General features: G+C 62.4%; 39 protein-coding genes and 1 pseudogene (1 of these 40 cut by a window edge). 14 read left to right on the top strand and 26 right to left on the bottom strand.

Annotated elements, in window-relative coordinates; translation table 11 throughout:
- The 7 genes and pseudogenes from NKJ78_RS08540 to minC form a co-directional block, all read right to left on the bottom strand.
- Window positions 1-244: helix-turn-helix domain-containing protein (locus NKJ78_RS08540; RefSeq protein WP_352562418.1), on the bottom strand; the 244-nt coding region annotated here is incomplete at its 3' end.
- Window positions 245-545: 301 nt separating this feature from the next.
- Window positions 546-1127: a dihydrofolate reductase family protein gene (locus tag NKJ78_RS08535; RefSeq protein WP_023749399.1), complete on the bottom strand. Its 582-nt coding sequence runs from the start codon at window positions 1125-1127 to the stop codon at window positions 546-548.
- A gap of 165 nt (window positions 1128-1292) precedes the next feature.
- A complete protein-coding gene (locus NKJ78_RS08530) occupies window positions 1293-1829 on the bottom strand; it encodes an SRPBCC family protein (RefSeq protein ID WP_023738676.1) in 537 nt (178 codons plus the stop codon).
- Between the two features lie 119 nt (window positions 1830-1948).
- Window positions 1949-2272 (bottom strand): annotated as a pseudogene (locus tag NKJ78_RS08525) (ArsR/SmtB family transcription factor); the annotation flags it as partial.
- 309 nt (window positions 2273-2581) lie between these two features.
- Complete coding sequence (minE, locus tag NKJ78_RS08520) at window positions 2582-2854, bottom strand: cell division topological specificity factor MinE (protein WP_023684809.1); 273 nt, start codon at window positions 2852-2854, stop codon at window positions 2582-2584.
- Window positions 2851-3666 (bottom strand): septum site-determining protein MinD, encoded by an 816-nt coding sequence (minD, locus tag NKJ78_RS08515; protein WP_023670342.1) that lies wholly within the window; start codon window positions 3664-3666, stop codon window positions 2851-2853. The genes minE and minD overlap by 4 nt, the downstream gene beginning before the upstream one ends.
- A gap of 61 nt (window positions 3667-3727) precedes the next feature.
- Window positions 3728-4558, bottom strand: coding sequence for a septum site-determining protein MinC (gene minC / locus NKJ78_RS08510; RefSeq protein WP_023715120.1), 831 nt, complete (start codon window positions 4556-4558; stop codon window positions 3728-3730).
- A 209-nt stretch (window positions 4559-4767) separates the two neighbouring features.
- Between minC and NKJ78_RS08505 the strand changes: the two genes are divergently transcribed.
- Complete coding sequence (locus NKJ78_RS08505; protein WP_352562417.1) at window positions 4768-5820, top strand: Bug family tripartite tricarboxylate transporter substrate binding protein; 1053 nt, start codon at window positions 4768-4770, stop codon at window positions 5818-5820.
- Window positions 5820-7778, top strand: a complete 1959-nt coding sequence (locus NKJ78_RS08500) for a tripartite tricarboxylate transporter permease (protein WP_023684806.1) — start codon at window positions 5820-5822, stop codon at window positions 7776-7778. The genes NKJ78_RS08505 and NKJ78_RS08500 overlap by 1 nt, the downstream gene beginning before the upstream one ends.
- An 8-nt stretch (window positions 7779-7786) precedes the next feature.
- On the opposite strand, the gene NKJ78_RS08495 is transcribed toward NKJ78_RS08500, so the two are convergent.
- The 6 genes from NKJ78_RS08495 to NKJ78_RS08470 all read right to left on the bottom strand — a co-directional run bounded on the left by NKJ78_RS08495 (window position 7787) and on the right by NKJ78_RS08470 (window position 16209).
- Entirely contained in the window at window positions 7787-8728 is a 942-nt protein-coding gene (locus tag NKJ78_RS08495) for a class I SAM-dependent methyltransferase (protein ID WP_196814116.1), read from the bottom strand.
- Window positions 8677-9684, bottom strand: coding sequence for a hypothetical protein (locus NKJ78_RS08490; protein ID WP_023738672.1), 1008 nt, complete (start codon window positions 9682-9684; stop codon window positions 8677-8679). The genes NKJ78_RS08495 and NKJ78_RS08490 overlap by 52 nt, the downstream gene beginning before the upstream one ends.
- 264 nt (window positions 9685-9948) lie before the next feature.
- Window positions 9949-10266, bottom strand: coding sequence for a DUF2934 domain-containing protein (locus NKJ78_RS08485; protein ID WP_023738671.1), 318 nt, complete (start codon window positions 10264-10266; stop codon window positions 9949-9951).
- Window positions 10267-10352: 86 nt separating this feature from the next.
- Window positions 10353-10937 (bottom strand): BA14K family protein, encoded by a 585-nt coding sequence (locus NKJ78_RS08480; protein ID WP_023738670.1) that lies wholly within the window; start codon window positions 10935-10937, stop codon window positions 10353-10355.
- 190 nt (window positions 10938-11127) lie between these two features.
- Window positions 11128-14937: a methionine synthase gene (metH, locus tag NKJ78_RS08475; RefSeq protein ID WP_352562416.1), complete on the bottom strand. Its 3810-nt coding sequence runs from the start codon at window positions 14935-14937 to the stop codon at window positions 11128-11130.
- 150 nt (window positions 14938-15087) lie between these two features.
- Window positions 15088-16209: a KamA family radical SAM protein gene (locus tag NKJ78_RS08470; protein WP_031204246.1), complete on the bottom strand. Its 1122-nt coding sequence runs from the start codon at window positions 16207-16209 to the stop codon at window positions 15088-15090.
- A gap of 201 nt (window positions 16210-16410) precedes the next feature.
- Between NKJ78_RS08470 and NKJ78_RS08465 the strand changes: the two genes are divergently transcribed.
- The 3 genes from NKJ78_RS08465 (at window position 16411) to NKJ78_RS08455 (ending at window position 22069) form a co-directional block, all read left to right on the top strand.
- Entirely contained in the window at window positions 16411-18057 is a 1647-nt protein-coding gene (locus NKJ78_RS08465) for an acyl-CoA synthetase (RefSeq protein ID WP_352459588.1), read from the top strand.
- 234 nt (window positions 18058-18291) lie between these two features.
- Complete coding sequence (locus NKJ78_RS08460) at window positions 18292-19185, top strand: hypothetical protein (protein WP_352459589.1); 894 nt, start codon at window positions 18292-18294, stop codon at window positions 19183-19185.
- A gap of 262 nt (window positions 19186-19447) precedes the next feature.
- Window positions 19448-22069, top strand: coding sequence for a bifunctional diguanylate cyclase/phosphodiesterase (locus NKJ78_RS08455; protein WP_352459590.1), 2622 nt, complete (start codon window positions 19448-19450; stop codon window positions 22067-22069).
- Between the two features lie 45 nt (window positions 22070-22114).
- Here the strand turns inward: NKJ78_RS08455 and NKJ78_RS08450 are convergent, their stop codons facing one another.
- From NKJ78_RS08450 to NKJ78_RS08435, 4 genes are all read right to left on the bottom strand, one after another.
- Window positions 22115-23737: an ABC-F family ATP-binding cassette domain-containing protein gene (locus tag NKJ78_RS08450; RefSeq protein WP_352459591.1), complete on the bottom strand. Its 1623-nt coding sequence runs from the start codon at window positions 23735-23737 to the stop codon at window positions 22115-22117.
- 378 nt (window positions 23738-24115) lie between these two features.
- Window positions 24116-24859: a 2OG-Fe(II) oxygenase gene (locus tag NKJ78_RS08445; RefSeq protein WP_352459592.1), complete on the bottom strand. Its 744-nt coding sequence runs from the start codon at window positions 24857-24859 to the stop codon at window positions 24116-24118.
- A 118-nt stretch (window positions 24860-24977) separates the two neighbouring features.
- Complete coding sequence (locus NKJ78_RS08440; protein ID WP_352459593.1) at window positions 24978-25502, bottom strand: carboxymuconolactone decarboxylase family protein; 525 nt, start codon at window positions 25500-25502, stop codon at window positions 24978-24980.
- 44 nt (window positions 25503-25546) lie between these two features.
- Entirely contained in the window at window positions 25547-25969 is a 423-nt protein-coding gene (locus tag NKJ78_RS08435; protein WP_352459594.1) for an OsmC family protein, read from the bottom strand.
- A 200-nt stretch (window positions 25970-26169) separates the two neighbouring features.
- Between NKJ78_RS08435 and NKJ78_RS08430 the strand changes: the two genes are divergently transcribed.
- The 7 genes from NKJ78_RS08430 (at window position 26170) to NKJ78_RS08400 (ending at window position 31854) form a co-directional block, all read left to right on the top strand.
- Window positions 26170-26901, top strand: coding sequence for a 3-keto-5-aminohexanoate cleavage protein (locus NKJ78_RS08430; RefSeq protein ID WP_352459595.1), 732 nt, complete (start codon window positions 26170-26172; stop codon window positions 26899-26901).
- 102 nt (window positions 26902-27003) lie between these two features.
- Window positions 27004-27513, top strand: a complete 510-nt coding sequence (locus NKJ78_RS08425; RefSeq protein ID WP_023670324.1) for an Lrp/AsnC family transcriptional regulator — start codon at window positions 27004-27006, stop codon at window positions 27511-27513.
- Complete coding sequence (locus NKJ78_RS08420) at window positions 27510-28673, top strand: saccharopine dehydrogenase family protein (RefSeq protein WP_023733917.1); 1164 nt, start codon at window positions 27510-27512, stop codon at window positions 28671-28673. The genes NKJ78_RS08425 and NKJ78_RS08420 overlap by 4 nt, the downstream gene beginning before the upstream one ends.
- Window positions 28674-28781: 108 nt before the next feature.
- Window positions 28782-29570, top strand: coding sequence for an ABC transporter substrate-binding protein (locus NKJ78_RS08415; RefSeq protein WP_023684789.1), 789 nt, complete (start codon window positions 28782-28784; stop codon window positions 29568-29570).
- A 136-nt stretch (window positions 29571-29706) separates the two neighbouring features.
- Entirely contained in the window at window positions 29707-30384 is a 678-nt protein-coding gene (locus NKJ78_RS08410; protein WP_023695534.1) for an amino acid ABC transporter permease, read from the top strand.
- Window positions 30381-31055 (top strand): amino acid ABC transporter permease, encoded by a 675-nt coding sequence (locus NKJ78_RS08405; RefSeq protein WP_023684787.1) that lies wholly within the window; start codon window positions 30381-30383, stop codon window positions 31053-31055. The genes NKJ78_RS08410 and NKJ78_RS08405 overlap by 4 nt, the downstream gene beginning before the upstream one ends.
- A 70-nt stretch (window positions 31056-31125) precedes the next feature.
- Window positions 31126-31854, top strand: a complete 729-nt coding sequence (locus NKJ78_RS08400) for an amino acid ABC transporter ATP-binding protein (RefSeq protein WP_023670319.1) — start codon at window positions 31126-31128, stop codon at window positions 31852-31854.
- A gap of 208 nt (window positions 31855-32062) precedes the next feature.
- Here the strand turns inward: NKJ78_RS08400 and NKJ78_RS08395 are convergent, their stop codons facing one another.
- The 9 genes from NKJ78_RS08395 to NKJ78_RS08355 all read right to left on the bottom strand — a co-directional run bounded on the left by NKJ78_RS08395 (window position 32063) and on the right by NKJ78_RS08355 (window position 42504).
- Complete coding sequence (locus tag NKJ78_RS08395; RefSeq protein ID WP_023684786.1) at window positions 32063-33130, bottom strand: cyclic nucleotide-gated potassium channel; 1068 nt, start codon at window positions 33128-33130, stop codon at window positions 32063-32065.
- Window positions 33131-33274: 144 nt separating this feature from the next.
- Complete coding sequence (locus tag NKJ78_RS08390; protein ID WP_352459597.1) at window positions 33275-34345, bottom strand: adenylate/guanylate cyclase domain-containing protein; 1071 nt, start codon at window positions 34343-34345, stop codon at window positions 33275-33277.
- Window positions 34346-34348: 3 nt separating this feature from the next.
- A complete protein-coding gene (locus tag NKJ78_RS08385) occupies window positions 34349-34843 on the bottom strand; it encodes a Rab family GTPase (protein ID WP_023670316.1) in 495 nt (164 codons plus the stop codon).
- A gap of 11 nt (window positions 34844-34854) precedes the next feature.
- Complete coding sequence (locus NKJ78_RS08380; RefSeq protein WP_352562415.1) at window positions 34855-37533, bottom strand: OmpA family protein; 2679 nt, start codon at window positions 37531-37533, stop codon at window positions 34855-34857.
- Between the two features lie 7 nt (window positions 37534-37540).
- Window positions 37541-38206, bottom strand: coding sequence for a hypothetical protein (locus NKJ78_RS08375; protein ID WP_023670314.1), 666 nt, complete (start codon window positions 38204-38206; stop codon window positions 37541-37543).
- A 196-nt stretch (window positions 38207-38402) separates the two neighbouring features.
- Window positions 38403-38804 (bottom strand): GFA family protein, encoded by a 402-nt coding sequence (locus NKJ78_RS08370; RefSeq protein WP_023670313.1) that lies wholly within the window; start codon window positions 38802-38804, stop codon window positions 38403-38405.
- A 20-nt stretch (window positions 38805-38824) separates the two neighbouring features.
- Window positions 38825-39883: a Gfo/Idh/MocA family protein gene (locus NKJ78_RS08365; protein WP_023670312.1), complete on the bottom strand. Its 1059-nt coding sequence runs from the start codon at window positions 39881-39883 to the stop codon at window positions 38825-38827.
- 103 nt (window positions 39884-39986) lie between these two features.
- Window positions 39987-40772 (bottom strand): ThuA domain-containing protein, encoded by a 786-nt coding sequence (locus NKJ78_RS08360; RefSeq protein ID WP_023701869.1) that lies wholly within the window; start codon window positions 40770-40772, stop codon window positions 39987-39989.
- 217 nt (window positions 40773-40989) lie between these two features.
- Complete coding sequence (locus NKJ78_RS08355) at window positions 40990-42504, bottom strand: DUF2778 domain-containing protein (protein WP_352459600.1); 1515 nt, start codon at window positions 42502-42504, stop codon at window positions 40990-40992.
- 530 nt (window positions 42505-43034) lie between these two features.
- Here NKJ78_RS08355 and NKJ78_RS08350 point away from each other — a divergent pair.
- Together NKJ78_RS08350 and NKJ78_RS08345 are read left to right on the top strand one after the other, a co-directional pair.
- Window positions 43035-43586, top strand: a complete 552-nt coding sequence (locus NKJ78_RS08350) for a cytochrome c (RefSeq protein ID WP_352562414.1) — start codon at window positions 43035-43037, stop codon at window positions 43584-43586.
- 128 nt (window positions 43587-43714) lie between these two features.
- Window positions 43715-43942, top strand: partial view of a hypothetical protein gene (locus NKJ78_RS08345; protein ID WP_023684778.1) — the 5' portion only. It continues 195 nt past the right edge of the window; the window shows 228 of its 423 coding nt (coding positions 1-228); its start codon is at window positions 43715-43717; the stop codon falls past the right edge of the window.

The following is a 43942-nucleotide window of genomic DNA, read 5'->3' as shown; positions in this document are numbered from 1 at the left end:
CCTTGGCCGCCACAATCCGCTCAACCAGATCCTGAGCTGTCGCCCGGCCATGATTGAGCGGGGCTCGCGGCAGGTCGTGCAAACCCTCAGGCCCAAACGTCCGATAGCGTCCTAGCCATTTGTAGCCGTTCTTGCGTGAGATCCCGTAGGCCGCACAAAGCGCAACCATCGTCTCATCCCCAGAAAGACACTCCACAACAAACCGTAGCCGCTCGTCCATGATGCCAGTCTCTCGCCAAACCATCGCCGGTCCTCCGGCGGACAAGAAAACTGTCACCCATGCTATCGGTCCATTCTGTTACCTATCTATCCGGTTCGGACAGACGCATTTCCTCTCCCCCGTCGATCGGGGGAGAGGTGTCGAGCCGTGCTCGAACCAGTGGGGGGCGACCGTTCATCCGCCTGATTGCCTGCTTGCAGGCGTTTCGCGCTCGCTTCCGTCGCTCCTGTTTTGCGGCGACCGTGGGTTTCATGACCGCCTTCCCCCACTCCGTCGCCGCTTCGCGGCGCCACCTCTCCCCCCTCCGGAGGGAGAGGAAAAGAAGCTAGCTCGCCAGCCCATACACCAGGCTCACACGTCCATCCGAAAGCGCCTCGGCCTTGCGCAGTTCCAGTCCGTGCCGGGCGTGCACCATGCCGAACAGCGCCTTGCCGTCGCCGGCGAGCAGCGGATAGACGATCAGCCGCATTTCATCGACCAGGCCGGCTTCGATCAGGCTGGCGGTGATGCGGGCGCCGCCCATGAGGTAGATGTTCTTGCCGGGCTCGCGCTTCAGCGCCGCGACGTCGTCGAGGCGGCGCAGGAAGCGCGTCGAGGCCCAGGCTGACGTCGTCATGGTGTTCGACAACACATAGTGCGGTGTCTTGGCGGCAAAGCGCGCCCATTCGAGTTCGGCCGGGTCGACCAGTCTGCCGGTCATCGGCAATGGCTGGTCCGGCTCGTTCTGTTGGATCGCGCTCCAGTAGCGCTCATAGCCGGCATACATGACGCCGCCGAGCAGGCAGGCGTCGATCTCAGGCATCAGGCCATATTCCTCCGACCAGTTGTCGACCCAGTCGGCAAAACCTTCGGGGCCTTCCATCTTGCCGTCGATGGAGATCTTCATTCCGGTGATCAATTTACGCATGACTTCCTCCTTCGGGCTTGCGGGATGCAAGCACGTTGCCTGGTTTCACTTCCGATGACGCGCCGCGGTGTCTGGCGAAGGCGCGTGTTTCGCCGACCCTTGCGCCGGCATCCGGCGCAAGGGATCGATGGTGCCCGGTTGGACCGGGCGATGCGTTAGGTCAGGTCAGGCCGGCAGGCGCCGATCGTATTCCGCCACGATACGGCTAAAGCTGTCCCAGAACGGTTCGGGCTTCTCGGCCGCCACGCGGGCAACCAGGAGGTCGAGATGCACGTGCCAGCCTGCAGCATGCATCATCAGGCTCGAGCGGTCTGGCAGGCGGCGGTGGACCAGGGTGAGCAAGACGTCGTCGCCGCGCTGCGCCAATTCGAACGTGACATTGCCGCTGCCGTTCCAGGTGATGGTGAGCTTGAGCGGCGGGTCGCACTCGACGATCTGGTTGTGCATCCGCTGCTCGCCGCCACTGAAGCTGGCCGGCCTGTCGCCGGGCGGGTCGGTCAGTTCGTCGTTGCGCCAGACCAGCTCGAAGGAAGAGCCTTCCTCCATCTCCATGTCGCCGGCCGCCAGCCATTGGCGGCGCAGATCGCTCTGCGTCAGATATTCCCAGACGCGCTCCCTGGTTCCGGGTAAAAGCCGTTCGACCCTCAACGTGGCCGGCTGGATCAGCTGGGCGTAGCCGTCGAAGCTGTTCATCTGGTTCATCGGTCGTCTCCCTCGGATGATGTTGGCCTGGATGTGTCTGGCTTGGGTGATTCCGGCTTGGATCGTTCTGGATTTGCCGGTGCCGGCGTTGACGGCGTTGTCGACGTTTTGCGCCCCGCCTCCTCGCGCAAAAGCTGTTCGAGGACATCGAGGCGGCTGTTCCAGAAACGCGCGTATTGGCCGAGCCACTGATAGGCGGTGGCCAGCGGGCGGGCCTCGAGGCGGCAGACATGGGTGCGGCCGCGCACTTCACGCCGGATCAGCCCGGCATGCTCCAGCGCCTTGATGTGCTTGGAGGCGGCAGCCAGCGACATGGCAAAGGGCTGTGCCAACTCGCTCACCGTACGCTCGCCGCCGGCGAGGTGGTTAAGCATGTTCCGGCGCGTGGCGTCGCCGAGGGCGTGAAAAACCTGGTCCATCTGGGGCGTCTCTAATTCAACCATGTAGTTGAATATAGAGGCGAGATTTTAGATAGTCAACTGGTTGGTTGAATGTTTTTTGGAGAGACGGAAAAGGCCGGCTAACGGCGATGGTTGGCGAAGCCGAAGAGGCGCGCAATCTCCCCCCTCGTGGGGGAGATGTCCGGCAGGACAGAGGGGGGCGCGAAGGATCGCTACGTTCGACAAGTCGTGTCGGCTAGGACCGACTTCGGCCCAAGCCGTTGCCAAACAATCGACAGGCCAGCGGGACAGTGCCCCCCTCTGGCCTGCCGGCCATCTCCCCCACAAGGGGGGAGATCAGCAGCTTCAATCTCACCCCGCCATCGCCAGCGGCACCGCGCTCTTGTTGGGGATCTGGATGTCGATCTCCAGCGTCGACATGGTCTCGCCGCGGTCCATCGAAACTTGCAGATAATCCTGGTCGATCTGCACATGCTTGGCGATCACCGCCATGATCTCTTCGCGCAGGATGGAGACGAGATCGGGCTGGCTGCGGTTGCGGCGCTCATAGGCAAGCAGCACTTGCAGCCGTTCGCGCGCCACCGGCGCGCTGGTGCGCCGCTTGAAGATGTCGAGCAGGTTCATGCCGCCCTCCTTCCCAAAAGACGATCGAGGAAGCCCTTGCGCTCGAAGGGCACGATGACCGGCAGCTGTTCGCCCTCGAGCCGCTTGGCCGCGTCGATGTAAGCCTTGGCAGCGGCGTTCAGCGGCTCCGACAGCGTCACCGGCGAACCGAGGTTGGAGGCGCGCAGCACATCCTGGCTTTCCGGAATGATGCCGAGCAGCGGCACCGACAGTATCTCCAGCACATCGTCGATCGACAGCATTTCACCGCGCGCGGCGCGTCCCGCATCGTAGCGTGTGACCAGCACATGCTTGGCGATCTGCTCGCCCTCCTCGGCGCGCAAGGTGCGGGAATCGAGCAGGCCGATGATGCGGTCGGAATCGCGCACCGACGACACTTCCGGATTGGTGACGATGACCGCCTCGTCGGCAAAGCGCATGGCGAGCTGCGCGCCGCGCTCGATGCCGGCCGGGCTGTCGCAGAAGACATAGTCGAAGACCGAGCGCAGCTTGCCGATGACCTCGGCCACGCCCTCCTCGGTCAGCGCATCCTTGTCGCGCGTCTGCGAGGCCGGCAGCAGGAACAGCGTCTCGACCCGCTTGTCGCGGATCAGCGCCTGCGACAGCTTTGCCGAGCCCTGGATGACGTTGACGAGGTCGAACACGACGCGCCGTTCGGCGCCCATGATCAAATCGAGGTTTCGCAGGCCGACGTCGAAATCGACCAGCGCCACCTTCTTGCCGGTCTTGGCGACCGCCGCCCCCAGAGCCGCGGTCGAGGTCGTCTTGCCGACGCCCCCCTTGCCCGAGGTGACCACCACTACCTTGCCCATCAATAAAGCCTCCGTTGTTGTTCGTTATATCGTTGGTCGGGCGCGAGCAGCGCCTGCCGCATTAGCTGAAAGGGGCGATGCGCAGCATGCCGTTGTCGAGAAAGGCCTGCACAGGCTTGCCCCGGACTGACGGGTCCATCTCCTCGGCGGTGCAATACCAGCCATCCACCGACAGAAGCTCGGCTTCGTTCCTGCGGCAGAAGACACGCGCCGCCGTGTTGCCTTGAGCGCCCGCCGAAGCGCGGCCGCGCAGCGTGCCATAGACATGGATGGAACCGGTGGCGACGATCTCGGAGCCGGAGGCGACCGAACCCAGCACGATGACATCGCCATGCGGATGGAAGATCAGCTGCCCCGAACGGATCGGCGAGCGGATCATCAACGTGCCGGCGTCCGGCGCGGCAATTTTGGCGTCTTTCGGCTGTGCCTTGGCATCGCTCGCCGGTTTCAAGTCGCCCGCCTTCAAATCGCCGGCCTCTGCCTTGATGTCACCGGCCGCCTTCGTATCGCCTGCCGGCGTGGCGTCATCCGCCCTGCCCGCCTTGCGGCTCGGCTGCAGCAGACCGTCGGTGGTCGCCTCCTTGGCGCCGACCAGCACCGGCGGCAGATGCGCGCCAAGCTCGGCGCCGCCATCAAGCTCGATGGCATAGATGCGGATGCCGCGCTGGCCGAGCAAATCGACCAGCGCTTCGATGGCCACGACATCGGGCTTCAGCACATTCAGGTCGAGCACCACCGGGCGCCCGGCAAAATAGCCCGGCGAGTTGCCGACCCAGCGATCGAGGCTCTCCAGCCAGACATCCAAAGGCGCCTCCGGCGTCAGCGTGAACGCGACGAAGGAGCGGGCGCGAAAGCGAATGGATTTGGCCTCGAGGGGAGCGGCAAAGGTCACGGCGGGCGATTCCTTACTGAGAGGTAAACGCTAGCCGTGGTATGGTTAATGAAAGGTTAATGAACTGAATAACCGCATGGCAGATCGGACGCCAATTGGCGACACAGACCGCGACATTCACGAAACTAAGCGCGATTGCTAAGGAACAACGCTGGCGTTGCAAGGGCTATCTAAGTATCACCACTGGGTGAAATCTGGGGCTTGGCGAGATGAAGTTCTTTCGTGTGGCGTTGGCGGCAATCACCGCCGCGGCAATCTACCTGCCGTCCGCGGCAAGCGGCGGCGAGATCGCTTGCGCAACCACCTACGCCGGCCGGCGAATCACCCTCGTTGTCCCCAACGCTGCCGGCGGCGGCTATGATACCTATGCCCGTGCATTTGCGCCGGCCCTTGCCAGCACGACCGAGCTCGATGTCAGGGTCGTGAATATGCCCGCGGCAGACGGATTTGCGGCGCTAAAGCGTGTAACCAATGCGCCATCCGACGAACTGGTCCTTATGATTGAAAGCGTCTCCGACATAATTTCGCAAGGTGACATTCCGGCTGGCGTCGACAACTGGACGAATCGGCTAAATCCGATAGGACTGATTCACATCGATCCCGAAGCGTGGATCGTTCGGAACGATGTCGATTTGCAAAGCGCCAAACATCTGGTCGCGTCGGTTTCATCGCTTGAAGCCGGCATCCTGCCGATAGTGCTCACCGCGCACCTCCTCGATATCAAGGTCGACGTGGTCTCGGGCTATGAAGGCAGCGGCGCACTCATGTCCGCGCTCCTGCGTGGCGAAGGCGATATGACATCCAATTCATTGACGACAGGCTTGCGCTCGACCGCCGCAGGCGAAGCCAAAGTCGGTCTGGTTCTCACGGAGGGACCTGACCCGAACGCGCCAGGCGTGGCTTTCCTGGCGGGTGAAGGAGGGTTGGTGTGGCAGCGCAGCCAAGGCCTTTCCAAGGAGAAGCAGGAAGAACGATTGCGGTTGGCCATCGCCGTCGCGAAAGCTTCGGCGACAGCGCGGGGATTTTTTGCCCCTGCCGACATGGAGCAGAAATCGCTAGGTTGTCTTCGTGACGCCGTCTCCGCCGCGGTCAAGAGCGATGGGTTCAAGGTGGCGCTTGAAGCTCAGAAACGTCCAATCGAGCCGCGCGACGCCGACCAGACCGTCATCGTGATCAACGATATGCTCAGTGCCTTCCATGAGGCGGAAGCGTATCTGAAAAAACACCCGGAACTCGAGCGGGATGCGCGAGCAACGCGCTGATGACCGGATATTGGGCTGCCCTCGGCACTGGACTGGGCAATGTATTCTCCTGGCCGAACATACTGATCCCGGTGCTTGGCACCTTGGTTGCCATGGCTACGTCCTTTCTTCCAGGGATTGGCGGCGCCAGCCTTGCAACCCTTCTGCTGGTCGCAACCGTGCATTGGGATCCGGTATCGGTGTTGTTGCTGTTTGGCGCCCTGACCGGCGGCGCGACCTTCATGGGATCTATAACGGCTATCCTCTTCAACATACCGGGCAACGCGCCAAGCGCGGCAACCCTGCTCGACGGCCATCCGATGTCCAGGGCCGGCCTGCCTCGCACCGCGATAGCCGCCGCGGCAACGGCCTCGGCCGTCGGATCGGTTTTTGGCGTCCTCGTCCTCATAGCGCTCATGCCGATCATTCGGCCGTTCATCCTGCAATTCGGACCGTTTGAATACGTGCTGCTCGGCGTATGGGGCCTGTCGACGATCATTGCGGTTCCAAGCGCGTCCCGTCTGAAAGCGCTGGCGATGGCGCTGCTGGGGCTTTTGGTCGGTCTTGTCGGAACTGATCCGACCTATGGCCAACCACGCTGGACGTTTGGGAGCATCGCTCTCTTCGACGGCGTCGACATGGTCGCGCTGCTGCTTGGCTTTTTCACCGTTTCTGAAATCATCTCGTGGCGAAAAAGATTGCAGCTTGAAAAAGCGGCTGGCCTGGAAAACGCGAACGACTCGATCTGGACCGGTATGCTTGCTGTCTTTCGTCATTGGGGACTAACAATGCGATCGTCGGCCATCGGCGTGTTGGTCGGCATCATTCCAGGTGTTGGAGGAACGGTCGCCAGCTTCGTTGCCTACGGGCAGGCGATCCAGACAACCCCCAAGGACCAGCGCTCAAGGTTCGGATCTGGTGACATCAGGGGCATCATTGCGCCGGAAGCGGCAGTCGATTCGAAGGACGGAGGCTCGCTTCTGCCGACCGTTGCCTTCGGCCTTCCCGGCAGCGAGGGCGGCTTGATCCTGCTGACAGTCCTGACGGTACACGGCATCGTTCCGGGCATACCGATGCTGACGACCGACTTGCCCCTGACGTTCACGTTGATTACCGCGCTGCTGCTGTCGAACTTGCTGACGTCCGCAGTGGGATTGGCGTTGACACCATATTTTGCGCGCCTGACTGCTCTCAGGATCGACCGCATCGCGCTCCCGATCATTGTCGTCAGCTTCGTGACGATCGTGCAGCTAAACGGGCTGCTGATCGATCTGTACGTAGCCGTCGCTTTCGGGCTGGCCGGCTACATGCTGAAGCGCCTCGACTGGCCGCAAATTCCTTTTGTCATATCATTCGTCCTGGGCGGCTTCATCGAGCGAAACCTGGCGCTCAGTGTGGAGTTGGCCCGTGTCGGCAGGCTGAACCCTCTACAACGGCCGGCGTCGTTGACGATCATGGTCATAATCGCGCTTTCCCTCGCATGGATCGTGCGCGGTGGTGTTTTGCCGCCGCGACGTGTCAAGCCAAAGCGTGCCGATGCCGCAGTCGCATGGCTGTTGACCGGTGGATGCGCTGTGCTGGCAGCGATATCGCTCCAAGGGCAGCCAGGCTATTCGATCTTCGCGCAGGCCGTGGCCTGGTGTTGTCTGTTTGCGATGCTCGCGGTCGCCCTTGTGCAAACGATCTCGCTTGTTGGCCACGAGAAACAGGGAGGCGAACGGACCCATACGATCCCGGAAAGCCATCGTGTGCCGTTGATGATGATGCTCCTGTTGCCGGTCGCTGTCTGGCTGGCGGGCCTCCCGGCGGCGCTGTCCCTGTTTACCCTGGTATGGATTTCAGCCGGTCAGAAGCTGACCTTGAAGTCGGCGACACTGGCATCTTGCACCTCGGTTGCGGTCGCAGTGGCGACCTGGTTTTATCTCGATCGGATAGCCGCTATCGACCTTCCCGCTTCTGCGATGTCGCACTTATTCTAGTGGTCGGGCTACATCCTGACGGCGACGATTTCGTATCTTGGAATTGTCTGGACGCTGTCGGCAGCGGCAAGCGGGGAAACGCTTTTCCCGGTATGATGCTGCTCCGAGCCGACAATCGTCAGGTTGGATTGCTTCAGCATATCCGCAAGGTCTGAATATGTAGTGCGATCTTCATGCAGCGGTTCACCCCAGAGCGCTTCGACGGCCGTCTTCAGCTCCGCCACGGCAGCGGCAGGAAAATGCGCCGCGACGGCGGCCTTCTCGATGGTCGAAAGCCTTCGGCCGATTTCAGCGCTGCCGCGAGGCCCCCTCGGCTGGTCTTTTTCCGATAGCAACCTCTGGGAGAGAAGCAGGCGTCCGCCAGGCTTGAGACTACGCGCCCAACTGTCGACCACCTGCTGGCGTGCGCTGCGGTCGAAGAAATTAAGAACGCTATGCGCGACAACTGCCTGCACCGGCGCACAGTCGCAACCGCGAATGTCGGCGCGGTGGGTCTCGAGCGCAAAACCGGCGGAGCGGGCAAACAGCCTGTTCTGTTCGACCGTCGTTTCACAGCGATCGATCAGCACAAATTCGGGCTCGATGCCGACCGGCCTCGTTTGGCCCAGAACCATTGCCGCCAGGCCGGTGTCGGCCGCGCCCGACAGGAGAATCCGACAGCGTCCCTCCTGGGCCACGGCAGCCAATTCACGTCCAAAGAACCCCCCGCCGGCCGGCTTGGCACCTTTCGATTCCAGCAGGCGGATCATGCTCCACGTGCGATGGTAGGGCATACACCCATGGCTCGGGTCACACAGCACCTCAGCCCAATCAAACGAAAAACGGGCAAGTTGCGTGAGTGGTTCGTCGGTGTAAATCGAGAGCCGTTGTCCTGCCGGTGGGCTTTCTCGCGGGCCGTTCATTGCGATTGCATCTTCCTTCGCCGGACCATTCTTGTTCTCCAAAGCCATCTCACCGGCCATATCCAGCGGCCCGACTGAATGAATTGGTAAGATCCGGCTGAAGGCAGGAAGTCGATTCTCCCGGTGCCGGAACTGTCGATTGCCTCGAATGCAACTTTCAACGCCGCGATAATGTGGCTACGTCGTTCCTCACGGGCGGCTGCGCCACCTTTGAACTTCGGAAAAGTCGGATTGGGGTTGACCTCGAATATCACCAATGCGCCGTCTCGCAACGTGTAGTCCACGCGGCCGAACTGGATATGGCCCGTATTGCAGGCGCGAAGCAGGTCCTCAGCGTGCGGATTGTCCTTTACGAAGGCGAGTTCCTCGCGCACGAAATCCGGGTCGGTGCTGCTTGCCGATGACTTAACGTTCCAGTCGACGGACCTAAGTATGTGCTGGGACACAATCGCGTCCCCAATGCGGAATGCGCCATACTTTCGATAGTAGCCGTTCGAATCGCGATCGGCTTCAAAGGAGACGGCGATGCGCCGCTTCATCGGCTTGGCGTTGCCCTGGAGCACGGCGATCGCCTCTTCAAGTTGGCGTGGGTTTTCCAGAAGCTTGGTTTCCGGCCCCCAAAAGCCATCTTCCATCCGGATAAAAACAGGGTAACGGGTTGGTCGCTCATCCTGCTCCAGACGCGATACTTCGACCGGGTTGATTCCTCTAATACGAAGCCGGCGGAGCAGGGCGAACCGCTCCAGGACAGTCGCGGGATGGTTTAGAATTCGAGCATCAGGGTCGGCGCGCTTTGCGGCTTCAGCAATATCCGCCGCCGCCATCATTTCCATGCCATTCAGATACTCAAAATCAGTAAAAACCAAGGTACCCGCGGGAAAGTTTAGTCGGCGGAAGACTGACTGATAGGTTTCCATGCGCAAAAGCGGCAACAAGTGCCCTGCCGACGAAATCAGCCGCCGCATCGGCGTCTGATTCAACTCGTGCACCAACACTGTGATCATCGTTGCTCGCCACCCCGTCTCGACGTCGTATAGAGAAAGTGGCGAGAGTGTCTACAGGCACGCTGGTGCCGCGAAGTGGTTGGCACTTCGTATCGCGGCATCTGGGCTGCTTCGCCGGCATCGGCACCGTCCGCTTACGGATGTTGCTATGGCCAGCACGGATCAATTTAGGCGCAAAGCTGTCAGAGAATGACGGCCCCTGTCGCGACTGCCAAAGTGATAAGTGTCAACAAGACACTCTGAAAGATCGTCCTAGGCCTCTGATCATGCCTTTGCCCGCCTCTTTCCCTCGCTCCCCCTCGCCGCCTGCTCAACCGCCGCCCTGTCCGTGCCCAGTCTGTCGATCAACTCCTGCGCCTCGTCGCCCGATATGCCGGTGCGCACGGCGAGTTCCTCGACGGTCAGCACGTCGGTGCTGGCGATCTCGCGCGGCAGGGCGTCGTCTGCGGTCAGCGGCAGGGCTGCTTCGCGGTCGATTTCGGCCTCGGCCCGGTGCCAGTGATGCTCGGGGTCGCCAGTGCCTTCGCGCTCCCAGATCTGATAGGCGCGCTGCTGTATCTTGTGATGCCGGTCGTCTTCCATGGTGGTTCCTCCCCTGGGCTTTGAGGACGATCCGAACGATCCCAGAAATCGCGCGGTCGCAATCGTTGCGGCGCCCTTCGCGCTGGCTATTCGCATTGCCGTCTCGGCCCGCCGGAATATGGCTGGTAGCTGTTGTCTTCCGGACGGTAGGAGCGATAGCGGCTGAAGCAGGATTCGACATGGTCGCCGCCGGCGGCCGCGTAGGCGCCCGCGCCCTCGACGTAGCTTGCCTCTCGCGGCGCGACGCGGTCGGCGGCGAGATAGGGCGATACGCAGGTGCGCTGCTGTCCGCTATAGGACATGTAGCTGTTGTCGTCGGGATCGTAGGAGCGGTATCGGCTGGCGCACCAGGCGAGATGCGGCGGCGGCAGTTCGGTCCGCGCGATGGCGCCGGTGACTGTGGGATCGGGCTGCTGCCTGGCCGGGTCCTGGGCTGGCTCCTTGGCGGCGATGTCGGCAGGCGCGGACTGCTCGGGCGGCACACGTTCGAAGTCCTGCGCCGTCTTGTCCACCGGCCGCGCTTTCCGGGTCCACAGTTCCGCCACGCTGACGGTGGGCCTTGCCTCCCGCACAGGCTTGGCGGCAAGCAGCCAGGCTGCGAAAACCAGCCCGCTGCCGAACACCGCAAGGGTCAGCACGAAGCCGCCGACCAGTCCCAAAATCGCTTTCACTCGACACTCCTTGTGTCCCTGCCAATAAAATGCGGGACATCACGGCTTGTTCCAGAAAAGCAGGCGCGAGGGACCTAAGTCTGACCGACCGACAACCGGCAGCTCGCCGAGAACCGGGTGCGGCGCGATTTTTTTCGACGGTGAAAAATCAAGGGAGCGGTCGAGCAGCCATTGGGCCACGTCGCAGCCGCTATTCCGCCGCCTCGGCATAGTGCTGAGGGACATAGTTGAGGATCGGGCCGAGCCAGCGCTCGACATCGGCCAGCGGCATGGCTTTGCGGCGGGCATAGTCCTCGACCTGGTCGCGCTCGACCTTGGCGACGCCGAAATAATAGCTTTCGGGATGGGCGAGATAGATGCCGGAGACCGAGGAGCCCGGCCACATCGCATAGCTCTCGGTCAGGCTGACGCCGACATTGCGCTCGCCGTCGAGCAGCCGGAACAAGGTCGCCTTCTCGGTATGATCGGGCTGCGCGGGATAGCCGGGCGCCGGGCGGATGCCGCGATAGGGCTCGCCGACCAGTTCGTCGGGCGCCAGCGTCTCGTCTGATGCATAGCCCCAGAATTCCTTGCGCACCTTCTCGTGCATGCGCTCGGCGAACGCTTCGGCGAAACGATCGGCCAGCGCCTTGACCATGATCGAGGAATAATCGTCATTGGCGCGCTCGAAGCGCTCTGATATCGCCACCTCCTCGATCCCCGCGGTGACGATGAAGCCGCCGATATAGTCCGGCTTGCCGCTGTCGGCCGGCGCGACGAAATCCGACAGCGCGACATTGGCCTTGCCGTCGCGCTTGGTCAGTTGCTGGCGCAGCGTGAAGAAGGTTGCCAGTTCCTGCGAGCGTGCCTCATCCGTGAACAGCCTGATGTCGTCGCCGACGGCGTTCGCCGGCCAGAAGCCGATGACGGCGCGCGGCGCGAACCATTTTTCCGCGATGATCTTTTTCAGCATCGCCTGCGCATCCTCGAACAGCTGGCGCGCCGCCGGTCCCTGCTTCTCGTCATCGAGGATCTTGGGATAGCGCCCCTTCAGCTCCCAGGTCTGGAAGAACGGCGTCCAGTCGATGTAGCGCGAGAGCTCAGTCAGGTCCCAGTTCTCGAACACTTTCACGCCGGTGAAGGACGGCTTCGGCGGTTCATAGGCGGACCAGTCCACCCTGTGCGCATTGGCCCTGGCCTTTGCCAGCGGCAGCCGCTGCTTGTCGGCCTCGGAGCGGGCATGCGCGTCGGCGACCTTTTTGTACTCGGCCCGCACTGTGTCGACGTAGCCGCCCTTGGTCTCCTTCGACAGCAAGGACGAGACGACGCCGACCGCCCGGCTGGCGTCGTTGACATAGACCGTCTGTCCTTTGGAATAGCGCGGGTGGATCTTCACCGCCGTGTGCACGCGGCTGGTGGTGGCGCCGCCGATCAGCAGCGGAATGTCGAAGCCTTCACGCTCCATCTCGGCGGCCATGTGCACCATCTCGTCCAGCGACGGGGTGATCAGGCCGGACAGGCCGATGATGTCGACATTTTGCTCACGCGCCGTCTGCAGGATCTTTGCCGCCGGCACCATGACGCCGAGATCGATGATCTCGTAATTGTTGCAGGCCAGAACGACGCCGACGATGTTCTTGCCGATGTCGTGGACATCGCCCTTTACAGTCGCCATCAGGATTTTGCCGGCCGTCTGGCGCTCGCCATTGTCGATGCCATTGGCGGCGTTGGCCAGTTTTTCGGCCTCCATGTGCGGCAGCAATCCGGCCACCGCCTGCTTCATCACGCGCGCCGACTTCACCACTTGCGGCAGAAACATCTTTCCAGCGCCGAACAGATCGCCGACGACATTCATGCCGGCCATCAGCGGGCCTTCGATGACATGCAGCGGCCGCTCGGATGCGAGGCGCGCTTCCTCGGTGTCGGCGTCGATGAATTCGGTGATGCCGTTGACCAGCGCATGCGAAATCCGCCGCTCGACTGTCCAGTCGCGCCAGGCGAGATCGCGCTCCCTGGCTTCCTTGCCGGCGGTGCCCTTGAAGCGCTCGGCGATCTCCAGCATGCGTTCGGTGGCGGTGCCGCCGGCCCTGGGCACGCGGTTGAGCACGACATCCTCGCACGCTTCGCGCAGCTCCGGCTCGATCGTGTCGTAGACGGCGAGCTGACCGGCATTGACGATGCCCATATCCATGCCGCGCTGGATGGCGTGATAGAGAAACACGGCGTGCATCGCCTCGCGCACCGGCTCGTTGCCGCGGAAGGAGAAGGACAGGTTCGAGACGCCGCCCGAGATATGCACATGCGGCAGCGTGGCGGTGATCTCGCCGGTGGCCTCGATGAAGTCGACGCCGTAATTGTCGTGCTCCTCGATGCCGGTGGCGACCGCGAAGACGTTGGGGTCGAAGACGATGTCTTCGGGCGGGAAGCCGGCCTGTTCGGTGAGCAGCTTGTAGGCGCGGGTGCAGATCTCGACCTTGCGCGCCTTGGTGTCGGCCTGACCGGCCTCGTCGAAGGCCATGACGACCACGGCCGCGCCATAGGCGCGCACCAGTTTCGCGTGGTGCAGGAACGCTTCCTCGCCTTCCTTCATCGAGATGGAATTGACCAGCGGCTTGCCCTGCACGCATTTAAGCCCGGCCTCGATGATCTCCCATTTCGAGGAGTCGACCATCACCGGGACACGGGCGATATCAGGCTCGGCGGCGATGAGGTTGAGATATTCGACCATCGCCTTTTTCGAATCGATCAGGCCTTCGTCCATGTTGATGTCGATGATCTGGGCGCCATTGGCGACCTGGTCGCGCGCCACGTCGAGCGCGGGGACATAGTCGCCCGCCGTGATCAGTTTTCGGAACCTGGCCGAGCCGGTGACATTGGTGCGCTCGCCGACATTGACGAAGGGGATCTCGTCGGTCAGCGTGAACGGCTCCAACCCGGACAGGCGCATCTTGCGCTCGATCTCGGGAATTGCGCGCGGCGGATACTTTTTGACAGCCTCGGCAATCGCCCGGATGTGCTCCGGCGTCGAGCCGCAGCAGCCGCCGACGACGTTGACGAGCCCTCCCCGCGCGAAATCCTCGATCTGCGCGGCCATGAAGTCCGGGCTCTCGTCATAGCGGCCGAATTCATTGGGCAGGCCGGCATTCGGATAGGCGCAGACGAAGGTGTCGGCGGCGCCTGAAATTTCGGCCAGATGCGCGCGCATCGCATTGGCGCCGAGCGCGCAGTTGAGGCCGATGGTGAAGGGGTTGGCATGGCGCACCGAATGCCAGAAGGCGGTCGGCGTCTGGCCCGACAGCGTGCGGCCGGAGAGATCGGTGATGGTGCCCGAAATCATCACCGGCAGGTGCACGCCCTTTTCGATGAATATCTCGTTGCAGGCGAAGATTGCCGCCTTGGCGTTCAGCGTGTCGAAGATGGTTTCAATGAGAATGATGTCGGCGCCACCGTCGATCAGGCCGCGCAGCTGCTCGCCATAAGCCAGGCGCAATTCATCGAAGGTGACGGTGCGGTAGCCGGGATTGTTGACGTCGGGGGACATCGAGGCGGTGCGGTTGGTCGGCCCGACCGCGCCGGCGACGAAGCGCCGCTTGCCGTCTTCCTGCTGTGCCCTCGCCGCTGCCCGACGCACCAGTCGCGCGCCGTCCCGGTTCAGCGCGTAGACGGCATCCTCCATGCCGTAATCGGCCTGGGCGATCGAGGTCGAGGAGAAGGTGTTGGTCTCGAGGATATCGGCGCCAGAGATGGCGTATTGATAATGTATTTCCTCGATCGCCTTCGGCTGCGTCAGGATCAAGAGGTCGTTGTTGCCCTGCTGGTGGCAGGCGCAGCCCGCGAAAGCCTCGCCGCGGAAATGCTCTTCGTCGAAGCCGAGACCCTGGATCTGCGTGCCCATGGCGCCGTCGAGGATGAGGATGCGCTCGCGTGCCGCTGCCGTCAGCGCCGCAAGCACTTCGGACCCATCGGGCTTTGCCGCGACGGGGCCGAACAATGCGTCCAGCGATGCAGAATTCTGCGACATTTTTTATCCTTGAGGCGACAACCATCACATAAGGATATCTTTATGTCAACATACGGAATGCAGGCGAACGCGTAGTGGCGAGAGTTTGGTGCGATGGTCATCCCGATCGACAATGTGACGGCGGCGGTCATCGTCGCCGCTGCGCCGTGCCTACACCACCACGTCCCGATATACCCTCACCTCGCCATCCTGGCCGCGGATGCGCCAATCCTGCCCGTCCCGTCCCTCGACATGGCATGGCCCGAGCGGCACCTTGCCGCCGCCTTCCGGCAGGTCCAGCACATAGACCGGATTGCAGATGCCCGACAGGCGGGCGCGCAGCGCGCCGGCCAGCGCCTGTCCCTGCGCAATCGTGGTGCGCCTGTGCGCCATGCCGCGCGCGAGGTCGCCATGGTGCAGGTAATAGGGTTTGACCCCGAGCCGGTACATCAGTTCGCGGCAGAGTTCCTCCAGCACCTCGACCGTGTCGTTGACGCCCTTGAGCAGGACACTCTGGTTGAGCAGCACGAAGCCTGCCTGGCGCATGACGCGGCAGGCCAATTCGGTGGCCGGCGTGATCTCCCGCGCATGGTTGAAATGGGTGACGATTGTGACCATCAGCCGGCCCCGCAAGGCGCCAACCAGCCCCGGCGTGATGCGCGCGGGCAGCACGACAGGCACGCGTGTGTGGATGCGCAGCAGCCTGACATGCGCGATCGTCTCGATGCGGGCGCGGATTTCGGCCAGCGCCTTGTCCGGCAGCGACAGCGGATCGCCGCCGGTCAGGATCACTTCGCGGATTTCGGTATGGGCTTCGATATAGGCAAAGGCGTCTTCGAGCGCCTCGCGCGTGTAGCCGCGGCCGATCGAGGTCAGAGACTCCTTGCGGAAGCAGAAGCGGCAATAGACCGCGCATTGGTAGGTCGCAAACAACAGCACGCGGTCGGCGTGGCGGTGCGTCAGTCGCGGCACCGGACTGAAGGCATGGTCGGCGATCGGATCGTCGAGCTCGCCTTCCGTTTCGGTCAGCTCATCCGGCGATGGAATGATTTGCGCGCGGATCGGATCGGCGGGATCGTTCCAGTCGATCAGGTCGAGATAGGTTTTGGGGGCACGCACCTTGTGGCGCGTAGCCGCCTCCTGCGCCGCCGCGCGCTCGGCGGGTGACAGCGGCAGCGAGGCGAGATCGCGGACGTGGCGCACGCCCGCGCGGATGTCGTTTTGCCAGGCGATGTCAGCATCGCGTCCTTCGTCGGCGATGGCCGCGTCATCGAAAGTTGAGTCTGGGATCATTGGGGCCTCGAGGCAATTCTGGCGGTGCTATCGGCCGGATGGACGGTTCGGTCAACAGCAGTGGCTCGGCGCGGATTGTCGCTGCGCTGCGATCCTTCGCATTCCCCGACTATCGCCGTAATCGACCAGCGCAGCAATTTCAGGCAATCTGACCGATAAGGCGCTCCAAGGGGAGATGGGCGCCGCCTAGGGAGGACTGCGATGAGCAAAATGCCGCGCTATGAGGATGCCGTTCAGCGCTTTCGCATCGAAGATGAGATCGCGCGGTTGTATGGCAACCCTGGAACCGGCATCAATGCCTATGTCGAATGCTGCGGCCGCTACACCGGAGAAGACCGGCTGGCGCTGCGCGCGATCTCGGCCGGCGGCGAGCTTCGCGAATTCAGCTTCGACGATCTCGCCGACATGTCGGGGCGCGCCGCCAATGTGCTCAAGGCCGCCGGCGTCGGTGCCGGCGATGTCGTCGCCGGCATGCTGCCGCGCGTCCCCGAACTGGTGGCGCTGATCCTCGGGACATGGCGCATCGGGGCGGTCTACCAGCCGCTGTTCACCGCCTTCGGCCCGAAGGCCATCGAGCACCGTCTCGGCTATAGCGGCGCCAGGATCGTGGTCACCAACCCGGCCAATCGCGGCAAGCTCGACGAGGTCGAGACATCAGCGCAAATCGCCACCATCCTTGGCAATGGCGATGTGCTGCCTGCAGGCGACATCGATTTCCGCGCCGCGCTTGGCACCGCCTCGCCCGACTGCCAGCCGGTGATGCGCAAGGGCGACGATTTGTTCATGATGATGTCGACGTCGGGAACGACCGGCCTGCCCAAGGGCGTCCCGGTGCCGCTTCGCGCCCTGCTCGCCTTCGGCGCCTATATGCGCGACGCGATCGGCTTGCTGCCCGACGACATCTTCTGGAACATCGCGGACCCCGGCTGGGCCTACGGCCTCTATTACGCCATCACCGGCCCGTTGCAGCTCGGCATCGCCACGACCTTCCATGAAGGCGCCTTCAACGCCAAGAGCACTTACGACATCATCGAGTGGCTCGGCGTCACCAGCCTTGCCGGCTCGCCGACCGCCTATCGCCTGCTGATGGCGGAAGGCGCGGAAGCTGCGGCCCGTGTCAAAGGCAGACTGCGCGTGGTGAGCAGCGCCGGCGAGCCGCTCAACCCGGAAGTCATCCGCTGGTTCGACGCAAATCTCGCCGCGCCCATTCACGACCATTACGGCCAGACCGAGAACGGCATGATGGTCAACAACCATCATGGGCTCTCGCATGTCGTGCGCGCGGGCTCGGCCGGCTTCGCCATGCCCGGATATCGCATGGTGGTACTGGACGAGGCCGGCAACGAGCTCGGCCCCAACCAGCCCGGCATCCTCGCCGTCGACATCGCGAAGTCGCCGCTGCGCTGGTTCGACGGCTATCACCAAGCCGAGACGCCGGCGATCAGGGGCGGCTACTACCGCACGGGCGACACGGTGGAGTACGAGCCGGACGGTTCGGTCTCCTTCATCGGCCGCGCCGACGATGTCATCACTTCGGCCGGCTATCGCATCGGCCCGTTCGACGTCGAAAGCGCGCTGATCGAGCATCCGGCGGTCAACGAGGCGGCCGTGGTCGGCGTACCCGATCCGCAGCGCACAGAGATCGTCAAGGCCTTCGTCGTGCTGGTGCCGGCTTACAAGGGCAACCCCGACCTCGCCGAAGAGCTTGCCCAGCACGTGAAGAAACGGCTCTCCGCGCACGCCTACCCGCGCGAGGTCGAGTTCATCACGGAACTGCCGAAGACCCCAAGCGGCAAGATCCAGCGCTTCCTGCTGAGGAAGGCGGAGGTGGAGAAGCGCAAAGGGTGATGTAGGCGCCAATCTCCCCCCTTGAGGGGAGATGTCGCCGAACGCGACAGAGGGGTCGTTGCGCGTTAAGCGCTAACGTGGTCTCGCGCGGCAAAAGAGTCGGCGCTTCAAGCGCAACGACGCCTCTGGCCTGCCGGCCATCTCCTCCCTCAAGGGGGCAGCTCCAACGCCGTCTTTTTTCAGCCCAATGTTGTCATGTATCCTTGGAATCGAACGTAGAGCAGGGTTTATATCATGCGGTGGGTCTGGACGTTTCTGTTTGCACTGGTGAGCAGCGTGGCTTTCGCGGCCTCGCCGGAGGACGACTATGTGGCCGCGCGTGACAAGGCGATTGCTGATATCGCGGCGCTGAACAGCGCGAACGCGGCAATCGAGACCATCGACGCTGAGAACGAGAAGGCCTTGGCCGACCTCCAGCAGCGTCTTGCCGGCATTATCGGGCCGCTGGCGGTCAAGGACTTTCCGCCAACCGGCACAATCAATATCGAAAGCCTCAGCGATTCCGATATCGGCTATGGCATGCTCGATGGGCTGCGATACACCAAGGACGACGACGGGCCTAGCCTGGTGGCAACGACGCGAGGGCTGCTGGAGCGCTGGCTCCAGTCCAGAACCGCCGAGACCGACGAGAGTTTCAAACTGCCCGCTGGCATCGATGAGGCGCTTAAGCTGGATGCCTTCTATACCCAGGCGATCAACAGCGACGCCGCCTTCGAGGGAACGCTCGACTTTCCATTGAAGAAGCCCGAGGGCGCCGACATCGCCTTCGCACGGCTCGGCGGCTGGACGCAGGACGTCGGGCCGATCTATGAGCAGGAAGTCATCGTTACGCTCGTCAAAGGCAACAGCGTGAGAATTATCGCAGCGCCGGCAGCCCCTGCAGTTCCGAAGATCACCGCTTGCGACGCCGTGTGGGCTGCTGCGGACGCCGCCGCGCAGAAATTCCAGGAGGCCTACCAGGCGTCGGATCTGAAGGACGAAAAAGCGTTCGATTCCTCCAACGCCGCCTGGGACAAGGGCGACAGCGACTACCGGGCCTGCATGGCGCAGCGCCTGCCGGCTGACACGGCTTTCCCGGCGCTGCTCGCCCAGGCGCAGGCGCTGGCCGATCAAATGGCTGGGAAGTAAGCCTCCCGCAAGGGCCCGCGCGGCAAGATCAGGCGGCTTGTTGCAATCTGAGACGAATATGACTTCGCCGCTGGGTTGCAGAACTCTGCAACCTGGCGTCCTACTTTCGGACACTCATTCAGATTTCGGCTGGACCCTGGCAACCAAAAGCTTACCGTTTGTTCTCGGAGTCGTCTCGAAGCTCAAATTTAAGCTTTAGCTACTATGGTCGACCGAAGGACTACTGTCCTGGAAAGGTCTTCGGATCGAGTTGGCAGGTGCAATGCTCAATTCCGGCCGGTTGAAACGGGCCGTTTTTTCTTCCGCCAACTTGCCGGCGGCGATTGCCTTTGTCGTGCTTCTCGTCTGCGCCCTGGTTGCCGACCAGAGGAACAGAGAGGTCTCCGATCAGCTGGCGCGCGCCGACGTCCTGGCCAAGGTCAACATCATACGTGCCAAGCTCGAAGGCAACATAAGCGGCAATCTCCAGCTGGTTCAGGGTCTCGTTTCGACAATCGTTACCGAGCCCTATATGGGCCAGCAAAGATTTGCGGCACTCGCCCGTAATTTGTTCGAGCAAAAATCGCAGTTGCGCGATATTGCCGGTGCGCCCGACCTCGTCATCGCGCTGATATATCCGCTGGAAGGCAATGAAAAAGCCATCGGGCTGGACTACCGCAAGAGCGATACGCAACGCATGGCCGCGCTTCGCGCCCGTGACCAGCGCGCGCTGGTGCTCGCCGGGCCGGTCAAACTGGCGCAAGGCGGACGTGGCTTCATCGGCCGTATCCCGGTTTTCGTGCCGACGGCGGGTGGCGGCGACCGTTTCTGGGGTATCGTCTCGGCCGTGATCGATGTCGATCGGCTCTACGCTGCCAGCGGACTGACCGACCCTGATCTGGATATCGATGTGGCGCTTATCGGCAAGGATGCGCTCGGCGGCGGCGGGGAACTGTTCTTTGGCGGCGATAATGTCGTGTCCGGCAATCCGGTGATGGCAGAGGTGCAATTGCCTTCAGGCTCCTGGCAAATTTCAGCCATACCGAAGGGCGGTTGGCCGACCGCTCCGAAAAATGAGTGGCTGTTGCGTCTGCTCATGGCGCTTGCCGGCGCGCTGGTGGTGCTGCCGATCCTCGTGGCAGGACGTCTTTTCGGTGAGCGGCAGAAAAGTGACGCCGAGTTGAGGCGCCTGTCCCGGCGGCTGGAGTTGGCGTTGGAAGCCTCTGCTATAGGCGTGTGGGAGCACGATACCGTCAGCAACCAACTCGTATGGGACGACCGCATCAACGAAATCTATGGCAAACCCGGCGGCGGCAAGACCCGTAGCTATGACGACTGGGCGCTGGCGATCCATCCCCAAGACTTCGAACGGGCTAAAGCAGATTTCGATTCGGCTGTTGCAACACAAGGACCCTACTCTTCGCAATATCGGCTCCTGCGGCCGGACGGCACCATTCGCCATGTGCGCACCCGCGCCAGTTTCTTCCGGGACATCGACGGCACGCCAAAAATGATCGGCGCCGAATGGGATGTGACAGGCGACGTGCTGCTCAACGAGAATCTCGTGCGTGAACGTCGCCTTTCAGAATCGAAAAATGCCGAACTGAACCTGGCCAAAGCCCGCATCGAGCATGTCGCGATGCATGATTCGCTGACCGGTCTGCCCAACCGTCGGTATCTGGACGAGATGCTTGCCGAAAACCGCGAAGCCGACGGCCGTGCGGCGTTGCTGCATCTCGACCTTGACCGGTTCAAGCAGATCAACGACACGCTCGGCCATGCAGCGGGCGATGCATTGCTGGTGCATGCTTCGAAAGTCATCAAGGCCAGCGTCGGCAGTGCCGATTTCGTTGCGCGCATCGGCGGCGACGAGTTTGTCGTGCTGAGCCATGGACGCGACGACAAGGACCTCGCCGCGCTGGCCGACCACATTATCGATGCGATGCGCCAGCCGGTCGACTATCTGGGTCACCAGTGCCGGTTCGGCGTCAGCATCGGCATTGCGGCCAATAGCGGCGTCGATGCCAAGCAGTTGCTTGTCAATGCCGATCTGGCGCTGTACCGGGCGAAAGGCCGCGGCCGCAACCGCTACGAGTTTTTCAACGAAGAGCTGCAGAGCGAGATCGTGCGGACCAAGCAAACCGCCGACGAGATTCTGGGCGGGCTCGAGCGGAACGAATTCATCGTCTACTATCAGCCGCAGTTCGACGCCAAGACGCTGGAGATCGTCGGCGTCGAGGCGCTGTCGCGTTGGGATCATCCGCAACGCGGCATGCTGACCCCCGACGCCTACATCAAGGTGGCTGAAGAACTTAATGTCGTGGCGCTTATCGACCGCACCGTCCTGGAGCAGGCGCTCGATAATTTTGAGCGTTGGTCGCGCAGCCACCTCAACATCCCGCGCGTCTCGGTCAACGTTTCCGCACGGCGCCTGGAAGACAGGGACCTGATCAAGGGTTTGCGCAAGCTTCCGATCAAGGAAGGGACCGTGTCGTTCGAACTGGTGGAGTCGATTTTCCTCGACGAAAACGACGAGCTGGTCAGCTGGAACATCGAACACATCAAGGGGCTCGGCATCGACGTCGAGATCGACGATTTCGGCACCGGGCATGCCTCGATCGTCTCGCTGTTGAAGTTGCGGCCCCGTCGCCTCAAGATCGACCGCCAGCTGGTCACCCCCATCACCAGCTCAACCGCACAGCGGCAGCTTGTGTCGTCCATCATCGACATCGGCAAGTCGCTCGGGATCGAAGTGATCGCCGAGGGCGTCGAGACGATGGAGCACGCGCGCATCCTGAAAGAGCTTGGCTGCGACATCCTGCAAGGCTTCCTGTTCGGCTACCCGATGGATGCCAAAGCCTTCAAGGCCTTCGCGCAGTCGCGCAAATGGCTGGCGGCGAGCTGACAAATCCTGGCTTTGCTGGACGCAAATGCGGACGCAGAACCTGCGTCAGGTCCGCAGCCCCGGCGCCTCGTGCCCGGTCCTCTCCACATATTCGGTATAGCCGCCGCCATAGGTGTGGATGCCTTCTGGCGTCAGTTCCAGCACGCGGTTGGAGAGTGCGGCCAGGAAATGGCGGTCGTGCGAGACGAACAGCATGGTGCCTTCGTATTGCGACAGCGCCGTGATCAGCATCTCCTTTGTGGCGATGTCCAAATGGTTGGTCGGCTCGTCCAGCACCAGCAGGTTGGGCGGGTCGAACAGCATCAGCGCCATTACCAGGCGCGCCTTTTCGCCGCCCGACAGCACCCGGCATTTCTTCTCGATCTCGTCGCCGGAAAAGCCGAAGCAGCCGGCGAGTGCCCTGAGCGGCGCCTGGCCGGCTTGCGGAAACGCGTCCTCCAGCGTCTGGAACACGGTGCGTTCGCCCTCCAACACCTCCATGGCGTGCTGGGCGAAATAGCCCATTTTCACACTCGGCCCCCGAGCAACTGTGCCGGCATCCGGGTCAGACGCGCCGGCCACCAGCTTCAGCAGTGTCGACTTGCCGGCGCCGTTGACGCCCATGATGCACCAGCGCTCGCGGCGGCGGACCTGGAAGTCCAGCCCCTCATAGATCGAGCGGCTGCCATAGCCCTTGTGGACGTTCTTCAGCGTCACGACATCCTCGCCGCAGCGCGGCGCCGGCTGAAAATCGAAATTCACGATCTGACGGCGCTTGGGCGGCTCGACACGATCGATCTTGTCGAGCTTCTTCACCCGGCTCTGCACCTGGGCGGCGTGTGACGCCCGCGCCTTGAAGCGCTCGATGAAAGCGATCTCCTTGGCCAGCATGGCCTGCTGGCGCTCGAACTGCGCCTGCTGCTGCTTGTCGGCGATCGCCCGCTGCTGCTGGTAGAATTCGTAATTGCCGGAATAGGCGGTGAGCGAACCGGCGTCGATCTCGACCACCTTGTTGACGATGCGGTTCATGAACTCGCGGTCGTGCGAGGTCATCAGCAGCGCGCCCTCATAACTCTTCAGGAACTGCTCCAGCCAGATCAGGCTTTCGAGATCGAGATGGTTGGACGGCTCGTCGAGCAGCATGACGTCGGGCCGCATCAACAGGATGCGGGCCAGCGCCACGCGCATCTTCCAGCCGCCGGACAGTTTGCCGACATCGCCGTCCATCATTTCCTGGGAAAAGCCGAGGCCGTCGAGCACTTCGCGGGCGCGGCCATCGAGCGCATAGCCGTCGAGCTCCTCGAAACGATGCTGCGCCTCGCCGTACTTCTCGATGATCTCCTCCATCCGGTCGGCCTGTTCGGGGTCGGCCATGGCCGCCTCGAGTTCGGCCATTTCGGCCGCCACGTCGCTGACCGGCCCGGCGCCGTTCATCACCTCGGCCACAGCACTGCGGCCGGCCATGTCGCCGACATCCTGGCTGAAATAGCCGATGGTGACGCCGCGATCGACCTGCACCTGGCCTTCGTCGGGCTGTTCCTGGCCGGTGATCATGCGAAACAGCGTCGTCTTGCCGGCGCCGTTCGGCCCGACAAGGCCGACCTTCTCGCCCTTCTGTAGCGAGGCCGAGGCCTCGATGAAGACAAGCTGGCGGCCGTTCTGCTTGCTGATGCTTTCAAGACGGATCATGCGACTGGAAGAACCTTGGAGGATTTTCCCCGGCCCTTACGCGATCGGCCGCGCCAGAGGAAGCGCCCATTTGACGCCGCGCGCAAAAGCCGCTGCGGTCCGCACCTCCAGAATGCAAAACAGCCCGCCGCGCGATTTTGCGCAACGGGCTGTTTTTGAACCAGCTTCTGTACTCAGTTCGGTGCGGGCACTTCCGCTTCTATTGACGGCACCTGCTGGGCGGCGAGCGAGGCGAGCTTGCCCCGTCTGACGAGTGTCGGCTTCTCATAGGATCGTTTCATAAATTCCCCTCTCTTACACAAGCGGAGACTGTTCCGCCGAACTCGCCATGTCAATAAGCAGCGGTAGTGAGGTGCTTTGGCTGTGTCCGACGAATTGTCACTTCGCGTCGTGGAAAATGATCCCCACTGTATGCCGCCTGCCGGAGCGCAGGCGGCTGACGCCGTGCCTGAGGTTGACGCGGTAATGGCCTTTCGTGCCTTGCACCGGGCGGTTGTGGACAGCAAAGATCACCGCATCGCCCCGGGTCAGCGGCACCACTTCGGCACGGCTTTGCATGCGCGGGCGCTGTTCGGTCAGGACGAATTCGCCGCCGGTGAAATCCTCGCCGGGCTGCGACAACAGGATCGCCACCTGCAGGGGAAAAGCGAGATCGCCGTAGAGGTCCTGATGGAGGCAGTTGAAGTCGCCGGGGCCATATTGCAGGAGAAGCGGCGTCGGCCGCGTTTGGCCGCTTTCGTGGCAAAGCTGGAGGAAGGCGGCGTGGTCATCGGGATAGCGCCGTGCCGCGCCCATGCGTTCGTTCCAGTCGTTGGCGACGCAGGCGAGCCTGGGATAGAGCGCGGTGCGCAGGCCACCGACCAGATCCGGCAGCGGATAGCGGAAATAGCGGTACTCGCCCTTGCCGAAGCCATGGCGGGCCATCACCACATGGCTGCGGAAATGGTCCTCATGCGGATAGAGACCGGCGATCTCGGTGCACTCCTCGGGTGAAAGCAGCGCCGGCATGACGGTGCTGCCGTGGCTGTTCAGTTCGCCGATCAGAGCACTCCAGTCCTGCGCTGCGACGCGCGCTTCGGCCGAATGGGCTGCGCGTTTGGTGCTTATCGAATGGATGGTCATCGATGCCTCCTTTGATATGATCAAAGTGGGGCGAACGGCGGGCGTGAACCACCCGATTCCTGCGGAGGTGAAGCGCGATCTTCCCCTTTGCCCCCTGTGGGAGAAGGGAAAACGCGCTTCACCGCTTGCGATACACCTCCAGCTCCGGGTCGAGATCAACGCGCACCGCATTCGTGAACAAGCAGGTCGCCACCATGATGCCGGCGAAGGCGACGAGGTTGACCAGCAGTGTGTCGTCGTAGCGAGCCTTGAGTGCCGCCCAGACATCGTCGGGAACGGCGTTGGTATCGGCAGCGACTGCCTTGCCGAATTCGATCAGCAAAGCTTCTTCAGCGCTGGGCTCGATCGCCTCGGGATCAAGACCGCTGTCGATCAGCGCGCGGCGGAAGAAGGTGAGCGGAATCTCGGCGCGGCATCTCTCGGAGAGCGCCAGCGACAACAGCCAGATGGCGCGGTCGTCGAGCGTGGGCTTCAAGAGATCGCGCAGGGTGAACCATTCGGCATAGATGCGGTGGGCTGCCGGTGAATGCAGCAGGATGCGCTTCATGTTGGTCATGCGCCCGCGCAGGCCAAGTTCCCTGTCGTGCTCGGCGCGGATGTCTTGCGATGCCGAGGCGTAGTCGATCGGCGGGATCATGGCCATGGGACGGTCCTTGGTTGGTGGTAGCGAGGCATTCTGCGACACCCTCACCCAAGCGTCGTATGCAATTGCGGCGCGGCGCGCAGCGTGTTGGACACCGTGCAGATCGCTTCGGCGTCCTCGACGATCCGCTGCTTGGTCGCAGCGTCGAGATCGCCTGAGATGTCGAGCCTGATGTTGAGCCTTTCGACGCGCGACGGTTCGTCCTTCGCCTTCTCGCCGCTGACCTCGGCGCGTACTTCGCCAAGCTCGGCGGCGACGCCGAGGCGTGAGGCGGCGATGCGCGCGCTCAGCACCATGCAGGAGGCGAGCGAGGCGTAGAGCAGGTCGAGCGGATTGAAGCCCGGCGCGCTCACGCCGGTGACGACATCGACCGCGCCGCCGGTCGGCGTCGTGACAGCCGGCAAGCCGCCTGGCTGCAGCGTCGCCGTCGCGCCGGTGACGCGGGTTCTGACCTTCAACTCAGCCATCGCAAATCCTTCTGGCCGGCAGTCCGGCAAAGGGGTAAGGATCGCCCGTGGCGTGTCCTGTCCCGCTATATGGTATGTCCTGGGCCGATGCCGCAAGCTCCGCAGAAGCGGCACCCTGTCAGCAGTCTTCACCGCGCCCGTTTCCTCTCCACCCTGCTCTTTGCTAGGCTCGCGCGATCCGCAACAGGAGCGCGAGAGCCATGATCGTCCAGGCCTGCATCAATGGCGCGCGCGCCGCCGATTTTCACCCCACCCTGCCGCTCGACCCCGATACCATGGCGCGCGACGGGGCGGCTTCGATTGCCGTGGGCGCAGCTGAGCTGCATGTCCATGCCCGCGGCGCGGACCGCCGCGAGAGCCTTGCGCCGGAAGCGATGGACCCGACGATCGCAGCGCTGCGCCGCCCCTGCCCCGGCACGCTGATCGGCGTCTCCACCGGCGCCTGGATCGAGAATGACGATACAAGCACGCTGGTCGCCATCGCCGGCTGGCGCGAATTGCCGGACTATGCCTCGGTCAATCTCAGCGAGGCGGCGGCTCCGATCCTCATGGAGAGCCTGCGCCAGCGCGGCATCGGCATCGAGGCGGGTCTGGCGTCGGTCGCCGACGCCGAGCGGCTGGTCGGCCTCGACCATGGCGGGCGCGTGCTGCGCGTGCTGATCGAGATTTCCGAGCAGACGCTAGACGAGGCTTTTGCGGTCGCCGGCGGCATCGAACAGGTCCTGGAGCGCGCCGGCATTCGCCGTGCCATCCTGCTGCATGGCGAGAACGCGACGGTGTGGCCGTTCGTGCGCCGTGCGGCGGATCGCAACTGGTCGACGCGCGTCGGGCTGGAGGATGGGAAGCATCTGCCGGATGGCACGGTTGCGGCCGGCAATGCCGCGCTGACTGCGGCAGCGGTGGCGATCTTCCAGTCCATTCGATCAGCGTAGCAACAAACTCACCTCTTGCTGTTATTATAAAAATCTCGTAGGCTATTTTCATATCAGGAAGAAATTCCACCACATTTTTCTCCTTTATGAAAGCCTTGCCTTTTGCGTGAGCATCTCGATCAAACCGATCGACGGCTGGTAAAGCTGTTGTCGCAGGATGCCCAGCCCGGCATCAACCGGCTCGCCGAGACGATGGCGATCTCGGTGCCGACGGTGCGCTCAAGGTTGCGCAATCTGCTCGACCGCAACCTCTTGAAGATCGTCGGGCTGCTCAATCTGACCGAACGCCCCGAGTTGATCTCGGCCATTGTCGGCATCAACGCTCAGGGACGTGGCCGCGCCCGGGAACTGGCGCAGCGCATTGCCGAACTGCCTTTCGTCAACTCGGCCTCGGTGGTTACCGGGCGCTTCGACATCATCGTCGACGTGACCGTCGCCGGCGATGTCGCCGACCTCTACCGCATCACCAGCGAGCTGATTCCGGGCGCCGGCATTCCCGGGGAAGTCGTGCGCAGCGAAACCTTCGTCGTCATGGCTTCATGCAACAAATGGGTCAGCCTTCCCGAAGGCTGCTGGTCGGAAGAAACACCGTCACGCAAGGAGCCGGCATGAGAATAGCTGTTCTCGGCGGCCTCGGCCTGCAGGGACGGGCGGCCATCGCCGATCTCGTCGCCAGCGCCGGCGTCGAGGAAGTCGTCTGCGTCGATACGTCGGCCGACGGCCCTGCCCGGCTTGCCGGGCTGACCGACCTTTCCCGCGTGCGTTTCGTCATGCCCGAGGGCGCGATCGGTCCGGCGCTTGCCACCGTGCTGGCGGATGTCGACGCCGCCATCGATCTGTTGCCGCAGCCATTGATGCGCGAGGCGGTGCAGGCCGCGATCGCAACGCGCACGCCGCTGGTCACTACCAATTACGGCAAGGCGATTGCCGATCTGGCGCCGGAGGCTGAACAGGCCGGCGTTTCGATCATGACCGAATGTGGGCTCGATCCCGGCATCGACCTCGTGCTCTATGCGCGCGCCGCAAAGCAGTTCTCTACGATCTCCTCGATCGATTCCTATTGCGGCGGCATCCCCGAACCGAAGGCGATGGCGAAGCCGCTTTGCTACAAGGTAAGCTGGAATTTCGACATGGTTCTGGTCAGCCAGAACCGCGACAGCGTGATGATCGAGCATGGCAAGCGCGTCGAAGTGCCGGCCGGCCGACAGCACGACAATGCCTTCATCCACGAGATCGAGGTCGCGGGCCTCGGCCGGCTGGAAGCTTTCCCCAATGGCGACGCTCTGCACTATGTCGAGATGCTGGCAGCCGCCAAGGGATTGCAACGCTCGGGCCGCTATACGCTGCGCTGGCCGGGATGGTCGGCGTTCTGGGCGCCGCTGAAGGAACTCGGCTTCCTCTCCGAAGACAAGGTGCCCGGCACCGGCGCCAGCCCACGCGAATTTCTCGGCCGTCTGCTCGGCCCGCAACTGCAATATGGCGCCGACGAGAAGGACCTTTGCGTGATGCGCAATGTCTTTTCCGGTCTCGAAGGCGGCCGCGCCAAAACGGTGACGTCGGACCTGATCATCGAACGCGACCTGGCATCAGGCCTGTTCGGCATGAGCCTTGGCGTCGGCTATCCCGCCAGCATCGTGGCGCAGATGCTGGCGCGGCGCGAGATCGCCACACCAGGGCTTTTGAACCCGCTGCTGCATGTGCCGGACGGGCCGTTCTTCGACGAGCTGGCCAGGCGTGGCATCAAGGTTGCCGAGACGGTGGCCTGGGACTGAGGATTTTCGAACGGTGGCTGCCGCCGGCAAACGGTGCCGCCGCTCAAAAAACACCCAAAAGGGTGGAATAACAAAGTGGAACAACAACGATAACAGGAGGAATGCCAAATGAAGATTGCCAAGCTTTTCATCGCCGGACTTGCGCTTGCGGGCCTGACCGCTGCTGCCAGTGCCGGAACGCTCGACGAGATCACCAAGCGCGGCGAACTGCGCGTCGCGGTACAAACGCAAGGACCTCCCTTCTCGCTGGTCGGCGCGGCCGGCGAGCGCACCGGCAGTTCGGTCGAACTCGCCGAACTGATGGCCAAGGAAATGGGCGTCAAGATCACCTTCCTCGACTATGATTGGGACGGGCTGATCCCGGCGCTGCTTTCGGGCAAGGCCGACCTGCTCGTCGCCGACATGACGCCGACGCTGGCGCGCGGCATGAAGGTCGCCTTCACCACACCTTACATGTATACGGGCAGCACCGTCTTCACCAAGGCCGACAGCAAGTTCAAGACAACCGAGGACTGCAAGGCCAAGGGCACCAAGATCGCCGTGCTGTTGGGCGCCACCGGCGAAAAGGAAGCCAAGAACGCCTTCCCGGATGCCGACATCAAGAGCTACAAGGGCGGCGGCCCGCTGCTGCTCGACGCGGTCAACAACGGCCAAGCCGATTGCGGCGTCAACGACGTCTCGGCGGTCAAGGGTCAGTCGACAGCCTATCCCGCCGGCACCTTCACCATCATGCCGGACCTGTTGTCGAAGGAGCCGCTTGCCTTCGCCACCCGCTACGACGAGCCGGACCTGTTGATCTGGATGAACCTGTTCCTCAACCAGGTCAGCATCGACGGCCGCCTGCAGAAGAACCTCGACTACTGGGTCAATTCCGACGCCTGGAAGAAGGATCACTAAGCAGAGGTAAGCAGGGAGTAGTGAGTAGTGAGTAGGAAGTAGTGAATGGTGAATGGTGAATGGCCATTCCGGACGCCCTTCACTGCTCACCACTCACTACTCACTACTGCCCATTCACCATTCACAATTCACCGCCATGCTCGAAAATTTCAGCTTCCGCACCATCGTCGAATATCTGCCGCTGTTCGGGCAGGGTCTGATCACGACCGTGTGGCTGTCGGCGCTGTCTTTTGCGGGCGCGCTGGCCGTCGGCATCGTGCTCGCCGCCATGAACCTGCAGCGCGGCCAGCTGTTTCGCGTGCTGGCCAAGGGCTATATCGATGCCGTGCGCGCCACGCCGTTGCTGGCGCAGCTCTACTTCCTCTATTTCGGCCTGCCGCGTCTCGGCTTCGTCCTGCCCGAGCTCGTCGTCGGCATAATCGCTTTGTCGCTGAACAGCGGCGCCTATGTCGCGGAAATCATCCGCGCCGGCATCCTGTCGATCCCGCGCGGCCAGGTCGAGGCCGGGGTTGCCTCGGGAATGACCTATGTCCAGCGCATGCGCCTGGTCATCCTGCCGCAAGCCTTCAAGGTGACGATCCCGCCGCTGCTCGGCCAGGCGATCGTGCTGGTCAAGGATTCCGCGCTTTTGTCGCTGATCTCGGTTTCCGAACTGACGCGCGCCGGCCAGTTGCTGGCGTCCGACCGCTTCATGCCGGCGGAAGGCTTTCTCACCATCGCCGCTTTCTATCTGCTGCTCTATTACTGCCTCAAAGGGCTGGCGGGGCTGTCCAGTCGGTGGCTCGGTCTGCAGCCGGCAAGGAGCAGCACATGATCTGGCAACAGCTGCAAAGCCTGGCCGGCAGCTACCCCCTCGCCTTGCGCGGCCTTGGCATGACCGTGATGCTGTCGGCGATCAGCCTGGTGCTGGGCACGCTGCTTGGCTTCGGCCTCGGCATATTGCGCACCGGCGGCAACCGGCTGATCTCGAGCGTGATCGGCGCCTGGGTCGACCTGATCCGCGGCACGCCGTTTCTGGTGCAGATCTTTCTGATCTTCTTCATCCTGCCGGAATTCGGCATCGAGCTCGATGCCTTCACGGCCGGCATCATCGCGCTCACCAACCTCGCCGCGTGCTTCATCTGCGAGATCGTCGCCGCCGGCATCCGCTCGGTGCCGACCGGCCAGGTTGAGGCAGCTCTGGCGTCTGGCCTGTCGCGCTGGCAACGCATGCGCCAGGTGGTGCTGCCGCAGGCGATGCGCATCGTGCTGCCGCCGCTGGTCGGGCAATATGTACTGTTGATCAAGGATTCCTCCGTCGTCTCGGCGATCGGGCTGACCGACCTCACCCGCGTCGGCTGGCTTGTGGTGCAGCGTGTGCCCAACGGCCTGCTGGTCTTCTTCCTGGTCGGCGTCGGCTATTTCGTCGTCTGCTATCCGCTGATCATGCTCGCCCGCCGGCTGGAGCGCCGCATGGGCGCGGCGCATGGCGAGGTGCAGCTGTGACATCGAACCCAAAGGGCTGACCGCCATGACCAATCCAAGCCCGACCAAGACAAACCTGACCAAAACGGGCATGATCGACTTTCGCGGCGTCAACAAATGGTTCGGCTCGCTCAATGTGCTGAAGGACATCACGCTCAGCGTCGAGCCGCGCGAAGTGGTCGTCGTCTGCGGCCCAAGTGGTTCGGGCAAGTCGACGCTGATCCGCTGCATCAACGGCCTGGAAGCGATCAAGGATGGCGACCTCGTCGTCGACGGCCAGCGCCTCGGCGACCCCGCCACCAACATGACGCAGCTGCGCACCGAGATCGGCTTCGTCTTCCAGTCGTTCAACCTCTACCCGCACAAGACGGCGCTGGAAAACGTCACGCTGGCGCCGATCCATGTGCGCAAGATCCCCCGCGCCGAGGCCGAGCAGGCCGGGCGCGACTTGCTGGCCAAGGTCGGCCTCGCCGACAAGGTCAACGCCTACCCGTCACAGCTGTCCGGCGGCCAGCAGCAGCGTGTGGCCATCGCGCGCTGCCTCGGCATGCGCCCCAAGATCATGCTGTTTGACGAACCGACCTCGGCGCTCGATCCCGAGATGATTTCCGAAGTGCTCGACGTCATGGTCGCGGTGGCCGAGGAAGGCATGACCATGATGGTGGTAACGCACGAAATGGGCTTTGCCCGCAAGGTGGCGCAGCGCGTGGTGTTCATGGACGCCGGCGCCATCGTCGAAAGCGGCACGCCGGAAGCGTTTTTCTCCGACCCGAAGACCGACCGCAGCCGGGCTTTTCTAAGCAAGATTCTAAGGCATTAGAGCTTAGCCAAAGCCGGTCGTCCGAAAGGCCGCGGGGCAGGAACTGTCGACGCACAGCGCCAAACAACGAGCCGCCGGTAGAGTGGATCGGCTACGTTTAGGTCTCCGGCTACGCCTCTGGGACCTTCCACGTGCCGTCCAGAACCTTCGCGCGTGGTCGATAGAGCCGTACCATCCAGTTCCAGCCGGGCCACCATCGGCTGTACGGTCAAGCCACCGGCGCCGCGCCGCGCCGCTCGAGCGCGGTCCTGCGGATGATTTCCGCGATTTCCGGGCTGCTGCTGCACAGCATCTGGAAATCCGCCGCGTGCAGCGACAGGAGTGAGACAGAAGTTGCGGCAGTGACGGTCGCCATACGCGGTTCGCCGCTGATCAGCGCCATCTCGCCGAAGAAGGCGCCAGGGCCAAGCTCCACCGGGTTCGGCGTCGCGACGCTGACGCGGCCCTCCACGACGAAGAACATCCGATCGCCGGTCTCGCCGCTGCGGCAGATCACGGCGCCCGCCGGCACCGTGCGGGGTCTTAACGCGCGCACGATCTCGACCAGCGTGGCCGGGCCAAGCTTCTGAAACAACGGAACGCCGGCAATCAATTGCCAATTGCGGACGAAATCCTCGCGACGGACTTCTTGATAAAAGCCGGAGGCAAGAATGCCGGCCCAGAGCCCGAAGATGCCGATGCCACACATCATGACAGCCCCGGCAAGAACGCGGCCGGCGAAGCTTTGCGGAATGTCGTCGCCATAGCCGGTAGTGGACAGCGTGACCACCGCCCACCACATTGTCTCGGGGATGCTGCCGAACTTTTCCGGTTGGACGTCGCGCTCGATGACATAGGCCGCAAGTGCGACACCGAACAGAACCAGGCCGAAGACCGTCGTGACGCCGACCAGGTTGCGCGCTTCGTTGGCCAGAACCCTGCCAAGCAGCGGGAAGAAGGTCGAGTCGCGCAGCGGCTTCAGCAGCCAGACAGCACAGTAGAGGCTCCGGTCGGGCGTGCCGTCGAGCAGAAATGCGGCGACTGGAACCAAAACCGCGAGCACATCGATCGCGATTGCCGGCGTCCTGTCCCTGAGGTCTCCCGCCCAGCGCTTGAGCAGGGTCTCGGCCATCTGCAGAAGATAGGCGGCCCAAATGACAGCGAGCACAGCAGCCAGAGCCAGTCTGCTTCGTCCGGACATGTTCGGCATCGTGAGCGCAGCCACCGCCAGAAGCCCAGGCGCAGCGAGCACCGCATTTAGCGGTGCGTAGATTCTCAGAAAAGGCAGTACCGACATTCTATCCCACCAGCGGCCACTGTGCTCCAGAATAGAGGCCTTCCGGGCAAGCGCAAAGGGTGCTTTGCGATCGCAAGATCAGGTCACGCCAATGGCTTTCGGGCGCCGCTATCGGCGCTCCACGGTCGCACCGCAGGCGACGGATCAGCTCGGGAGCCGCCACATTCGCACGCGACCCGCACCGCGCAATTCCGTTTCCTCGAGTGGGTCGCAAGCAAATTTCGGTCCAAGCAGTTGGTAAGTTGCATCGGAAATACGGATTTCATCGGGCTCCGCGGACGTTTGAATACGTGAGGCGAGATTAACGGTCTCACCCCACAGGTCATAGGCGAACCGCCTCTTGCCTATGACACCGGCGACGATCGGTCCTGAGTGAATTCCAATTCTCAGCCTTATCGGTTCTCCTGCGAAGCGTTCCCGCCTTACCGCCTTGCGCAGCTCAACTGCATAGCGCGCGAGGGCTTTTGCATGATCGGATCGCGCGGTGGGCAAGCCAGAGACCACCATCACACAATCGCCGATTGTCTTGATTTTTTCGCAGCCGTATCGTTCCGAGAGCCGGTCCGCCGCCCTGAAGAAGTAATTCAAGATAGCGAGCGTCGTCACGGCTCCGACGCTTCGCGCTCTTTCGGTAAAGCCGACGATGTCGGCAAAAAGCACACTCACCTCCGCGTGGTTGTCGGCAATTTTCTTTTGCGCTTTCAACCGCTCCGCGATGGATGCCGGAAGAATGTTGAGGAGCAGGGTTTCGGCGCGCTGGTATTCACGCGCCAATCCCTCCTGGCTCTTTCTCAGTGCCTCGTTCGTCGATTGCAATTTTTCGTTGAGTTGACGCTCCCTCTCTTGCAGGAGCGTCATTTCATAGGCCTTCTGTTGAAGCCGCTGCCTGTTGTCTCGTTCGGCAGTGGCGTCCAGAAAAAGCAGCCACACGCACGCATTGTCAGCAAAAAAATGAAGGTCGGCGACACGCCCGCCGGGCAGTTCGATCATGTCCATGCGAAACGGAAGCTCCGGGCAAGGCAGCAAACCTTCCATGAATTCAAGCTGCCCCGCAACAGGCTTGCCGATGCGAAGCGATGACAGCCCGTAATGTTCAACATTACCGCCCTTGGCAGCTATGCAAAGCTCAGCGTCGATTTTCAGATAAGCGACAGCGTGCCCGTCGAAGAAGAAATTGAAAAACCAATTTCTGACTTCTTTTGGCAATTCATGCATGGTCTATTTGGTGACCATCAAGGCAAGTTGACGAAAGGCGTCATCGACCTGCTCGCCCGAAAGCGCACTTGTTAGATAGATTTGCCATCCACGTTGCCTCAACTCGTTGATCTCACCATCCGATATCGCCCACCGATCGGCCAGATCGGACTTGTTGAACAGCAATACGAACGGCATGGCGCCGAATTCGGCCTCGACCCGTTCGCGCAGCGTGAGTGCCACGGCAAGAGTAGCAGCGCGGGTTCCATCGACGACTAGCACGAGCCCGGTTGCACCTCGAACATAGCTGACGCGGAATGAGCCGATATCGTCCTCGCCGGCCAAATCCCACAAAATCAGATCCACGGTTTTGTCCGGGAGCGCGACGCTTTTCTTGTCGATTTTCACTCCGACGGTGGTCAAGTAGGTTTCTGAGAAGATGCTCTGCACAAACCTGCGGACCAGACTCGTCTTTCCGACGGCGAAGCCGCCCAGCATGCAGATCTTTTTTTGCAACATGTTGGGCTCCGCTAGTCCAGGTTTACCGTAATCGAAACCCGGCGATTGGTGGAGCTACCGGTTAGACTGTTTTCAGGTACAGCCGGCTCAAAAGTGCCCGCGCCCCGAACCAGCAGCAGTTCGGGAGCAACGCCGCGCTTGTTGAGAAGCGCACGAACTGTCTCGGCGCGGGCGGCGCTGATCGACGCGTTGGCCGTCTCACGGCCCGTGGTGTCCGAATGCCCGGTCAACATGAACCGCGCCGTTACGCCGGAATTGCGGGCACTCTGGGCGAATTCCTTTATTTGATCCGCCAACCTGTCGAGAACCGGCGTCTGCTCCGGTCCCGGCACAACCTTGCCGGAAGAGAAGAAAATATCGGTCGTCTGGATCGCCTGCCTCAAATGATTAAGTTCTGCGAGGTTCAGCTCACGCAGCTGCGAGACATCCAGAACCACTCCGTCCGCCGAAAGTTGTTCAGCGGCGGCCCGCGCGCGGTTGATCCAGCCGGCAGGAGCCTCACCCACGGCCACAATGCGACCCTGGATGATCGAGAGCTGAACGGTTTTCGGCGGGGACAGCGCCGCCGTCAGCCGCTTCACCACAAACTTCGGATCAAGGCTCTGATAGAATTGCCACTGTGCATGAACGCGGGCAGGATCAACGTCCGTTCCGGACAGCAGGGCTTGCGGGTCGGCGGCAAGCGGGTCTCTCAAGCCGGAAATATAGAAATGTCCGCCCCTCGCCGTTTGTTGGGCTACGATGATTCCCGGTTGGGCCTCAAGTCGCGACACATAATACTGCCAGTGCTCCGCCGCGCGTGCTTCGGGGCTCACGTCACGAACCTTGGAGATGTCGAATTCGGGTCCGCCTGCCGAAAGCTGCCGGGCCGCCGCGCGCGCGCGATCGATCCAGGTGTCGGGAGCCTCACCCTCGGCAACGATGCGATCATCGACGATCGAAAGTCGTACTGTTTCCGGCGGATACAGTGACGCCGTCAGCCGCTTCAGCACGAACTCCGGCTCAAGGCTCTGATAGAACTGCCACTGCGCATGAACCCGGGCGGGATCGACCTCTGTTCCCGACAACAGCGACTGCGGATCGGCGCCAAGCGGGTCTCGCAGGCCGGCAATATAGAATTGGCCGTCGCTTATCTTTTGGTCTGCAACGATGATGCCCGGCTGGGTCTCCAGTCGCGACACATAGGCGTGCCAGCGCTCCGCCTCGCGCACTTGGGGACTTACGTCACGAACCCCCGAGATATCGAAGACCGGCCCGCCTGCCGAAAGCTGCTGGGCCGCCGCGCGCGCCCGGCTGATCCAGGTGTCGGGAGCCTCACCCTCGGCGACGATGCGGCCATCGACAATCGAAAGTCGCACTGAATCCGGCGGAGCCAGCGACGCCGTCAGCCGCTTCAGCACGAACTCCGGCTCAAGGCTCTGATAAAATTGCCATTGCGAATGAACCCCGGCCGGATCGACTCCCGTGCCTGACAACAGCGACTGCGGGTCGACGGCAAGCGGGTCCCTCAGGCCGGCAATATAGAACTGGCCATCGCGTACCTGCTGTTCGGCAACGATGATGCCCGGCTGGGCCTCCACTCGCGACACGTAAGCCTGCCAGCGCGACACGTAAGCCTGCCAGCGCTGCGCTGATTGCCAGGAAAGAAGGTACCAACCGCCTGCCAGACTCAAAAGCAGCAGGGCAACGGCCGCCACCAGCCACGGAAATCCGTCGTTTGATTCCTCCTGCTTCAGCTCGACGCAGGTCTGCAACTGCGCCTCTACGCTGGCCAGCTGCGAACCGTCGCCGTCAAACTGCTCTAAGGCCTGTGAGCTTTCCTCATGGATGCGAAGCAACACATCGCGAACGACTTCATGCAATTCCTCCGGCGGATTTCCCCGGATCACCGAAACCAGGGTCGCAAACGGTCCAACTTCCGACCAGAGACGAAGCTCGCCGAAACGGATTGTGTCCAGGCCGCTCTGCTCTTTCTCGTTAAATGAGTCTTTTACAAAATCCTGAATCGCACTGAGCATCGAAGAAATGAGCTGAGGATCTTCGCTCGTTGCATTGTCGGCCGTTACATGCGTTATCAAAAGGCCGGAATTCCGATGAATGAGAAACGCATGTTCCACACGGTAGACAAGGGAATGCTTCAGAACAACTGCCGAGAAGCTTGCCCCTGTTCTCCAGGCTTCAAGTCTCCACTTGAGCCCGTGCCAGGTGAATATGTGCCTTAGAGTTTCATTCAGCGACTGAAAGGTCTGGTCGATCTTTTCGCCGATCGACTTGCGAATTGCCGGCAGAAACACCGGGTACAATATGTCCGTCAGCGTGCGCGGGCTCTTCTGGATCGACCGTTGCACAGCCCGTTCGACAGCTGGCGCAAGCGCCTCGCCGAGTTGCGCGTAAGGCGCTCGTCCGGCAGCACTGGGAAGAACGTCGCCCACGGCCGCCGCAAGCTGCTCGGGTTCGTCGAGCAGATGCGTGACGCGTGAAAGCTCGGAGATTTCGCGGCTGACCAGCAACTGCCGCAGCGTTTCCATGCGCGGATCGGCGGTTGGAACCGCCTCGAACTGCGCACGGTAGTCCGGATCAACGTTCCGGGCAATTTCGATCAAAAGACGAGCCAGAGCCTCGCGATCAATCTCTGTATCGTTCGAGGCTGTTCTTTGCGGAAGGTTGAATGGGTCGACGGTGGACGTCAAGGTCCCATCAACTCACTTTCCAGCTACGGTCCGAGTTGCTCTTGCTCCCGACGGGATCCTGATTGAGACACTTTGCAACCTCGACAAACAGGCCAGCCAAAAGATTTCGGTCGGTCTTGACGTTGCTGAGGTCGGCAAACATCTTCTCGATCAGCATCTGAACGCCTTCATTCTTCTGCTTGATTTCCTCACGCAGCAAATGATCGTTTCGATTTATCCGGTCCGAAACGTCGCGCTCGAGCGCGCTTAACTGATCCGACAACGTGCGCACCTGCTTTTCAAGAGCCTGGTTTTGCTCGCGAAGATTCCGGTCGATCTCCTTGTCGGCATCGGCTCGTGAATCTTTTTCGCTCCGCAATTGCCCTGCAAGCGAATCGATCTGCTTCTTTGCATTCGACTCGTACATTTCGAGATTGCGCTTGGCCTCGGATTCAACATCCTTGAAGCGCTGCAACACCCGTTCTTCAAGCTTGGAAAAGCGGCGGTCATAGTCCTGCATCTGGTTGCCGAACAGCAGGTCACGGATCTTGTCGACACCGACGGCGTCGCCGGCGGTTCCGTTTTCGCGGGCCTGAACTCCCATGAAGTTCAGCCCGTTTCCTTCTGTGTTACCTATCAGATTTACGTCCGCCTTCTTTTCTGAAGAAGCGGAATTCGAAGATTCCTTAGCCATCCATATACCCCCATTGAACACATGCCGTCAGGTAAGCATGTCAGCAATCGGGCCGCAAGCCGGATTCGTCTTGACTTATGCCTATTCATGGGGCAGCCGAGCGCGATGGCTAACGGCCCGGCAATGGCAATCAGGGGCGATGCCCTCTTGAAGGCGCGGAGCGTGCGGACGGTTCCGGGTATCCAAAAAGCGGCCTTCAGTCGAACGTCGCCAGCGGCTCGGCATTGATCTCGACCCACTCACAGCGCCGGCTTTCGTGGTAAAAAGACTGAAATGGCGGCGGGAACGACGGGTCGGCGAAGGCGCCGACGGGAATGGCGATCACACCGGGCTGCGTGTCGATGCGATAGTGGACGGCGGCGCCGCACTCCGGGCAGAAATTGTAGATGACGCGGCCGCCCTCGTCGCCGGTGCGCGTGAACTGCTTCGCCCGTCCCTCGATCGATACATCAGCTTGCGCAAACCGGACATTGTAGCTGAAGGCGCTGCCGGTGCGGCGCTTGCAGTCGAGGCAATGACAGACCGAGATGCGCACCGGCTCGCCCGAACAGACGGCTGAAAGCTGGCCGCAGAGACATTGCGCGCGGCGCGTGACCATTGTTTCTTCCTCCCTTCACATCACTGCGTATCGGCGCTGGCCCTCAGTTCCGTCCGCTTCTGTTCCGAAACCATGGCCAGATCCAGCACCTTCTGCAGTTCGGCGGCATGGTGGAATGAAGGCTCGGCCTGCACGCCGCTGCGAACCGCATCGACGAAGCGCTGGTAATTGGTCGGCACCGTGCCGGCGTCGAGCACCTGCCATTTGGCGTTCTCGATATCCTCGCCGACACACGCCTTCAGTTCCGAACCCTCGAGATTGTGCACGACTTCGATGCCGCCCTTGTCGCCATAGATGCGCAGGCGCAATTCGTTGATGTGGCCGGTCGCCCAGCGGCTGGCGTGAACGACGCCAAAGGCGCCGTTGGAGAAATCCAGCGTCATGGCGAAGCTGTCATTGGCGTCGAGGTCGTATTCGCCGATGCGGTTGCCTGGCGCCTTGTCGAAGGTGCGCAGCCGGCAAAACACGTGGTCGACGTCGAGTGCGGCGCCATAGCTGGCGAAATCGAGGATGTGGATGCCGACATCGCCGAGCACGCCGTTGGAGCCGTGGTCGCGCGACAGCCGCCACAGCCATTTCGGGTCGGTGCGCCAGTCGCCCCAGAATTTCGAGACCAGCCAGCTCTGCAGATAGGAGGACTCGACGTGGCGGACGGTGCCGATCTCGCCGACCAGCACCATCTGCCGCGCCTTCTGCAAGGCAGCGACATTGCGATAGGTGAGATTGACCATGTTGACGATGCCGGCCGCCTCAGCCGCTTTGGCCATCTCGCTTGCCTTGCCGAAGTCTTCGGCCAGCGGCTTTTCGCACAGCACCGGCTTGCCGGCCGCGATCAACGCCATGGTGGTCGGGTGGTGAATGCGGTCCGGCGTGACGTTGGCGACCGCATCGAACTCGCCCCACGCCAGCGCGTCTTCCAGCGATGTGAATCGCTTCGGTATCTTGAACCCGTCGGCGAATTCGCCCACGCGCTTTTCATCGACGTCGACAGCACCGACGATCTCGACGCCGTCGATGCCGCCGAAACGGCGGGCATGCTCCTGCGCCATCCAGCCGGTACCCAGTATCAAAAGCCGCATTCTCTGCACTCCGAGCGAATTGGTTCGATTCAATCATATGGCGCAGATACGGTCTAGGAAACCCATGCGGAAAACCGCTACGCCTTTTTTCCTGGATTTTGCTTTAGCGGAAGCCGGCCTCGCCCGAAGCGTGCAGCTTGCCGCCGCGCTCGACGATCGGCTCCAGCGCCTTCTCGACCGGCACGTTCGGCGCCTCAAGGATCGCCGACTTGGTGCCCTGCGGATTGTGCGCCCACTTCACCGCATTGCGCAGCACCTTGTGCACATTGGCGTCGTGATAGGTCGGATAGGTCTCGTGGCCCGGGCGGAAGTAGAAGACATTGCCGGCGCCGCGGCGATAGGTCAGCCCAGAACGGAACACCTCGCCGCCCTGGAACCAGGAGATGAAGACGGTCTCCAGAGGTTCGGGCACGGCGAACTGCTCGCCATACATTTCTTCATTCTCGAGCTCGAAATATTCGCCGACGCCCTCGGCGATCGGATGGCTGGGACTGGTCACCCAAAGCCGCTCGCGCTCGCCCGCCTCGCGCCATTTCAGCGTGCAGGGCGTGCCCATCAGCCGCTTGAAGATTTTCGAGAAATGGCCGGAATGGAGAACGATCAGCCCCATCCCCTCCCAAACGCGGCGGGCGACGCGCTCGACGATCTCGTCGGCCACCGCGCCATGATCCTTGTGGCCCCACCAGACCAGCACGTCGGTCTCGGCCAGACGGTCGGCCGGCAGGCCGTGCTCCGGCTGCTCGAGCGTGGCGGTCGAGGCGGAGATCGCCTTGTCGGCATTCAGCGCCTTGGCGATGGTCGTGTGCATGCCCTCGGGATAGAGGGCTGCGACCACCTCATTGGTCCGCTCATGGATGTTCTCGCCCCAAACGACAGCGCGTATTGTCATGGATGTCCTCGTGGTGAAGCCGACCCGCAGGGGTCACTCATAGTCTGCCTGGGGGTGAAAAGGGAATAGGCAGTGGGGAATAGGCAATAGGGGCAGAAAAACAAATCAACAGGCGATGGACGCTCCTGGGCCCTACTGCCTACTGCCTACTGCCTACTGCCTACTGCCTACTGCCTACTGCCTACTGCCTACTGCCTACTGCCTACTGCCTACTGCCTTACGCTCCCCGGCCTTCCTGAGCGACCCGCGTCAGCGGCTTGGTCAGGCGCGGCACGACGACGAGGCGCTTGATCTTGCCCTTCTTGTAGGCGGCAAGGAAGCGGGCGTAGTCCTTGAAGACGACGCAGCCATTGGATTCCGCACGGCCGCCGCGCAGCATGTAGGTGTGGGCGAGCAGGCCGTCGCGGCCGTATTTATTGCCGCCGCTGACGGGAGTGAGACGGAGCGCCTCGACGCCATGGAAGCGGGATTCGCGCAGTCGCAGATCATAGGTGTTGGGCGGCGTCGGGCCGACATTCTTCTTGTGCACGAAGCGCGGCTGGTCGACCATCGAACCCAGCCCCGAATGGGCCTCCAGCCGCGAGCCGTCCGGCATATAGACGGTCTTGGCCGAGATATCGTACACGGCGACGCCGCCGCCCATTCCGGGCGTGGCGAACAGATCCTTGAAGGCGCGACCGACACCGCCCGCCGGGACGTCCGGCTTGGCATAGGCCAGCATCTCGCCGGCCTGTGTCTTCGACCGTTTGCCAGGCTTGATCCGGCTTGATTGGATGCTCTGGCTGTCTGGCACGCCAGGCAGTGCGGCGACCTCCGAAGTACTGCGTGGCGAGCGCGGCGACGAATTGCCCGGCGACTGGGGTGCGGGGCTCTCGGGCGTCCTGTCGGTCTGTGGCTTGGCTGCCCTGGGCTTGCTGGCTTGCCGAGCCTCGGCAGGCTGAGCGGTTTCGGCGCGTGGACGCCAACCGGGCAACGCAATGTTGTCGGGCAGATCGTCCTGCGGCGGCAGCGAAGCGACCTGAACCTCGGCCTGCTCAGGATCCTGCCCTCCGGCGATTGCTTCAACGGCCGGCGGCGGGGCCAGCATGTCAGCGTCTTCCGGCAAGCTGTTGGCCAGCGCCAGCGCCAGGCGCGATGAGCGTTCGATCTCAGCCACTTCCGGCCCAAAGCGTTCCGAGGCCGGGCCATGCTGATCGGGCAGCCGGACTTCGGCGAAACGGGCAGCGACCGGAAGGCTGGCAAGCATGAAGGGCGCATTCGAGGCCTTGGCGAAGGCGGCAGCCAGCTTTTGCGGCGACAGCCCTGCCTTGGCCACCACGCCGTCGAAGCGCATGCCGCGCGAAGTGGCGAGAGCGACGCTGGTGTTTGGCGCAATGTTTGAGGCGACAATGCTCGGGGCCACAGCATGCGCGGCCGGCTTCAGCCGCGCCATCTTGCCGTCATGCGCGAAGTTCGCGGCGCCATGCGCGCACCCGGCGTCGCATTGGCTGAGCAGCGAGGCCTGTGATTTTTGCGCCGAAAGCCGCGGCGCCCACGAATTGGCGAGGCTGCGGCGCGAATCGGCAAGTGCTGCGTTCGGCAGAAGCAGACTGTGCGGAAGGCTGTTGGAAGCGGCGGTGAGCGAGGTGCCGAGCGAATAGAGGCCGGCCATGGTTGCCACCGACCACAGCGCCAAGGCCGCGCCGACAACCGGCACCACCACCCAGCGCTGGCCGGATCTCTTCGAAGTCAAACCCCGCTCAGGAGTATCGCCCCGGTCTTTCAAACGCAAAAACGCCATACAACCACTCTCAATCGGCATGCAGGCTTGCGACCCTCGCATCCGTGACATCCACAGTTCGCTGGTGCCCCCTGCACCTTTCGCGTCTGTTGCCGATTGAATCAAAAGATGGACAAAGTTGGTTAACCAATCCCTCCATCAGCCACCGATTATGCGGCGCCTGATACGAAAAAAAGAGCACTCCATGGTCTGCGCCACGGTAGAATGCTCTCCCTCACCCCCGCCTTGCTGCCCGTTTTTGCGATCCAAGTCAAGGAAACGCTGCGTCAGCTTGCTGCAAGCCTGTGCTGATTGCCCGCTGATCGGCCTTCTCAATCAGTTGACCTTCCGGTGGCTGGAAGGTCTATCTGCTCAGAGACGGGGACCTCCGGCGACGGAAATTTACCGATGAGAACCGGCATCACGACCGAAGAATCCGACTGCAGGTCGAACCCCTGCTGCGGCTGGCTGAGCACGGATGGATGGGGCAAGGACATGGCGCCGTGAGATGGACTGTGAAAGCGGCGCTGCTGTGGCTGGTCTGTGCCCTTACGATGGGCGCCTCCGTCGGCAGCGGACCGATCGTCGCGCCCCGCCAGGCGTCGATGAAGGAGATGGCGGCGGCTGCGAAAACCATTGCCGGCATGTTCGACCGCAGGCAAGCCTATGACGCGGCAGCCTTCAAGGCGGCAGCGGACACGCTGCGCGCGCGCACCGGCCCTGCCCTGATTGCCGAATTTCCGAGCGGCTCGCTTGGACCGCCTTCGCAGGCCAGGCTGGAGATCGATCAGTCACGGGCGGAATTCGAGGCCCTGGCAAATCATATCGGAACGCTGGCCGACGCTCTGGCCGCCAAGGCCGAAAGCGCGCCGGCCGTCATCACCGATGACATGCGCATGGGCACCGGCCTGGCGATGGGCGGCGGCAGCCTGCTCGGCAAGCGCTCGATTCCAGAGGAAGCCGATCCGACCAAACTGCCGGCGGAGCATATCCTGCATCTCATCCTGCAGGATTGCTCGACCTGTCATTCGAAATTCCGGCAAAAGGTACAGTGAAGCGACATTATCCGGCGGAGCATTTCTTGCTGGCCTGCGCCACAGCCACTTTGCATACAAGTAAATTCGTTTGTGCTAATATATCGCGGTCGTGCATATCCATGCATGACGAGCATCGGGAGGATGCAATGAAAACCATGAATCGCAGGTCTGCAATTGCCCTCGGTCTGACGACCGCCGCGGTAGCGCCTTTGTTCACCTTGGCGGCATCGGCAAAAATCAAGAAATACGGCCCGAAAGAGGGCAAGGAGATTGCGCCCGGTGTCAGGGTGGTGGAGGTCGGCACCGGCAATGCTGACATTCCCGCCTACAAGAGCATCGCAATTATCGACGTTGTGTTTCAGCCCGGAGCACAT

The sequence above is a fragment of the Mesorhizobium sp. M0037 genome (assembly GCF_040323635.1).
Classification (GTDB): Bacteria; Pseudomonadota; Alphaproteobacteria; order Rhizobiales; family Rhizobiaceae; genus Mesorhizobium.
The sequence above is the reverse complement of the archived record's forward strand: the minus strand, read 5'-3'. Positions and strand labels throughout refer to the sequence as shown.

Excerpts from the sequence above, each read along its gene's own strand:
- NKJ78_RS08535 (WP_023749399.1), bottom strand. The coding sequence starts at position 1,127 with ATGCGTAAATTGATCACCGGAATGAAGATCTCCATCGACGGCAAGATG.
- NKJ78_RS08530 (WP_023738676.1), bottom strand. The coding sequence starts at position 1,829 with ATGAACCAGATGAACAGCTTCGACGGCTACGCCCAGCTGATCCAGCCG.
- minE (WP_023684809.1), bottom strand. The coding sequence starts at position 2,854 with ATGAACCTGCTCGACATCTTCAAGCGGCGCACCAGCGCGCCGGTGGCG.
- minD (WP_023670342.1), bottom strand. The coding sequence starts at position 3,666 with ATGGGCAAGGTAGTGGTGGTCACCTCGGGCAAGGGGGGCGTCGGCAAG.
- NKJ78_RS08505 (WP_352562417.1), top strand. The coding sequence starts at position 4,768 with ATGAAGTTCTTTCGTGTGGCGTTGGCGGCAATCACCGCCGCGGCAATC.
- NKJ78_RS08500 (WP_023684806.1), top strand. The coding sequence starts at position 5,820 with ATGACCGGATATTGGGCTGCCCTCGGCACTGGACTGGGCAATGTATTC.
- NKJ78_RS08495 (WP_196814116.1), bottom strand. The coding sequence starts at position 8,728 with ATGGCTTTGGAGAACAAGAATGGTCCGGCGAAGGAAGATGCAATCGCA.
- NKJ78_RS08490 (WP_023738672.1), bottom strand. The coding sequence starts at position 9,684 with ATGATCACAGTGTTGGTGCACGAGTTGAATCAGACGCCGATGCGGCGG.
- NKJ78_RS08485 (WP_023738671.1), bottom strand. The coding sequence starts at position 10,266 with ATGGAAGACGACCGGCATCACAAGATACAGCAGCGCGCCTATCAGATC.
- metH (WP_352562416.1), bottom strand. The coding sequence starts at position 14,937 with ATGTCGCAGAATTCTGCATCGCTGGACGCATTGTTCGGCCCCGTCGCG.
- NKJ78_RS08470 (WP_031204246.1), bottom strand. The coding sequence starts at position 16,209 with ATGATCCCAGACTCAACTTTCGATGACGCGGCCATCGCCGACGAAGGA.
- NKJ78_RS08465 (WP_352459588.1), top strand. The coding sequence starts at position 16,411 with ATGAGCAAAATGCCGCGCTATGAGGATGCCGTTCAGCGCTTTCGCATC.
- NKJ78_RS08460 (WP_352459589.1), top strand. The coding sequence starts at position 18,292 with ATGCGGTGGGTCTGGACGTTTCTGTTTGCACTGGTGAGCAGCGTGGCT.
- NKJ78_RS08455 (WP_352459590.1), top strand. The coding sequence starts at position 19,448 with ATGCTCAATTCCGGCCGGTTGAAACGGGCCGTTTTTTCTTCCGCCAAC.
- NKJ78_RS08450 (WP_352459591.1), bottom strand. The coding sequence starts at position 23,737 with ATGATCCGTCTTGAAAGCATCAGCAAGCAGAACGGCCGCCAGCTTGTC.
- NKJ78_RS08445 (WP_352459592.1), bottom strand. The coding sequence starts at position 24,859 with ATGACCATCCATTCGATAAGCACCAAACGCGCAGCCCATTCGGCCGAA.
- NKJ78_RS08440 (WP_352459593.1), bottom strand. The coding sequence starts at position 25,502 with ATGGCCATGATCCCGCCGATCGACTACGCCTCGGCATCGCAAGACATC.
- NKJ78_RS08435 (WP_352459594.1), bottom strand. The coding sequence starts at position 25,969 with ATGGCTGAGTTGAAGGTCAGAACCCGCGTCACCGGCGCGACGGCGACG.
- NKJ78_RS08430 (WP_352459595.1), top strand. The coding sequence starts at position 26,170 with ATGATCGTCCAGGCCTGCATCAATGGCGCGCGCGCCGCCGATTTTCAC.
- NKJ78_RS08420 (WP_023733917.1), top strand. The coding sequence starts at position 27,510 with ATGAGAATAGCTGTTCTCGGCGGCCTCGGCCTGCAGGGACGGGCGGCC.
- NKJ78_RS08415 (WP_023684789.1), top strand. The coding sequence starts at position 28,782 with ATGAAGATTGCCAAGCTTTTCATCGCCGGACTTGCGCTTGCGGGCCTG.
- NKJ78_RS08410 (WP_023695534.1), top strand. The coding sequence starts at position 29,707 with ATGCTCGAAAATTTCAGCTTCCGCACCATCGTCGAATATCTGCCGCTG.
- NKJ78_RS08405 (WP_023684787.1), top strand. The coding sequence starts at position 30,381 with ATGATCTGGCAACAGCTGCAAAGCCTGGCCGGCAGCTACCCCCTCGCC.
- NKJ78_RS08400 (WP_023670319.1), top strand. The coding sequence starts at position 31,126 with ATGATCGACTTTCGCGGCGTCAACAAATGGTTCGGCTCGCTCAATGTG.
- NKJ78_RS08395 (WP_023684786.1), bottom strand. The coding sequence starts at position 33,130 with ATGTCGGTACTGCCTTTTCTGAGAATCTACGCACCGCTAAATGCGGTG.
- NKJ78_RS08390 (WP_352459597.1), bottom strand. The coding sequence starts at position 34,345 with ATGCATGAATTGCCAAAAGAAGTCAGAAATTGGTTTTTCAATTTCTTC.
- NKJ78_RS08385 (WP_023670316.1), bottom strand. The coding sequence starts at position 34,843 with ATGTTGCAAAAAAAGATCTGCATGCTGGGCGGCTTCGCCGTCGGAAAG.
- NKJ78_RS08375 (WP_023670314.1), bottom strand. The coding sequence starts at position 38,206 with ATGGCTAAGGAATCTTCGAATTCCGCTTCTTCAGAAAAGAAGGCGGAC.
- NKJ78_RS08370 (WP_023670313.1), bottom strand. The coding sequence starts at position 38,804 with ATGGTCACGCGCCGCGCGCAATGTCTCTGCGGCCAGCTTTCAGCCGTC.
- NKJ78_RS08365 (WP_023670312.1), bottom strand. The coding sequence starts at position 39,883 with ATGCGGCTTTTGATACTGGGTACCGGCTGGATGGCGCAGGAGCATGCC.
- NKJ78_RS08360 (WP_023701869.1), bottom strand. The coding sequence starts at position 40,772 with ATGACAATACGCGCTGTCGTTTGGGGCGAGAACATCCATGAGCGGACC.